55 protein-coding genes, 2 tRNA genes and 2 pseudogenes (1 of these 59 only partly in view) are annotated in these 55,968 nt (G+C 62.5%); 26 read left to right on the forward strand and 33 right to left on the reverse strand.

The window, feature by feature from the left end; genetic code table 11:
- The 7 genes and pseudogenes from ACTNBZ_RS08545 to ACTNBZ_RS08575 all read right to left on the reverse strand — a co-directional run.
- Positions 1-117 (reverse strand): annotated as a pseudogene (locus tag ACTNBZ_RS08545) (rubredoxin-like domain-containing protein); the annotation flags it as partial.
- 84 nt (positions 118-201) lie between these two features.
- Positions 202-780: pseudogene (locus ACTNBZ_RS08550) on the reverse strand (flavin reductase); the annotation flags it as partial.
- Positions 781-853: 73 nt separating this feature from the next.
- Positions 854-1,396, reverse strand: a complete 543-nt coding sequence (locus ACTNBZ_RS08555) for an NADH peroxidase (RefSeq protein WP_441209250.1) — start codon at positions 1,394-1,396, stop codon at positions 854-856.
- A gap of 138 nt (positions 1,397-1,534) precedes the next feature.
- Positions 1,535-2,137, reverse strand: a complete 603-nt coding sequence (locus ACTNBZ_RS08560; protein ID WP_441209251.1) for a toprim domain-containing protein — start codon at positions 2,135-2,137, stop codon at positions 1,535-1,537.
- Between the two features lie 12 nt (positions 2,138-2,149).
- A complete protein-coding gene (locus ACTNBZ_RS08565) occupies positions 2,150-2,476 on the reverse strand; it encodes a hypothetical protein (RefSeq protein ID WP_441209252.1) in 327 nt (108 codons plus the stop codon).
- Complete coding sequence (locus tag ACTNBZ_RS08570) at positions 2,476-2,775, reverse strand: DUF2089 family protein (protein ID WP_441209253.1); 300 nt, start codon at positions 2,773-2,775, stop codon at positions 2,476-2,478. Before ACTNBZ_RS08570 ends, ACTNBZ_RS08565 begins: the two co-directional genes overlap by 1 nt.
- A 125-nt stretch (positions 2,776-2,900) precedes the next feature.
- Positions 2,901-4,022 (reverse strand): MBL fold metallo-hydrolase, encoded by a 1,122-nt coding sequence (locus tag ACTNBZ_RS08575; protein WP_441209254.1) that lies wholly within the window; start codon positions 4,020-4,022, stop codon positions 2,901-2,903.
- Between the two features lie 236 nt (positions 4,023-4,258).
- On the opposite strand from ACTNBZ_RS08575, the gene pyrE reads away from it, so the two are divergent.
- The 7 genes from pyrE to ACTNBZ_RS08610 all read left to right on the forward strand — a co-directional run bounded on the left by pyrE (position 4,259) and on the right by ACTNBZ_RS08610 (position 12,348).
- On the forward strand, positions 4,259-4,933 hold the full coding sequence (gene pyrE / locus ACTNBZ_RS08580) for an orotate phosphoribosyltransferase (protein WP_441209255.1): 675 nt from the start codon (positions 4,259-4,261) through the stop codon (positions 4,931-4,933).
- A gap of 189 nt (positions 4,934-5,122) precedes the next feature.
- On the forward strand, positions 5,123-5,800 hold the full coding sequence (locus ACTNBZ_RS08585; RefSeq protein WP_441209256.1) for a JAB domain-containing protein: 678 nt from the start codon (positions 5,123-5,125) through the stop codon (positions 5,798-5,800).
- Positions 5,801-6,053: 253 nt separating this feature from the next.
- Positions 6,054-8,021, forward strand: a complete 1,968-nt coding sequence (uvrB, locus tag ACTNBZ_RS08590; protein ID WP_441209257.1) for an excinuclease ABC subunit UvrB — start codon at positions 6,054-6,056, stop codon at positions 8,019-8,021.
- Between the two features lie 38 nt (positions 8,022-8,059).
- Entirely contained in the window at positions 8,060-8,446 is a 387-nt protein-coding gene (locus tag ACTNBZ_RS08595) for an MmcQ/YjbR family DNA-binding protein (protein WP_441209258.1), read from the forward strand.
- The gene (locus tag ACTNBZ_RS08600) at positions 8,443-9,231 is read left to right on the forward strand and encodes a hypothetical protein (protein WP_441209259.1); all 789 of its coding nucleotides are present in this window, start codon (positions 8,443-8,445) and stop codon (positions 9,229-9,231) included. Before ACTNBZ_RS08595 ends, ACTNBZ_RS08600 begins: the two co-directional genes overlap by 4 nt.
- Before the next feature lie 67 nt (positions 9,232-9,298).
- Positions 9,299-12,121: an excinuclease ABC subunit UvrA gene (uvrA, locus tag ACTNBZ_RS08605; protein WP_441209260.1), complete on the forward strand. Its 2,823-nt coding sequence runs from the start codon at positions 9,299-9,301 to the stop codon at positions 12,119-12,121.
- 53 nt (positions 12,122-12,174) lie between these two features.
- Positions 12,175-12,348, forward strand: coding sequence for a hypothetical protein (locus tag ACTNBZ_RS08610; RefSeq protein WP_441209261.1), 174 nt, complete (start codon positions 12,175-12,177; stop codon positions 12,346-12,348).
- 95 nt (positions 12,349-12,443) lie between these two features.
- Here ACTNBZ_RS08610 and ACTNBZ_RS08615 read toward each other — a convergent pair whose 3' ends face one another.
- From ACTNBZ_RS08615 to ACTNBZ_RS08630, 4 genes are all read right to left on the reverse strand, one after another.
- Positions 12,444-13,388, reverse strand: coding sequence for an Ig-like domain-containing protein (locus ACTNBZ_RS08615; protein ID WP_441209262.1), 945 nt, complete (start codon positions 13,386-13,388; stop codon positions 12,444-12,446).
- Between the two features lie 89 nt (positions 13,389-13,477).
- Positions 13,478-14,536, reverse strand: a complete 1,059-nt coding sequence (gene holA / locus ACTNBZ_RS08620) for a DNA polymerase III subunit delta (protein WP_441209263.1) — start codon at positions 14,534-14,536, stop codon at positions 13,478-13,480.
- A gap of 23 nt (positions 14,537-14,559) precedes the next feature.
- Positions 14,560-16,833 carry a ComEC/Rec2 family competence protein gene (locus ACTNBZ_RS08625; protein ID WP_441209264.1) on the reverse strand — a complete coding sequence of 758 codons (2,274 nt, stop codon included), beginning with the start codon at positions 16,831-16,833 and terminating at the stop codon, positions 14,560-14,562.
- Positions 16,826-18,301 carry an AAA family ATPase gene (locus tag ACTNBZ_RS08630; protein ID WP_441209265.1) on the reverse strand — a complete coding sequence of 492 codons (1,476 nt, stop codon included), beginning with the start codon at positions 18,299-18,301 and terminating at the stop codon, positions 16,826-16,828. The genes ACTNBZ_RS08625 and ACTNBZ_RS08630 overlap by 8 nt, the downstream gene beginning before the upstream one ends.
- Positions 18,302-18,486: 185 nt before the next feature.
- On the opposite strand from ACTNBZ_RS08630, the gene ACTNBZ_RS08635 reads away from it, so the two are divergent.
- Positions 18,487-18,954 (forward strand): RNA polymerase sigma factor, encoded by a 468-nt coding sequence (locus ACTNBZ_RS08635; protein WP_441209266.1) that lies wholly within the window; start codon positions 18,487-18,489, stop codon positions 18,952-18,954.
- Positions 18,955-18,970: 16 nt separating this feature from the next.
- Positions 18,971-20,284 carry a hypothetical protein gene (locus tag ACTNBZ_RS08640; RefSeq protein ID WP_441209267.1) on the forward strand — a complete coding sequence of 438 codons (1,314 nt, stop codon included), beginning with the start codon at positions 18,971-18,973 and terminating at the stop codon, positions 20,282-20,284.
- 124 nt (positions 20,285-20,408) lie between these two features.
- Here ACTNBZ_RS08640 and hpf read toward each other — a convergent pair whose 3' ends face one another.
- The 11 genes from hpf to ACTNBZ_RS08695 form a co-directional block, all read right to left on the reverse strand.
- Entirely contained in the window at positions 20,409-20,951 is a 543-nt protein-coding gene (gene hpf, locus ACTNBZ_RS08645) for a ribosome hibernation-promoting factor, HPF/YfiA family (RefSeq protein WP_441209268.1), read from the reverse strand.
- A gap of 142 nt (positions 20,952-21,093) precedes the next feature.
- The gene (locus tag ACTNBZ_RS08650; RefSeq protein ID WP_441209269.1) at positions 21,094-21,936 is read right to left on the reverse strand and encodes a fumarate hydratase; all 843 of its coding nucleotides are present in this window, start codon (positions 21,934-21,936) and stop codon (positions 21,094-21,096) included.
- Positions 21,937-21,973: 37 nt separating this feature from the next.
- Positions 21,974-23,128, reverse strand: a complete 1,155-nt coding sequence (locus ACTNBZ_RS08655) for an amidohydrolase (RefSeq protein ID WP_441209270.1) — start codon at positions 23,126-23,128, stop codon at positions 21,974-21,976.
- Positions 23,129-23,324: 196 nt separating this feature from the next.
- Positions 23,325-24,665 carry a S1C family serine protease gene (locus ACTNBZ_RS08660; protein ID WP_441209271.1) on the reverse strand — a complete coding sequence of 447 codons (1,341 nt, stop codon included), beginning with the start codon at positions 24,663-24,665 and terminating at the stop codon, positions 23,325-23,327.
- A gap of 37 nt (positions 24,666-24,702) precedes the next feature.
- A complete protein-coding gene (locus ACTNBZ_RS08665; protein ID WP_441209272.1) occupies positions 24,703-26,136 on the reverse strand; it encodes a sensor histidine kinase in 1,434 nt (477 codons plus the stop codon).
- The gene (locus ACTNBZ_RS08670) at positions 26,133-26,828 is read right to left on the reverse strand and encodes a response regulator transcription factor (RefSeq protein ID WP_441209273.1); all 696 of its coding nucleotides are present in this window, start codon (positions 26,826-26,828) and stop codon (positions 26,133-26,135) included. Before ACTNBZ_RS08670 ends, ACTNBZ_RS08665 begins: the two co-directional genes overlap by 4 nt.
- 134 nt (positions 26,829-26,962) lie before the next feature.
- Positions 26,963-28,132 (reverse strand): cation diffusion facilitator family transporter, encoded by a 1,170-nt coding sequence (locus ACTNBZ_RS08675; protein WP_441209274.1) that lies wholly within the window; start codon positions 28,130-28,132, stop codon positions 26,963-26,965.
- A gap of 151 nt (positions 28,133-28,283) precedes the next feature.
- Positions 28,284-30,068, reverse strand: a complete 1,785-nt coding sequence (locus ACTNBZ_RS08680; RefSeq protein ID WP_441209275.1) for an LTA synthase family protein — start codon at positions 30,066-30,068, stop codon at positions 28,284-28,286.
- Between the two features lie 279 nt (positions 30,069-30,347).
- Positions 30,348-30,956 (reverse strand): ATP-binding cassette domain-containing protein, encoded by a 609-nt coding sequence (locus ACTNBZ_RS08685; protein WP_441209276.1) that lies wholly within the window; start codon positions 30,954-30,956, stop codon positions 30,348-30,350.
- Positions 30,953-31,726, reverse strand: a complete 774-nt coding sequence (locus tag ACTNBZ_RS08690; protein ID WP_441209277.1) for an ABC transporter permease — start codon at positions 31,724-31,726, stop codon at positions 30,953-30,955. The genes ACTNBZ_RS08685 and ACTNBZ_RS08690 overlap by 4 nt, the downstream gene beginning before the upstream one ends.
- Positions 31,727-31,862: 136 nt before the next feature.
- The gene (locus tag ACTNBZ_RS08695) at positions 31,863-32,915 is read right to left on the reverse strand and encodes an ABC transporter substrate-binding protein (protein ID WP_441209278.1); all 1,053 of its coding nucleotides are present in this window, start codon (positions 32,913-32,915) and stop codon (positions 31,863-31,865) included.
- 235 nt (positions 32,916-33,150) lie between these two features.
- Here ACTNBZ_RS08695 and ACTNBZ_RS08700 point away from each other — a divergent pair, with 235 nt between their 5' ends.
- Together ACTNBZ_RS08700 and ACTNBZ_RS08705 are read left to right on the forward strand one after the other, a co-directional pair.
- Positions 33,151-33,381 (forward strand): hypothetical protein, encoded by a 231-nt coding sequence (locus tag ACTNBZ_RS08700; RefSeq protein WP_441209279.1) that lies wholly within the window; start codon positions 33,151-33,153, stop codon positions 33,379-33,381.
- A gap of 139 nt (positions 33,382-33,520) precedes the next feature.
- Complete coding sequence (locus ACTNBZ_RS08705; protein WP_441209280.1) at positions 33,521-34,582, forward strand: LCP family protein; 1,062 nt, start codon at positions 33,521-33,523, stop codon at positions 34,580-34,582.
- 92 nt (positions 34,583-34,674) lie between these two features.
- Here the strand turns inward: ACTNBZ_RS08705 and ACTNBZ_RS08710 are convergent, their stop codons facing one another.
- The gene (locus ACTNBZ_RS08710; RefSeq protein ID WP_441209281.1) at positions 34,675-35,169 is read right to left on the reverse strand and encodes a CDP-alcohol phosphatidyltransferase family protein; all 495 of its coding nucleotides are present in this window, start codon (positions 35,167-35,169) and stop codon (positions 34,675-34,677) included.
- 255 nt (positions 35,170-35,424) lie between these two features.
- On the opposite strand from ACTNBZ_RS08710, the gene ACTNBZ_RS08715 reads away from it, so the two are divergent.
- The 5 genes from ACTNBZ_RS08715 (at position 35,425) to ACTNBZ_RS08735 (ending at position 40,760) form a co-directional block, all read left to right on the forward strand.
- On the forward strand, positions 35,425-36,429 hold the full coding sequence (locus ACTNBZ_RS08715; protein WP_441209282.1) for a methionine ABC transporter ATP-binding protein: 1,005 nt from the start codon (positions 35,425-35,427) through the stop codon (positions 36,427-36,429).
- Positions 36,422-37,147, forward strand: coding sequence for a methionine ABC transporter permease (locus ACTNBZ_RS08720; RefSeq protein WP_441209283.1), 726 nt, complete (start codon positions 36,422-36,424; stop codon positions 37,145-37,147). The genes ACTNBZ_RS08715 and ACTNBZ_RS08720 overlap by 8 nt, the downstream gene beginning before the upstream one ends.
- Before the next feature lie 464 nt (positions 37,148-37,611).
- Positions 37,612-38,490, forward strand: a complete 879-nt coding sequence (locus tag ACTNBZ_RS08725) for a MetQ/NlpA family ABC transporter substrate-binding protein (protein ID WP_441209284.1) — start codon at positions 37,612-37,614, stop codon at positions 38,488-38,490.
- 347 nt (positions 38,491-38,837) lie between these two features.
- Complete coding sequence (gene aroF / locus ACTNBZ_RS08730) at positions 38,838-39,857, forward strand: 3-deoxy-7-phosphoheptulonate synthase (RefSeq protein ID WP_441209285.1); 1,020 nt, start codon at positions 38,838-38,840, stop codon at positions 39,855-39,857.
- A gap of 3 nt (positions 39,858-39,860) precedes the next feature.
- The gene (locus tag ACTNBZ_RS08735) at positions 39,861-40,760 is read left to right on the forward strand and encodes a prephenate dehydrogenase (RefSeq protein WP_441209286.1); all 900 of its coding nucleotides are present in this window, start codon (positions 39,861-39,863) and stop codon (positions 40,758-40,760) included.
- Between the two features lie 47 nt (positions 40,761-40,807).
- Here ACTNBZ_RS08735 and ACTNBZ_RS08740 read toward each other — a convergent pair whose 3' ends face one another.
- Positions 40,808-41,335, reverse strand: a complete 528-nt coding sequence (locus tag ACTNBZ_RS08740; RefSeq protein ID WP_441209287.1) for a spore maturation protein — start codon at positions 41,333-41,335, stop codon at positions 40,808-40,810.
- Positions 41,332-41,955 (reverse strand): spore maturation protein A, encoded by a 624-nt coding sequence (locus tag ACTNBZ_RS08745; RefSeq protein ID WP_441209288.1) that lies wholly within the window; start codon positions 41,953-41,955, stop codon positions 41,332-41,334. Before ACTNBZ_RS08745 ends, ACTNBZ_RS08740 begins: the two co-directional genes overlap by 4 nt.
- 277 nt (positions 41,956-42,232) lie before the next feature.
- Here ACTNBZ_RS08745 and ACTNBZ_RS08750 point away from each other — a divergent pair, with 277 nt between their 5' ends.
- Positions 42,233-42,475 carry an AbrB/MazE/SpoVT family DNA-binding domain-containing protein gene (locus ACTNBZ_RS08750; protein ID WP_161846349.1) on the forward strand — a complete coding sequence of 81 codons (243 nt, stop codon included), beginning with the start codon at positions 42,233-42,235 and terminating at the stop codon, positions 42,473-42,475.
- A 182-nt stretch (positions 42,476-42,657) separates the two neighbouring features.
- Here the strand turns inward: ACTNBZ_RS08750 and rsmI are convergent, their stop codons facing one another.
- From rsmI to ACTNBZ_RS08775, 5 genes are all read right to left on the reverse strand, one after another.
- On the reverse strand, positions 42,658-43,497 hold the full coding sequence (gene rsmI, locus ACTNBZ_RS08755) for a 16S rRNA (cytidine(1402)-2'-O)-methyltransferase (protein WP_441209289.1): 840 nt from the start codon (positions 43,495-43,497) through the stop codon (positions 42,658-42,660).
- Positions 43,498-43,534: 37 nt separating this feature from the next.
- Positions 43,535-44,173, reverse strand: a complete 639-nt coding sequence (locus ACTNBZ_RS08760; protein ID WP_441209290.1) for a methyltransferase — start codon at positions 44,171-44,173, stop codon at positions 43,535-43,537.
- A gap of 153 nt (positions 44,174-44,326) precedes the next feature.
- On the reverse strand, positions 44,327-45,166 hold the full coding sequence (locus ACTNBZ_RS08765; RefSeq protein ID WP_441209291.1) for a methionyl-tRNA formyltransferase: 840 nt from the start codon (positions 45,164-45,166) through the stop codon (positions 44,327-44,329).
- Between the two features lie 25 nt (positions 45,167-45,191).
- On the reverse strand, positions 45,192-45,842 hold the full coding sequence (locus tag ACTNBZ_RS08770; protein WP_441209292.1) for an HAD family hydrolase: 651 nt from the start codon (positions 45,840-45,842) through the stop codon (positions 45,192-45,194).
- 56 nt (positions 45,843-45,898) lie between these two features.
- Positions 45,899-46,456, reverse strand: a complete 558-nt coding sequence (locus ACTNBZ_RS08775) for a sigma-70 family RNA polymerase sigma factor (protein ID WP_441209306.1) — start codon at positions 46,454-46,456, stop codon at positions 45,899-45,901.
- 20 nt (positions 46,457-46,476) lie between these two features.
- Between ACTNBZ_RS08775 and ACTNBZ_RS08780 the strand changes: the two genes are divergently transcribed.
- Positions 46,477-46,552: transfer RNA gene (locus ACTNBZ_RS08780), tRNA-Thr, on the forward strand.
- Positions 46,553-46,583: 31 nt separating this feature from the next.
- A tRNA-Tyr gene (locus ACTNBZ_RS08785) sits at positions 46,584-46,667 on the forward strand.
- A 131-nt stretch (positions 46,668-46,798) separates the two neighbouring features.
- On the opposite strand, the gene ACTNBZ_RS08790 is transcribed toward ACTNBZ_RS08785, so the two are convergent.
- The gene (locus ACTNBZ_RS08790) at positions 46,799-47,467 is read right to left on the reverse strand and encodes a helix-turn-helix domain-containing protein (protein WP_441209293.1); all 669 of its coding nucleotides are present in this window, start codon (positions 47,465-47,467) and stop codon (positions 46,799-46,801) included.
- A gap of 549 nt (positions 47,468-48,016) precedes the next feature.
- Between ACTNBZ_RS08790 and ACTNBZ_RS08795 the strand changes: the two genes are divergently transcribed.
- The 6 genes from ACTNBZ_RS08795 to ACTNBZ_RS08820 all read left to right on the forward strand — a co-directional run bounded on the left by ACTNBZ_RS08795 (position 48,017) and on the right by ACTNBZ_RS08820 (position 52,975).
- Positions 48,017-48,595: a hypothetical protein gene (locus tag ACTNBZ_RS08795; protein ID WP_441209294.1), complete on the forward strand. Its 579-nt coding sequence runs from the start codon at positions 48,017-48,019 to the stop codon at positions 48,593-48,595.
- A complete protein-coding gene (locus ACTNBZ_RS08800; RefSeq protein WP_441209295.1) occupies positions 48,588-49,082 on the forward strand; it encodes a hypothetical protein in 495 nt (164 codons plus the stop codon). The genes ACTNBZ_RS08795 and ACTNBZ_RS08800 overlap by 8 nt, the downstream gene beginning before the upstream one ends.
- Complete coding sequence (locus ACTNBZ_RS08805; protein WP_441209296.1) at positions 49,082-50,314, forward strand: leucine-rich repeat domain-containing protein; 1,233 nt, start codon at positions 49,082-49,084, stop codon at positions 50,312-50,314. The genes ACTNBZ_RS08800 and ACTNBZ_RS08805 overlap by 1 nt, the downstream gene beginning before the upstream one ends.
- A gap of 15 nt (positions 50,315-50,329) precedes the next feature.
- Entirely contained in the window at positions 50,330-51,052 is a 723-nt protein-coding gene (locus ACTNBZ_RS08810) for an N-acetylmuramoyl-L-alanine amidase family protein (RefSeq protein WP_441209297.1), read from the forward strand.
- 1 nt (position 51,053) lies between these two features.
- A complete protein-coding gene (locus ACTNBZ_RS08815; RefSeq protein ID WP_441209298.1) occupies positions 51,054-51,488 on the forward strand; it encodes a phage holin family protein in 435 nt (144 codons plus the stop codon).
- A gap of 455 nt (positions 51,489-51,943) precedes the next feature.
- Positions 51,944-52,975: a threonine aldolase family protein gene (locus ACTNBZ_RS08820; protein WP_441209299.1), complete on the forward strand. Its 1,032-nt coding sequence runs from the start codon at positions 51,944-51,946 to the stop codon at positions 52,973-52,975.
- Positions 52,976-53,022: 47 nt separating this feature from the next.
- On the opposite strand, the gene ACTNBZ_RS08825 is transcribed toward ACTNBZ_RS08820, so the two are convergent.
- On the reverse strand, positions 53,023-55,197 hold the full coding sequence (locus ACTNBZ_RS08825; RefSeq protein ID WP_441209300.1) for a Tex family protein: 2,175 nt from the start codon (positions 55,195-55,197) through the stop codon (positions 53,023-53,025).
- Positions 55,198-55,333: 136 nt separating this feature from the next.
- Positions 55,334-55,753, reverse strand: coding sequence for a hypothetical protein (locus ACTNBZ_RS08830; protein WP_441209301.1), 420 nt, complete (start codon positions 55,751-55,753; stop codon positions 55,334-55,336).
- Between the two features lie 212 nt (positions 55,754-55,965).
- On the opposite strand from ACTNBZ_RS08830, the gene murI reads away from it, so the two are divergent.
- Positions 55,966-55,968, forward strand: the beginning of a protein-coding gene (murI, locus tag ACTNBZ_RS08835; RefSeq protein ID WP_441209302.1) for a glutamate racemase. It continues 810 nt past the right edge of the window; 3 of the gene's 813 nt are visible here — the first part of the coding sequence; it begins with the start codon at positions 55,966-55,968; its stop codon lies off the right edge, out of view.

A 55,968-nucleotide genomic window follows, 5' to 3' on the forward strand; every position in this document is an offset into this window, starting at 1 on the left:
CCAGGTCTTCTCGCCGCCCTGCTCGATGAACTTGGAAGCGGGAGCCTTGCAGATGGGGCAGAAATCGGGGGCAGCCTCACCCTCGTGGACATAACCGCAGACAGAGCAGACCCACTTCTTTCCGCCGGCCCTGACCGGAGCTTCCCCAGCCGGTTCCGCCGCCTTGGGCGCCTCGCCGCCGGCCAGGACGAAGTCCTCCTTGCCGTGATGGCAGAGAGGGCAGACAAAGTCATCGGGCACAGACTCCCCTTCATAGACATAGCCGCAGACCGAGCATACCCACTGCTTTTTCTCGGACCGCCGGGGTCTGGGCTTGATGCTGCTCTGGTAATAGCTGTAGGTGCAGGAGCTCACCTCAGACAGCCGCACTCCATCGGTCACCTCTGCGATGAACAGGATGTGGCTGCCCAGGTCCATGCGCTCCACCACCTTGGCAGAGAGGTACATGTTGGCCTGCTTCGTCAGGTAGTACAGTCCGTTTTCACTGCGAGCTACATCCTCAAAGTCCGCGAACTTGTCCACATCCCTGCCGGACTGCATGCCGAAACGCTGGAAGAGCGCAAATTCCGCATCAGTGGAAATAGCGGAAATATTGAACACACCCGTGTTCAGGATCATATCACAGGTCTTGTTCTCACGGATCACCGCGATGGAGATACGGGTGGGCTCGTTGGCCACCTGGACCGCGGTATTGATGATACAGCCGTTATCCTTCCCGTCTTCCCGGGCAGTGAGCAGGAACAGACCGTACGTCATATGATAGAGCGCTTTTTTATCCATACCGACCCTCCTTTTTGACGCAGACTGGGCGAGATCCGCTCCCGCCCAGTCTGTAATTCCCTGATGATCCTGATTAGCCGAAGTAACGCTTCAGCAGGCCCTCGAAAGCCTTGCCGTGACGGGCCTCGTCCCGGGCCATTTCATGCACGGTGTCGTGGATGGCGTCCAGGTTGAGAGCCTTGGCGCGCTTGGCCAGGTCGGTCTTGCCGGCGGTGGCGCCGTTCTCGGCCTCCACGCGCATCTCCAGGTTCTTCTTGGTGGAGTCGGTCACCACCTCGCCCAGCAGCTCGGCAAACTTGGCGGCGTGCTCAGCCTCCTCATAGGCGGCCTTCTCCCAGTACAGGCCGATCTCGGGATAACCCTCACGGTGCGCCACGCGGGCCATGGCCAGATACATGCCCACCTCGGAGCACTCGCCCTCAAAGTTGGCGCGCAGGTCGGCGATGATGTCCTCGGGCGCACCCTTGGCAACGCCCACCACGTGCTCGGCGGCCCAGGTCTTCTCGCCGCCCTGCTCGATGAACTTGGAAGCGGGAGCCTTGCAGATGGGGCAGAAATCGGGGGCAGCCTCACCCTCGTGGACATAACCGCAGACAGAGCAGACAAACTTCTTCATAATAATATTCCTCCTGTTTAAAAAGATATGTATTCTCCAAGAAATAAAACGGGCATCTTAACAGTAATCATTACTAATTACAGCCATAGGATATCATCTTCCGCCCGGTTCGTCAAGTCTTTTTCCCCGTTTTTTTAATTATTTTTGCTCCAGCTCTCCTAATATTTTCCGGTATCCTTCCCACCCCAGCAAGGTATTGAGCAGCTCCAGCAGCGCGTTGGCAGTGAGGTGTTCGGGCAGGTCCAGAGCCTTCAGCAGGGCCCGGCGCTTTTCTGCCGCCCCCGGCCCGCCGGAGAGCCCGTCGGCAAAAAGATCGGCCTTGGTGATGGTCCGGCCGGAAGACTCTGCCCCGGCTGTCTCGTCCAGAAAGGTGGCCCCTGCCCGGCGCAGGGCCTCTAACAGGACGGCGGGCTCCATGCCCTCCACCCCCAGCTTACCCTCTTTGCCCGGGGTACGTTTCCGGCGCTCCTTGCCGTACCGGTCCGGGATATAGGCGTGCTTGACCCACCCGGCCGGGATGCTGCCCTTGATGAAATTCCGGATCACAAAGCCAGCCCCGTCCGAGTCGGTGAGGACGATGAGCCCCCGCTGCTCCGCCAGCCGCCGCAGCAGAATGAGCTGCTCCTCCCGCTTGAAGATCCCAAAGCCAGAGGTCTCCAGGATCACCGTATCCACCACCTGGGACAGCGTGTTCTTGTCATACCGGCCCTCCACCACGATGGCCTCACGGATGCGCTGCATCTCGTTTCCTCCTTACAGGTCCTGAATGTCCATCTTTTTCATCTGAGCCCGCCGGCGGTACTTCCCCCGCCGGGCCAGGTAGATGGCCGTATACAGCGCGGTGGGGATGTTGCCCACCGCCAGGCAGAGTAGCAGCACCAGGACCACCTGGAGCGCCCCGGCGCCGGCGGTGAGGTTGAGCGCCATCAGCAGAGCGTAGGCGGCCGCCAGAACGCCGGACAGGATGGGCAGCACCCGGCCGGGCCATGGGTTTTGAATGCCGGCCAGTACATATTCCAGCACCAGTGTGGCGATGAACACCAGGGCCAGCATGATCAGGAACGTTGTCACTTTATACATCATGTTTCCTCCTTTTCCTTCCGGTAGGCGTTGATGAGCAGCCTGGCCGCCTCAAAGTCGATCTTTTCGTTGACGGCCAGCCGCTTGATCAGGGCGATATAGGGATCCTGGGCCCGCTCCTCGCTGAGCCGGATCTTCTGGATCAGTCGGTCCAGCCGCAGGCGCACAGTGGGGTAGGTCACGCCATAGCGGCTTGCCACCTCCTTCAGCGACCCGGAACAGAGCAGAAAATTGCGGATGAAAGCCACGTCCTCCTCCTCCAGCCCTGTCATCCAGTCCGGCACGACTTCAATTGACATCGAGCCTCATCCTTTCATATTATTTTTAACTATTTTAAATATACTATTTTATATTATTAAAGTCAAGATCAAAAACGGGGGACCGTCCATAGACGGTCCCCCATAAGGTCAGATTTGGGTTCCGGTCAGTCCACCGTGTAGACGCTACCAGTGTTGTTGAGGAAGGTCTGCCCGGGCATCTGCTCCTGGAACATCTTGGTGGCCTTGGGGCCGGTGCAGTGGGACAGGCCGATCTGCTGTACGCCCAGCTCCTTGAAGCGGTCGATGGTCTTCTGGATGGTGGCCTCGTCGGCGTCCAGCAGATGGAAGCCGCCGATGACGGCGTACACCTTCTCGCCGGAGCGCTCCTCAATGGTATTGACGATATTCAGGATGCCGCTGTGGGAGCAGCCGGAGAGGATGACAAGGCCCTTGCTGGTCTCCACGGCCACGGCCACTTCCTCATCAAAATCATCCACTTCGTACTCGCCGCCGGCATTTTTCTCCAGCATGTTGGGCGCCAGCTTAAAGGACTCGTCCTTGTCAAAGGAGCCGTAGACCGTCACGCCGTCAGCGATCTTGACGGTACCCGTGTCCAAGTACTCGATGGCCACGCCCCTGTCCAGCAGATCCTGCTCGGTGAAATTGATGCCCACAGGGAAATAACCCACAGTGCCGTCGGTGAAGTCAAACTTCTGGCCCACCGCGTCATAGTAGTACTTTTCACCGGCCTTGTCAAAGAAGTCCTTTTTCACGAAAAGGGTCTTGTTCTCGGCGCCATAGGTATCAAAATAGGGGATCACGCCGCCGCAGTGGTCGTAATGGGAATGGCTCAGGACCATCTTGTTGCAGTCAGCCAGATCGATGCCCAGGGCCTTGGCATTTTTCAGGAACTGGCCGGCCTTGGCAGTATCAAAGATGATCTTGTCGTTGGCGGTCTCGATGATGGCGGAGAAACCGAACTCCTTGTCCAGTGCGGTGTTGCTGCCGTTGTTGTTCTCGGCCAGCGTGGTGATCTTGACCTCGTCGGCCTTCGTGATCCGGATAGCGGAATCGTCATAGTCAAAGTCCACCTTGAACCCCAGCTTCTCCGCCAGGGCGCGCAGACCGATGGTAGTGACGCCGTTGGCCGTATTGCCCGTCAGCGCAGTCTCTTCCCCGTTGACGAAGATGGGGTAGATGGAGCGGGCGCCAGCTGCCACGCCAAGCGTCAGTGTCAGCGCCAAGATGGAAGCCACAGCCGCGATCACCTTTTTCTTGCCTTTCATCAAACCTTCTCCTTTCTTCAGACCGGTATTTCCAGTCTTTTCCCTGAATTCAGTATACTGCCTTGCGCTGTACAATTCAAATTCGTTGTATATATATATCCGTGTCAAACTATTGGCCATATATATAATACCGGCCGCCGGGCGCCGGTACTTTGCCCATCCGTACTTTCCTCTTGTAAGCAATGGGGAAGAGTGGTATAATATTGCGACTAAAATTACAAGGGAGAGGCAAAAGCATGACTTACAAAGAAGAATTCATTACCTTTATGGTTCGTTCCGGTGTGCTCACCTTCGGCGACTTCACCACCAAGTCCGGCCGCAAGACCCCTTATTTCATCAACACCGGCAACTACAAGACCGGCGCCCAGGCCGCCAAGCTGGGGGACTACTACGCCGCCTGTATCCAGGAGAACCTGCCCGACGGCGTGACCTGCCTGTTCGGCCCCGCCTACAAGGGCATTCCTCTGGCCGTCACCGCCGCCGCTTCCCTGTACCGCAATTACGACCGTGACCTGCCCTACTGCTTCAACCGCAAGGAGGCCAAGGACCACGGCGAGGGCGGCTCCATGGTGGGCTACAAGCCCCAGGACGGGGACGATGTGGTCATCGTGGAGGACGTGGTCACCGCTGGCACCGCCGTGCGGGAGACCATCGAGCTCTTCAAGCACGTGGCCAAGGTCAACATGAAGGCCCTCATCGTCTCGGTGGACCGCATGGAGCGGGGCACCCGGGACTGCTCCACTCTGGACGAGCTGCGCTCCGACTACGGCATCCAGGTCTATCCCATCGTCACCGTGCGGGAGATCATCTCCTTCCTGCACAACCGCCCGGTGGACGGCAAGGTCTACATCGATGATGAAATGAAGGCCCGCATGGAGGCCTATCTGGAGCAGTACGGGGCCAGGAGCTGATACCCCCTCGTCCCCCTCGGAGAGCATGGGGGGCTCGGGGGGGAACGGGTGCCCCCCGGAACACGCGGCGCGCGCAGCGCCCATTTTTCCCGCAGGAAAAATCCGCGTGTTGGATGGAGGCCTGTCTGGAGCAGTACGGGGCCAGGGCCTGATATCCCGCGGCATGAAATGAAGAGAGGAGGTCCGGCCATGGGCATGCACGACGGCCACCGGCAGCGCCTGAAAACCGAATTTCTGGCCCGGCCGGACTCCTTTCCCGACCACAAGGCTCTGGAGCTGCTGCTCTTCTACGCCAATCCCAGAAGCGACACCAATCCCCTGGCCCACGCCCTGATGGACCGCTTCGGCTCCCTGGCCGGGGTGCTGGACGCCTCTCCCGCCGAGCTGCAGAAGGTCCCCGGCGTGGGGGAGCACGCCGCCGTGCTCCTGAAATGCGTGAAGGAGCTCAGCGGCCGCTACCTGGCAGGCCGCACGGGGATGGACAACATCGTGGACAGCTCCCGCACCGCCTTTTCCGTTCTGCGGCCCTACTTTTTCGGCGCCCGGAACGAGCGGGTGTGCGTTTTATGCATGGACGGTAAACGGAAGCTGCTGGGCGTGCGCCAGGTGGCCGAGGGGAATGTGAACGCGGTGGAGGTGACCACACGGCTCATCGTGGAGGCCGCCCTCTCCCTCAACGCCACCGGCCTGATCCTGGCCCACAACCATGTCAGCGGCCTGGCCCTCCCCTCGCCGGAGGACAGGGCCACCACCCTTCACCTGCGGGATGTGCTCTCCCGGGTGGGTGTGGAGCTGGACGACCACATTATTTTTACCGATGATGACGCAGTCTCTCTGCGGGACAGCGGCTTTTTCAGCAGTATTTAGTCTGTTACACTTGAATTAGAACGTGCGTTCTGGTACAATAGTTTCACTTGGCGAGCCGCTGCGTCAGCGGCGGAGAGCCTAGTGAATCTTGTGCCTGTGGTACAATAGTTTCACTTGGCGAGCCGCCGCGTCAGCGGCGGAGAGCCTGGTAAAACTTGTGCCTGTGGTACAACGGATGCACGTATGCCGCGGGGAGATGTGGGTACACGTCGCCCCGCGCCGCATTTATGCCGCATTGACAGGAGGTGCCCGTATGCCGGAATTTCAGGTCGTATCCGAATACCAGCCCGCCGGAGACCAGCCCGAGGCCATCGACGCCCTGGCCAGGGGCGTGGAGATGGGGCTTCAGGAGCAGACCCTGCTGGGTGTTACCGGATCAGGTAAGACCTTCACCATGGCCAAGGTCATCGAAAAAGTCCAGCGCCCCACCCTGGTGCTGGCCCACAACAAAACCCTGGCCGCCCAGCTCTGCGCCGAGTTCCGGGAGTTCTTCCCCCACAACGCGGTGGAGTACTTTGTATCCTACTATGACTACTACCAGCCCGAGGCCTATATTCCCCACACCGACACCTATATTGAGAAGGACTCCGCCACCAACGACGAGATCGACCGGCTGCGCCTTTCCGCCACCTGCGCCCTGCTGGAGCGGCGGGACGTGATCGTGGTGGCCTCGGTGTCCTGCATCTACGGTCTGGGTGAGCCCGAGGACTTTGCCAAGATGATGATCTCCCTCCGGGTGGGGGCCACCCTGGAGCGGGACGAATTTCTCAAGCGGCTGGTGGATATCCGCTACGAGCGCAACGACATCGCCTTTGAGCGCAATATGTTCCGGGTCCGGGGGGACACGGTGGAGGTCTTCCCCGCCTACTGGAAGGACACCGCCATCCGGGTGGAGTTCTTCGGGGACGAGATCGACCGCATCAGCGAGATCAACGTGGTCACGGGAACCCCCATCCGCACCCTGAACCACATCCCCATCTGGCCCGCCACCCACTATGTCACCCCCAAGGAGAAGATGGACGCCGCCATCAGCAGCATCTACCAGGAGCTGGAGGAGCGAGTGGCCTTCTTCAAGGAACACGACCAGCTGGTGGAGGCCCAGCGCCTCAAGCAGCGGGTGATGTACGACATCGAGATGATGCAGGAGCTGGGCTACTGCTCGGGCATCGAGAACTATTCCCGGGTCATCGAGGGCCGGCCGGTAGGCTCGCCTCCCCACACCCTGCTGGACTACTTTCCCAAGGACTTCGTGCTCTTCATCGACGAGAGCCATGTGACGCTGCCCCAGGTCCGGGCCATGTACAACGGCGACCACGCCCGCAAGACCACCCTGGTGGATTATGGCTTCCGTCTGCCCTGCGCCTTTGATAACCGCCCGTTGAAATTTGAGGAGTTTGAACAGCGTCTGAATCAGGTGATCTACGTCTCGGCCACCCCCGGCGAGTACGAGCGCACCCGCTCGGGCCAGATCGTGGAGCAGGTCATCCGGCCCACCGGACTGCTGGACCCCCGCATCGAGGTCCGCCCCGTGGAGGGCCAGATCGACGACCTGATCGGCGAGATCAACGAGCGCACGGCGCGGAAGGAGCGGGTGCTGGTCACCACCCTCACCAAGAAGATGGCCGAGGATCTGACCGCCTATCTCACCAACGCGGGCATCAAGGTCCGCTATATGCACCACGATATCGACACCATCGAGCGCATGGAGATCATCCGGGACCTGCGCCTGGGCAATTTCGACGTGCTGGTGGGCATCAACCTGCTGCGGGAGGGTCTGGACCTGCCCGAGGTCAGTCTGGTGGCCATTCTGGACGCCGATAAGGAGGGCTTCCTCCGCTCCGAGACCTCCCTCATCCAGACCATCGGCCGGGCCGCCCGCAACGCCGAGGGTCTGGTCATCATGTACGCCGACAAAATCACCCCCTCCATGCGCATGGCCATCGACGAGACCGAGCGCCGCCGTCAAAAGCAGGACGCCTTCAACCGGGCCCACGGCATTGTGCCCAGGACCGTCATCAAGAGCGTGCGGGACACCATCAAGCTCTCCGAGGGCGCCGAGAAGGACCGGGATGCCAAGCGCGCCGGCAAGATGACCCGGGCAGAGCGGGAGGAGGCCATTAAGAAGCTGGAGCGGGAGATGAAGGACGCCTCCAAGCGCCTGGAATTCGAGTACGCCGCCATCCTGCGGGACCGCATCATCGAGCTGCGGGGCGAGAAGTGACGGCGGAGATCTGTTATTATGGAAAGGGAGTGTGAAGCATGAAGTATGACTGGCTGGACGGATACCTGCGCTCCATGCCCGGCGCAGAGCACGACTACAAACTGGAGTGGCAGTGGGACCGCTACATGGTCCGGGGCAAACTGTTCGCCGCGATCTGCACCCCCGGCCCGGAATACAAGCCGCCCTACAGCGGCCACCCCCTTATCAACCTGAAATGCGACTCCCGGCTCTCCGCAGGCTTCCGGGAGTCGTATCCGGAGATCCTGCCCGGATTTTACATGGACAAGCGGACCTGGATCGCCGTGCCGCTGGACGGCGGAATACCCGAAGCGGTGCTGCGGGACCTGTGCGGTCTGTCCTATAAGCTGGTGGTGGAAAAGCTGCCCAAGTATGTACAAAAACAGCTTGAGGAGGAAAGGCTATGAACCGGTGGAGCAGATGGACCGGGCTGGACCGTTTCCAGAAGGTCCTGCTCCTTGTGCTCTCCGCCATGGCGGCGGTCTTTGCGGTGCTCTATGGGGTCACGGTCTCCAAAGTGGGCTTTCTCTACCGGGACGTCATTCTGGTCCCCCATACCCAGGATGGAAGCACGATCTACGCCGGGAAGCTCCAGGGCGCTGAGGCCGCGTTCACCGTGACGGCGGACAAGACGGTGACCTTCCGCTGGGGAGACCGGGAATACGGCCCCTACACCGCCGCAGAGGACCCCAGCGCCATCCCCAAAGACGATGAGAGCGGCATGAGTGAGCTGATGACCGGCGTGGAGCTTCTCTGCGGAGACGAGGTCCTGTTCCGGGGCGGCGTGCTCCGAAACGGAGCCACCTGGATGCTCTTCAACGAGGACGGCAGCTGGGCGGACCTCGGCATCTACGCCACCATGAGCGACGGAACGGTCATCGACGGCGACGGCAATGAGGTGGACCAGATGGAGCCCTCTCCCCAGGCCATCCTCAGGCTCATGGACGGGCCTGGGCTGACCCACAGGGGGAGCCTGCCCGCCTATTTCGGCGGTGTGCTGCTCTCCTTTCTGGTGGGGCTCTCCATTCTCTTTGCCGACGAGCTCTTCCGCTGGGACCTGCGCTTCCGCATCCGGAGCCCGGAGTCCGCCGAGCCCTCGGACTGGGAGCTTTTCAGCCGGAAGCTGGGCTGGACCGTGGCCGTCATCCTGATCTTCGTGCTCTATCTCATCGGACTGACCGACGTCCCATAGCGGGCCCGGCCGGCCGCACCTTCCGCCTCCGGGCGGGGAACAACTCTTGATACAAGGAAGGGACTTTATGCTCGACCATATCTACGTCAAAGGCGCACGGGAGAACAATCTGAAAAATGTGGACGTGAATATTCCCCGGGACAAGCTGGTGGTGCTCACGGGCCTCTCCGGCTCGGGCAAGTCCAGCCTGGCCTTCGACACCATCTACGCCGAGGGGCAGCGCCGGTATGTGGAGTCCCTCTCCTCTTACGCCCGCATGTTCCTGGGCCAGATGGAGAAGCCCGATGTGGACTACATCGACGGCCTCTCCCCCGCCATCTCCATCGACCAGAAGACCACCAGCAAAAACCCCCGCTCCACCGTGGGCACCGTCACCGAGATCTACGACTACCTCCGCCTGCTGTGGGCCCGGGTGGGCACCCCCCACTGCCCCAAGTGCGGCAAGGAGATCAGGCAGCAGACCATCGATCAGATCATCGACCAGGTGCTCGCCCTGCCCGAAGGCACCCGCATCCAGGTCATGGCCCCCGTCATCCGCGGCAAGAAGGGCACCCACCAGAAGATCTTTGAGGACGCCCGGAAGTCGGGCTATGTCCGCTGCCGGGCCGACGGCTCCCTCTACGACCTGACCGAGGACATCCCCCTGGACAAGAACAAGAAGCACAACATCGAGATCGTGGTGGACCGCCTGGTCATCCGGGACGACGTGGCCCGCCGCCTGACCGACAGCGTAGAAGTGGCTTCCAACCTCTCCGGCGGCCTGGTGGTCATCAATATCGTGGGGGAGGACCGGGACATCCTGTTCTCTCAGAACTACGCCTGCGAGGACTGCGGCATCTCCATTGAGGAGCTCTCCCCCCGCATGTTCTCCTTCAACAACCCCTTCGGCGCCTGCCCCACCTGCACCGGGCTGGGCTCCCAGCTCAAGGTGGACCCCGACCTGGTCATTCCCAACAAGGACCTCTCCATCCTGGAGGGAGCCATCACCGCCTCGGGCTGGAACAACATCAAGGGAGACGGCATCTCCCGGATGTATTTCGACGCCCTGGCCAAGCAGTACAAGTTCAAGCTGACCACCCCGGTGAAGGACCTGCCCCCCGAGGTGCTGGACGTGATCCTCTACGGCACCAGGGGAGAAAAGCTGAAGCTCACCTACCAGCGGGAGAACGGCAAGGGCACCCTGATGCAGGCCTTTGAGGGCATCTGCAACAATCTGGAGCGGCGCTACAGGGAGACCCAGTCCGATGCCTCCCGCCGGGAGCTGGAGGACTGCATGAGCGAGCGTCCCTGCCCCGACTGCGGCGGCAAGCGCCTGCGGAAGGAGGCCCTGGCCGTCACGGTGGGGGGCATCAATATCGACGAATTCTGCCGCAAATCCGTAAATGACGCCCTGGACTTCATCGAGCATCTGGAGCTCTCCCCTCAGAAGATGCTCATCGCCGACCGCATTCTCAAGGAGATCAGGTCCCGCCTGGGCTTCCTCCAGTCGGTGGGCCTGCAGTACCTGACTCTCTCCCGCTCGGCCGCCACATTGTCCGGCGGCGAGAGCCAGCGCATCCGGCTGGCCACCCAGATCGGTTCCTCCCTGATGGGGGTACTCTATATCCTGGACGAACCCTCCATCGGCCTGCACCAGCGGGACAACGACAAGCTGCTCTCCACCTTGAAGCACCTGCGGGACCTGGGCAACACCCTGCTGGTGGTGGAGCACGACGAGGACACCATGCGCGCCGCCGATTTCATCGTGGACGTGGGCCCGGGCGCCGGCGTCCACGGCGGACAGATCGTGGCCGCCGGTACCGCCGAGGAGGTCATGAACACCCCCGGCTCCATCACCGGCGACTACCTGTCCGGCCGGAAGAAGATCCCCGTTCCCAAGGAGCGGCGGAAGGGCAGCGGCAAGTTCCTCACCATCCGCGGGGCGTCGGAAAACAACCTGCAGCATGTGGACGTGTCCATCCCCCTGGGGGCCTTCACCTGCGTCACCGGCGTGTCCGGCTCGGGCAAGTCCTCCCTGGTCAATGAGATCCTCTACAAGCGCCTGGCCGCCGACCTGAACCGGGCCAAGACCCGGGCCGGGAAGCACGACGCCATCGAGGGGGAGGAATTTCTGGACAAGGTCATCAACATCGACCAGTCCCCCATCGGACGCACCCCCCGCTCCAACCCGGCCACCTATACCGGGCTCTTCAACGACATCCGGGACCTCTTTGCCTCCACCCAGGACGCCAAGACCAGGGGCTATGGGCCCGGCCGCTTCTCCTTCAACGTCCGGGGCGGCCGGTGCGAGGCCTGCTCGGGCGACGGCCTTATCAAGATCGAGATGCACTTCCTGCCCGACATCTATGTTCCCTGCGAGGTGTGCAAGGGCAAGCGCTACAACCGGGAGACCCTGGAGGTCCGCTACAAGGGCAAGAACATCCACGAGGTGCTGGAGATGACGGTGGAGGAGGCCCTGGGCTTCTTTGAGAACCTGCCCCGGCTCTACAACAAGGTCCAGACCCTCTACGAGGTGGGCCTGGGCTATGTGAAGCTGGGCCAGCCCTCCACCACCCTCTCCGGCGGCGAGGCACAGCGGGTCAAGCTGGCCACTGAGCTGGCCAAGCGCTCCACCGGCCAGACCATCTATATCCTGGACGAGCCCACCACCGGCCTCCACTCCGCCGACGTCCACAAGCTCATCGAGGTTCTGCAGAAGCTGGTGGACGCGGGCAACACCGTGGTGGTCATCGAGCACAACCTGGATGTGATCAAGACCGCCGACCATATCATCGACCTGGGCCCCGAGGGAGGCGACGGCGGCGGCAGCATCGTCTGCACTGGCACGCCGGAGGAGGTGGCCGCCTGCGCCGCCTCCTATACCGGGCAGTATCTCAAGCGGATGCTGTGAGCAAATACCGCCGGCGCCGCCCTTTCAAGCGTTTTGCCACAGGCAAAACCTTGATGCCGGACGGATTCACTCCGTCCGAGCAGATAAAAAGCGCGGGGCCCCCGCACGGCCAACGCCGGGCGGGGAACGGCGACGGCGGCGGCAGCATCGTCTGCACCGGCACGCCGGAGGAGGTGGCCGCCTGCGCCGCCTCCTACACCGGGCAGTACCTGAAACGGATGCTGTGATACCCCTATCGGGAGGCCACGGCGATCCGAATACGGCAAAGGCCGCCGCAGAGATCTTCTGCGGCGGCCTTTTTTCTTGTTTTCCGTGTCCCGGTTCAGCCCGAGCAGCGGACCACACAGGTGAGGGTCTGGCCGTTGATGGTACAGGTCAGGGTGGTGTTGCCCTTGCCCACCATGGTGACCAGTCCGGTCTCGCTGACGGTGGCCACGGCGGTGTTGCCGATAGACCAGACCGGGGTCCCGGTGGCGCCCGAGACACTCATCTGAACCGTGGTTCCGGCACGCATGGTAAAGTCGCTGTAGTTGAGCTTGGCATTGGAGGAAGTGGTCCCGCCGCCGGAGGGTGCGGTGCTGGGGACCACGGCGGTCCCGGCACCGGCCGGGGCCTCAAAACTGCACCGGGCGATGCAGGTCTGGCTGACCTGGGTACCCTTGAGGGTAGCCGTGATGGTGGCCCGGCCCACACCGTTGACCTTTCCGATGGCCTTGACGTTGCCATTCTCGTCCACGCTCACCACCTCGGGATTGCTGCTGGTCCACTCGATGTAGCCCTTGCTCCCGGCGGGAGTGAAGGTGACCTTGATGGGATGGCTCTCACCGTAGAAGCTCATGGTGAAGTCGCTCTTGTCCAGCGTGAATCCTGTGGCGGTCTGGTCTGCGGGGACCGCAGGCTCCGGCTGGGTGCTGGGCTCAGCAGAAGGCGGAGTGGAGGCCGTGGGCGCGGGCGTGGCCGAGGTGGCAGGCGGGGTCTTTCCCTTGTCGATCATGGGCTTTACGATGGAGACCACGATGCACACCGCCGCCACGATGAGGGCCAGCGAGAGGATCGTGGTGAAAATTTTCATGGGAGAGGGGCCGCTGGAGTAACCGCCGCCCCGGTTATTGGTCCGCTTTCCCCGTTTCCTGCGGGGGGACGCTCCCTCCTCCTCCGGCGGACGTCCGTCGCAGAAGGGGCAGCGTTTATAGGTAGAGGCGTAATCTTCGCCGCAGATATCACAGTGAATAGTCTGATGCCGGCTTCCCGTAGGCGTTCTGGCCATAAAATTCCCTCCAAACTGACTGATTCTCCTATTATTTTACACGGCAAAGAAAGCCCCGTCAACGTTCGGGGACAAAATGTAAAACTTTTTTAACGATTAGCCGGCGCCGGATGGTTCTTCACCGGAGCTGCCAATTCCATGAGGAAGGTGACGAGCAGCTCCTGTCCGCTGGCGCCGGTGGATTTCATGGCCAGGTCCACCTCTCCGCACCGGATCACCGCCCGGCGGCACCAAGGGAGGGAGAACTTCCGGGCGGCGTTCATCAGCTTCTCCGCCGGGTAGGAGTTGCGCATGCCCCACTGCTCCATGAGATACGCCGTACCCTTCTTGTGCTCCAGGGCCAGACGGGCGGAGTAGAGCTGCCGCAGCTGCTTGCCCAGCACCGCCAGGAGTTTGATGGGGGCCTCCTGCATGTGGAACAGGTCCCCCAGCACCGAGGCCGCCCGGTCAAAATTGCCGGCGGCGATGGCATCGGTCATCTGAAAGACCACCGCGTCCAGCTGGGGGGTGGCCACCGCGTCGATATCCGCCCGGGTGACCCGGTGGTTTTTCGCATAGGCCCCCACCTTGCCAATCTCGGAGATCAGGCCATTCATCAGGTCGCCGCAGAGGAACATGAGGTATTTGGCGTCCTCCGTGCCGATATCGTGGTCCAAAGCCCGGAAGCGGCGGGAAATCCAGTCCACCAGGTCGTCCTGGCCCTGCCGGTTGAAGGGGACCACGCTGCCCCTGGCCTTGATGACCCCCGCCAGTTTGGTGCGGGCGTCGGCCTTGTACTCGATGAGGTCGTAGACAAAGACCAGGCACACGTAGTCCGGCAGGTCGGAGAGGACCTTGATGAGTCCCTCCTTGTCTCCCTTGTAGAGATCAAAGTCGCTGACCACGATAAGGGTGCGGCTGCTCATCATGGGCAGGCAGTCCACCAGCTCCTGGAGCTTCTTCACGTCGAACTCCTTGCCCGACAGGGTGTGGAGATTGAACTCCTCCATGCCCGCCGGCAGCAGCTTCTCCTTCATCCGCCCCAGGTAAAAGTCCCGCAGATAGGACTCCTCCCCGTGGAAGATGTAGAGCTGGCCGATGCTGTCCTCGGCGATGTCCTTTTTCAATTTCTGATAGGCGGAGTTGTCCGTCTTTCCTTTGGGCGGCATGGCCACCTCCCCTTTCTTCCCTGTCAGCGCACCCGGAAGGTGATCCTTCCCATCCAGTCGGTGCGGTAGATGTCGCAGCCCGCGGCGGCCAGCCGCTCCAGCGTGCCGGCATCGGGCTGGCCATAGGAATTGTACCCCACCGAGACGGCGGCATATTCCGGCCGGACCGCCGACAGCAGTTCCGGCGAAACGGCATAGCGGGAGCCGTGGTGCCCCGCCAGCAGCAGTTCGATATCAGGCAGGTCCCCGTACTTCACCAGCCGCTTTTCCACCGCCATGTTCATGTCTCCGGTGATGAGGACGTCAAAATCATCCAGCGTGCACAGCACGCTCAGCCCCTCCTCGTTGGCGCCCCCGTCCCCCAGGGGCCGGTACAGCCGGAGGGAGGCCGCGCCCAGGGAAGCGGTCCCGTTCTCCCGCAGGAAAACGATTTCCGTCCCTTTCTCCTCCGCCAGCGCCAGGATCTCCCGCCGGAGCGGGTCCTCCGGCTCCACATCGGGGACCGCCAGGATCCCCACCTCCATCCGCTCCAGCAGCTCGGGCACGCCCCCGGCGTGGTCGGCGTGGAAATGGGTGAGGACCAGCAGGTCCAGACGGCGGTGGCCGGTGCTCTGGAAGTAATCCGCCGCCACATCCCCCGGATCCCGGCGGCTGTTCCCGCCGCAGTCCACCAGTGCGGTGCGTCCCCGGGACGCAAAGGCCACGCTCTGCCCCTGGCCCACGTCCAGTACCGACACTGTCAGCGGGTACATCCGCTCCTCGGCGGCGGTGCACACCAGCGCGGCGCACAATGCGCAGACACAGGCGCAGGCCGGCAGGATGGGCCGGGGCTTTCCTTTCTTCCGCAGCAGCAGTGCCGACAGGAGGATCAGATAGACCAGCAGCAGCCAGCCCCGAAGATAGACGTTCTCCAGCCGCACCGAGGCAAAGGGCAGGGCGGACAGTTTTCCGGCCACCCACAGTACATACCCCGCCGGCAGGGCAAAGACCTTTCCCAGAAAGGCGGCCAGCCCGCTGTGGAGCAGGCCAAGAAGAGCGCTCCCCAGTCCCCCGGCAAAGGTGAGCGCCGCCGCCCACAGGGCCAGCAGATTGGCCAGGGGCGAGACAAGAGAGAGACTGCCGAAATAGAGGGCGGTCAGAGGCACGGTAAAGACCAGCGCCCCCACTGTCGCACTCAGTCCGGCGGCAATGGTCCGGAGCAGATGGGCCAACATCCCGCGCAGGCCGGTGCGCCCGGACGGCAGCCGGTCCGTCCACGTCCGGAAGAGCCGCCCGGAGCAGCAATGGATCCCTGCCGCCGCCGCAAAAGAGAGCTGCAGGCCGATCCCCGCTCCGGCATAGGGGTTTTGGAGCAGGATCAGCAGCAGCGCGGCGGACAGGGAGGTGGGCTTGTCGTCCTCCCGCCCCAGCAGGGGCGCCAGCATCAGCATGGACTGGAGAAAGGCTGCCCGCAGCACCGACGGCGTATACCCCGCCACTCCCGCGAACAGGGCCATGAGCAGGATGGTGCATGCCGCCGTCCTGCGGCGGTTGCGTCCCATCAGGCGAATGGAAAATCCCGCCAGGAAGGAGACATGCAGGCCGGACACCGCCACCGTGTGGGCCAGTCCGGAGCGCTGGAGGGCGGTATAGGTCCCGGTATCCAGTCCGCTTTTGTCACCGGTCACCAGACCGGTGACAAGGTGCGCCACCTCCGCCGGGAAGGCGGAGGTGATGAGCTCTTTCAGTCTCGCGCTCCACAAAACCGGCCAAAAGCGGAGGGAAACGCCCTCCGGTGAGGTGATCTTGAAATCCTTTTTGGCATTCAAAGTCAGAAAAATACTTTTTGTATAGAAATAGTCGGTCTCCTCGCCGCCCGACACATTGGCCAGACGCGGGGTCATCTCCCCCGAGACCCGGTCCCCGGGCCGCAGGAAGGAATATTCTTCACCGGCGTAGAGCACGGCGCCCAGCCGTTTCCCGTCTCCGGTATCCAGCTCGGCATCCACTGCCACGCCGTACCGCGTGGTCCGGGGCAGACCGGTGATGAGCGCTGTATAGACGCCCCGCGCCCCGTCCAGCCGCCGGGCGGGGACCAAAGTGCGGGCCTGAAAGCCCGCCGTCCACAGAAAGCCCAGGGCCAGTCCCAGGCAGACCAGCCGCAGCCGCAGGCCCCGCCGGCTTTTCATCAGAAAGGCTCCGCCGCCCATCAGGGCGCACACCGCCCCCAGGCCGGGGAGCACCCCCTCCGGCAGCAGCAGCACCGAGAGCAGCATGGCTGCCGAGCAGGAGACGGCGAAGATACACAGCTTACGCACGCTCGCCCGCTTCCGCCCTTTCCTCCGGCTCCCGCAGGTCGGCCGCCGTCAGGGCCATCAGGTCCTCCCGGGTAGGGGCCTCCAGCAGGGCCACCCGGTCGGCCTGACGGGCCACCGCTTTCTCAAAGAGGTTGCGCACATCCCGGGCGTTGCCGAAGTTCTCGTCCCGCTCCTCATAGAGCTCCCGGAGCATGCCGGCCCCCAGTTTCTCCGCCTCAGCGTCCAGCGTGTAGCCGTTTTTGGCGCACATGGAACGGAGGATCTCCATCAGCTGCTCGCCGGTGTAGTCCTCAAAATAGAAATACTTGTTGAACCGGCTCTCCAGGCCGGGATTGGAGTGGATGAACTTCCCCATCAGCCCGGTATACCCCGCCACGATGACGATCAGGTCCTTCCGGTGGTCCTCCATGTTCTTGAGCAGGACCTCAATGGCCTCGTGGCCGAAGTCGTTGGCGTTCTCCTGGTTCACCAGGGCATAGGCCTCGTCGATAAAGAGCACGCCGCCCAGGGCCTTCTGCACCGCCTCGTTGGTCTTGATGGCGGTCTGGCCCACGAAGCCGGCCACCAGGCCGGAGCGGTCCACCTCCACCAGCTGCCCCTTGGAGAGGACGCCGATGGCGTGGTAGATTTTGGCCAGCAGGCGGGCCACCGTGGTCTTACCGGTGCCCGGGTTGCCCATGAACACCAGATGGAGGGACATGGGCGGCACCGGTAACCCCTTCTCCTCCCGCAGCCTGCGCACCTTGACCAGATTGATGAGGCTCTTCACGTCGGCCTTCACCTTCTCCAGACCGCAGAGGCCGTCCAGCTCGGCCAGCAGCTCCTCCACGGTGGGCTCAGGCTCCTGCGCCTGCTCCGCCGCCGGTTCCTCTGCCTGCGCCTTTTCGCTCTCCTTCACAGAGGCGGCGGTCTCGGCCGGGCCCTGCCCCGCCTTCTGCTCCGGCCGCCGGGTCACGAACTCCCGGGGGTCCAGTCCGGCCCGGTCCCCCTTCAGCCCGTCGCCCCGGCACAGGGCCTCCAGCGCCCCGGCGCAGTCCTCGGCAAAGCCGGCCTCCTCCTCGCTGACGCAGTCGTCCACCGCGGCGAAGAGCAGGATCATCAGGGTGGTCAGGTCGATGAAGCGCCGGGCCAGATCGGTGCCCGAAACCTTGTCGCAGGCCCGCATCCGGGCAAAAAAGTCGGGCGCCTGGAAGCCGGGGTACTCCCCCACGGCGGTGGACAGCTCCCAGAACAGGATGGAGGGCACCGGGTTGCCCCTGGTATAGACGGCGTTGTAGTACTCCACGTGCCGGGGAGTCACGGCGCTCCCGTCCCGCTGCCACACGCCCAGGGCACAGGCCCTGAAAAAGACGTCGGCCTCCTGGCCGAACCGCAGGCGGAGCGTGGGCTCCGTGATCTGCCGGCGGAAGGCGTCCACGCCCTCCGCATACTGCTTGTGTACCGCCGCCGCGGTCATGGAACCTTTCATACGGTCCACCTCTTCTTTTCAATCAACACGGGCCGCCCCGCTGTATCGTTTTGTTTCATTATACTGAAAAGCGCCCCCGGATGCAAGGCCGCGGAGCTCTGCCGCCGCCGGGTGAAAAAATATCCCCCGCCGGCGCAACAATTTCCTTCTTCCTATCGTTTATTAGGGTGAAGGGAGGAGAAGGCATGACAGATCCCAACCGGTTGGAGCTTCTGGTCAAAACCCACGAACAAACGCTGTACCGGGCGGCGGCGGCCATCCTGGGGGACGCCCACGAGGCCGAGGACGCAGTGCAGGACGCCTTTCTGGCATGGCTGGAAAAGACGCCCTCCTGCCCCGACGCCGCCCATGAGCGGGCGTGGCTGCTGCGGGTGACGGTGAACGGCTGCAAGAGCCGCCTCCGCTCCCCCTGGCGGCGGCGCACCGCCCCGCTGCCGGAGAGCTATCCCGCCGCCACGCCGGAGGAGCACGCGGCCCTGGACGTGGTGCTCTCCCTGCCACCAAAAGAGCGGGCCACCGTCCACCTCTTCTACTACGAGGGCTATCAGACGGCGGAGATCGCCGCCATCCTGGGGGAACGTGAGGGCACTGTCCGCTCCCGCCTCTCCCGCTGCCGCAAAAAACTGCGGGACATGCTCACCGATGATATGTGACAGAAAGGAGTCTTTTATGAGAGACTATCGTACCTATATGGACCGGGTGCGGCTCTCCCCCATGGCCCACCTGGACCTGATGGAGGCCCTGGAGACCGGCAGTCCCAGGCGCTCCCACCGCCGGGGACTGTGGGCCGCGGGACTGGCCGCCTGTCTCGTATTGGCCGCCGCCATCGGCTGGAGCCTGTGGCCGGCCTCCGATCCCGGGGCCGCCCTGCTCCCCGGGTCGGCGGACCCACTTCCCGCGCCCTCCGCTCCATCCGCTTCCGCGCCCGCCCCGGAGCCCTCTTCCTATGCCCAGTCGTACGACCCGGAGGCGCTCTCTCTGCTGGTGCCCGCCCTGCCGGAAGGGTACGCCTTTACCATGGAGGGGCTCATCCTCCCCGACCTGACCGGCCAGCCCTGCGTGACCGTCTGCTACGCCCCCCTGGCCGGCAGCACCACCCGGGACCTGACCGCACAGGAGATGCTGGACCTCTTCTCCGCCTCTCGGCCCGACTATCTGGCCCTGCTGGGGTGGGAGGGCTTTACCCTCACCGGCTCCTGCACCACCCTGCCTGACGGGCAGCTCTTTTCGGCTGCTGTCCGGGGCTCCCGCGGGAGTTCCTCCTTCTCCCTCACCCTCTTCCCCGGTCAGGAGCCTCTGGTGGAGGAGCAGTACGAACATGTCCCCGCCTTTGACAAAAACGGTATGGAGGTTATCGCCTATTTCCTCCGCGAGGACCGGGACGGGGACGGCGGTCCCGAGTATCATTACCGGGCCCATTTCCTGTACGGAGACATGGGGGTCTCCTACCAGTCGGTGAGCCCCGACGAAGGGCTCAGCCAGCTGCTCCTCAAGGAAGTGCTTCGGGTATTTACCGGGGAGCACGGCTTCCTGGCCTTTGGAGCGCTGCCCGCTCCCTCCGCCCAGGCCGCATCCCGGGAGGTGACGCTGGAGGAAGCTGCCTCCACCCCCATGGGCGCTTTTCTTCCCGCGCCGCCCCGGCGCTTCACCCTCTCCCGCGCGGAGCTGACCGGGGAGACCGACACACAGTGCCGGCAGCTCACCGCAGGCTGGGCACACGGTTATGACTATGTGGAGGTCTCCCTCTGTCTCTTCCCGCCCCACGCCAAGCTGCCCGCCCCGGACTTTGAGCCCGGGGACCTGGACACGGAGATCCTGTCCGCATGGGGCGCCTATGTGGAGGATGACGCAGGGGACGTGCCCGGCTGGCGCTATCCCGCCTTCACCCTCCACTACCCCTGCGGGGATTCCACCGTGGCCGCCACGTACACCATCAAGGGCCTGACTCCGGAGGAGGTGGCCCGGGCCATCCCCGCCGCCTGAGGTGGACGGCGGGAGAGCCCCGCCCTGCACGGGGGTTCTCCCCCTGCGCAAAAAAACTCGCTGCCCCGGGGGGCAGCGAGTTTTTTACATGCAATGCTTACCGGGGGCGCAGCCCCCTGTTCCGTCAGGCCTCGTCTTCGATCAGGCCGTAGCCGCCGTCGTTGCGCTTGTAGACCACCGAGAAGGCGCCGTCGGCGTCGATATTCTTGAAGGCGAAGAACGCGTGGTCCACCAGGTTCATCTGGAGCACCGCCTCCTCCACCGTCATGGGCTTGATGGGGAACTTCTTGGTGCGGACGATGCTGAAATCCTCCTCCTCCGTCTCAGGCGCGAAGGAGGACTCCTCTTCGTCCACGGTGCGGACAAAGGCGTCCTGACGCAGGCGCTTCTCCAGGCGCGCCTTGTTCTTGCGGATCTGGCGCTCCACCGAGGCCACCGCCGCGTCGATGGTGGCGAACATATCGGACGTGCTCTCGGCCACGCGGATGATGGTGCCGCCGGAACGGACGGTCAACTCCACGTTGTTGCGGCCCTTTTCAACACTAAAGACAACGGCAGCCTCCGCATCCGCCTTGAAATAGCGGTCCAGCTTACCTACTTTCTTTTCCGCGTAGGCGTGGACCTTGTTGGGGAGGTTGACCTTCTTGTCTGTAAACACGAACTTCATAGATGTCAGCTCCTTCCGCCCTCCGAAGAGGACATTTCTGGTTCCTGGGGCTGTTGCCCTGTACGGGAGTCCCTCTTTGGGGGCCTCCTTGTGATAATTATACCACAACGATAAGAAATTTCCAGAGGAAAATATGATATTTTTACAAAACGGCCTGGGCGTGGCGGGTCACATGGCAGCCCAGGTTCACCGCACAGGGCAGACCGGCGATATGGGTGGCGTGGGGCAGGATGCATACCGACAGCGCCGTGGTGGCGCCCCCCAGTCCCTGGGGGCCGATGCCCAGGGCGTTGATACGCCGGAGGGCCTTCTCCTCCAGTTCAGCGTAGAAGGGGTCGGGATTGTGCTGGTCCACCGGCCGCAGCAAAGCCCGTTTGGCCAGCAGGGCGGCCATCTCCGACGTGCCGCCCAGGCCAACACCCACCACCACCGGCGGGCAGGGGTTGGATCCGGCGGCCGACACCGCCTCCACAATGAAGTCCACCACCGCGTCGGGCCCCACCGAGGGCTTGAGCATTTTGAGGGCGGTCATGTTCTCGCTGCCAAAGCCCTTGGGAGCCACCGTGAGGGTCAGTTTATCCCCCTCCACCAGGGTCAGGTGGAGGATGGCAGGGGTATTGTTGTTGGTGTTGACCCGGCGCAGGGGGTCGCCCACCACCGAAAGGCGCAGATGGCCCTCCACATAGCCCCGGGCTACGCCCTCGTTCACCGCGTCGGACAGCAGGCCACCGGTGATGTGGCACTCCTGCCCCAGCTCGGCAAAGACCACGGCCATGCCGGTGTCCTGGCAGATGGGCAGGCCCTTCTCATCGGCAAAACGGAAGTTCTCCACCAGGTCCCCCAGGATGGCCCGGCCCACCGGCGAGGGCTCCTCCCCGGCAGCGGCGGAGATGGCCTGCCGCAGGTCGCCGGGCAGGTGACAGTTGGCCTGGATGCACAGCTCACGGACGGTATTGACGATATCGGAATACGCGATCTCTCTCATATGGCTCTTCCTCTCGCTGATCAGGATGGGATGGCGCTCACCGCACGCGGCCGCCGTTGATGAATACGGCCTCCACCCGGCTCTTCCAGTCCAGGGGATGGCCGGAGGTGACCACCACGTCGGCGTCCTTGCCCGGTGTCAGGGTGCCTACCCGGTCGCCCACGCCGCCGATCTCGGCGGCATTGCGGGTGATGGCGGCCAGGGCCTCCTCCTCCTCCATACCGGCGCGCACCGCCATGGCGGCGCAGATGGGCAGGTACTGGATGGGGGTCTCCGGGTGGTCGGTGCAGATGGCCACCTTCACGCCGGCCCGGGCCAGAATGGCCGGATTCTCCAGCGTCTGGTTGGCGAGCTCCGGCTTGCTCCGGTCCCCCAGGCAGGGCCCGGTGATGACGGGCACCCCCTCGGCGGCCAGATAGTCGGCCAGCAGATGGCCCTCGGTGCCGTGGACGATCACATAGCGCAATCCGAACTCCCGGGCGATGCGCATGGCGGTGGCGATATCATCGGCCCGGTGGGCGTGGAAGTGGGCAGGCAGCTCTCCCTCAGTGACAGGAAAAAGGGCCTCCAGCTTGGTGTCAAAGTCGGGCATATCGGTATCCGGGTCCTCCCCGGCCTTGATCTGCTTGTCCCGGTACTCCACCGCCCGGGCCAGATTCTCCCGGATGATGGCGGCAGTGGCCATGCGGGTCACCGGGGTCTCCTTCCGGTCGTTGTACACCGATTTGGGGTTCTCGCCCAGAGCGAATTTCATGGCGGCCGGGGCCTTCACAATGGCCTCGTCCACCCAGCGTCCGTTGGTCTTGAGGGCCACGAACTGGCCGGCAATGGGATTGGCGCTGCCCGGCCCGGTGAGCACCGTGGTCACGCCGCCCTGCCGTGCCTCCTCAAAGCAGCGGTCCAGAGGATTCACCGCGTCGATGGCCCGGAGCTGAGGGGTGCAGGGATCGGTGGACTCGTTGCCGTCGTCCGCCTCAAAGCCCAGGGCGTTGCCGAACATGCCCAGATGGCAGTGGGCGTCCACGAAGCCGGGCAGGATGTGGCCGCCCTCCGCATCCAGCGAAGGGCCGTCCCACGCGGGCAGTTCCTCCTCCGGCCCTACCGCCCGGATCTTCTCTCCCTCCAGCCACACGTAGCCCCGGGGGATCACCGGCCCATCCATGGGATGGACCACTCCGTTGTGAATCAGCATTGGTCACGACACCTTTCGACAAATGTTCTGTTTGACATTTTCAGGAATTCAGGCTATATTATTACTTGCAGCTCGGCCAATTGGTCCGATCCCGCATATGAGTCCCTCTCCGGCACGGGCCGGGGGCGCTCATATTCCATTCTCTCTTATTGTTTTGCTTTGGGCGCTCTCCGATGGCGGGGGGCGCTCCTTTTTTCTATCCGGCCAGGGTGTACTGCTCCACCAGCTCCACGCTGAGGATCAGGTAATCCCCGTCCCGGAAGATCTTCAGCTCCAGGCTGTCTCCCGCCTGGAGTCCCTCCTTCTGGGCGTTGAGATCGGCGATGGCGGGAGTGGGCAGGCCGTTGGCCTCCACGATGATGTCCCCCGCCCGCAGGCCCTTCCGCCAGGCGTCAGAATTTTCGTCCACGCTCTCCACCCACAGGCCCTGGGGCACCGCGTCCGGATCCTCCACATAGTATTTCACCGGGCCCACCGTTACGCCGATGGCGGGCCGGCCGCCGATATGGCCCGCGGCAATGAGCTCGTCCACGATGGCCTTGGCCGAAGCGGTGGGGATGGCAAATCCCAGCCCCTCGATGGTGTTCCAGTTCGAACTCATCTTCAGGGTGGTGACCCCGATGACCTGTCCATACTGGTTCACCAATGCGCCGCCGGAATTGCCGGAATTCAGGGCCGCGCTGGTCTGGATGAGCTGCATCTCATAGCCGTCCACCGACATGGCCCGGTCCAGATAGGAGATGATGCCGTCGGTCATGGTGCCCATGAGCTGCTCCCCCAGGGGGTTCCCGATGGCGTAGGCCGGGTCCCCCACCCGCAGGCTGGCGGAATCCCCGAATTCCGCCGCCGGCAGGCCGGCGGCCTCCACCTTCAGCACCGCCAGGTCAGTCTGCCCGTCGCTGCCCACCAGCAGGGCGTCGTAGGAGCCGCCGCCGTCCAGACGGGTCACGGTCACGGTCCTGGTCCCGGCAATGACGTGGTGGTTGGTGATGATGTATCCGTCCTCCGACAGGATAATGCCCGTCCCCAGTGAGGCGCCCCAGTCGCCCTCACCCCGGATACTGACGATGGACGGAACACTTTTGTCATAGATATCCCGTGGGGAGAGAGCCTCCCCCTCCGGCTCGGGGGACAGGGAAAGGACCGTACCTCCGCCCACAGGCGCCCGTTTGACCAGAGTCTCGCTCTCCTGCGTCTCCGGGACGGGTGCAAAGCGGCCGTCCCAGTCCTCCGCCCCGTCCTCCCAGGGCATAAGGTCCTCCAGGGCGGGCAGAGGCCGCCCGCCCCGGAGATTGAGGAGCACCGCCGCCGCCCCGCTGCCCAGCATCAGTGCCAGGAACAGGCAGAGCACCACTACAGCCCGGGCCCTGCGCCGGTTCCGGCGGGGGCGCGGCGCCTCCGCGGCCCGGCGGACTACCCGCCGCTTCTCCCCTTCCCCGCTGTCGGGGACAGGACGAAGGACAGGAGCCCTGTCCTCCCCGGCGCCGGGCGGGATGTTATATTCCATATCCGGCCGGTCAAAGTAATAGCTGTACATCTCATCACTCCTCGCGGAAGATGGGGAGGGAAACCCTTTATGCCAGCGTCAGGGTAAAGGTGAACTCGGTCACACCGTTCTCGCTGGTCACCGTGATATTCTCCCTGTGATTGCCCAGGATGGTTTTGACGATATAGAGTCCCAGTCCCACGCCGTCCCGGTCCTCGCTGCGGGACCGGTCGGTCTTGTGGAAGCGGTCGAAGAGCAGGGGGAGCTCCTCCGGCGGGATGGTCTCGCCGGTGTTGCGCACCGACACATAGGCCTTCCCGTTTTTAGATTGGATGCCGATGCCCATGGTGCTCCCTTCAGTGGAAAACTTGATGGCGTTGTCCAGCAGGTTGTAGCACACCTGGGTGATGGCGTCCGGGTCGCCCCAGACCATCACCCGGCCCTCGGGCAGGGCGGTATCCACGTCCAGATGGCGGGCGCTGATCTTGGGCTCCAGGCTCACCAGCACCCGCAGCATGACCTCGGCCACGTCAAAGGGCTCCTGGGCGGTGACGTTCTCACTGGACTGAAGCCGGGAGACCTCCAGCATCCGCCGCACCAGCCGGGAGAGCCGCCGGGTCTCCGACGAGATGGTCTGGAGATATTCCCGCTCCCGCTCCCGGGGGATGGTCCCGTCCAGGATGCCGTCGGCAAAGCCGGCAATGGTGGTCATGGGCGTCTTGAGCTCATGGGAGACGTTGGCAATGAATTCGCTGCGCTTGGCGTCGGCCTTTGAGATGGAGTCGGCCATGGCATTGAAGGCCTCGGCCAGCTCGCCCACCTCGTCCCGGCGGTCCTCATAGCCGGTGACCCGGGCGTCATATTCCCCGTGGCCGAATCTCCGGGCCATGTCCGCGATCTCCTTCAAGGGCCTGGTCTGGTGGAGCGAGGTCACCGAGCTGCTGATGAAGGCGATGAAAAGCACCACCAGGGCGGTGAAGAAGAAAATGCTGGTCACCGCCCGCCACAGTCCGGTGATATTGGAGGTGTCGGCCGCCACAAAGACCAGATTGGTCTCGTATTGCTGGCCCAAAAAGTCGCTTTTGACCACCGATTTGCCCGCCACATAGCGCCGCTCCGGGAAGATGCCTCCCAGATTGCTCATGCCGGTGTACTCTCCATCCCGCCCGATGAGCTGGCAGATCTGATGGGGCACCGCCGGCGCGGCCAGCCCGTCCCGGATGGCCCCCTCAGAGGCCAGAAGCACCCGGCCGTCCGTCCTGCAGATGATGACATAGGCGTCGGACACGCTGGCGATGGCGCTGACGTATGCCTGATAGGAGGAATCCATCACGCTGCCGCCGCTGCTCTGGAGCGCGCCGGTAAATTGGGAGATAAACTCCACATTGCGCTCCATGGACTCCTGTTTTTCCTGGATGGTATACCGGTACGAGAGGGTAATAAAGGCCGCCCCCAGCAGAGTAAAGGAGATGAGGATGATGGCAGCCATCATGCTGAACTGTCGTCCGTATACGCTTTTCATCCGGCGCTCACGACCTCGAACTTATAGCCCACACCCCACACGGTCTTCAGGCTCCACTGGTCGCTGACCCCCTCCAGCTTTTCCCGCAAACGCTTGATGTGTACGTCCACAGTGCGGGAATCGCCGAAATAGTCAAAGCCCCACACCTCGTCCAGCAGCTGGTTGCGGGTGAACACCCGGTTGGGGGCGGAGGCCAGGTGGTAGAGGAGCTCCAGCTCCTTGGGAGGCGTGTCCACCCGCTTGCCGTCCACCAGCAGCTCATAGGAATCCAGGTTGATGGTCAGCTTGTCGAAGCTGAGCTTCTTCTCCCCGCCAGCCTCGCCCTCCGCGCCGAAGCGGCGGAGCACCGCGTGGATGCGGGCCAGGACCTCCTTCATCTCAAATGGCTTTACGATGTAGTCGTCGGCCCCCATCTCCAGGCCGTTGACCTTGTCGTCGGTCTCGCCCTTGGCGGTGAGCATGATGACAGGGGTCTTGTCGTTCTCCCGGATCTTCTTGAGCACCGACCAGCCGTCCATCACCGGCAGCATGATATCCAGCAGCACCAGGTCGGGGTGGAAGGAGCGGAACAGCTCCACGCCCTTCCCGCCGTCGCCGGCCACAGCGGTCTCAAAGCCCTCCTTCTCCAGATAGAGATGAAGGAGCTCCGCGATATTCTTCTCATCCTCTACGATCAGAACCTTGGTCGCCATAGGATACCCTTCCTTTCTTGGTGGTGAAGTGCGGCGTCGGCCGCGGGAATAAATAGCAATGCGGTTTATTTAGTATCAATAGATATTATTTTACCTCCCGCGCTCCGGGGAGTGGGTGAATAATCTGTAAAAAGTCACTCCACATAGGAGTGGTCCACCTGGATCACCGCGCAGTACTGCTCATCCTCCGCCCGGAGCCGCCGGGCAATGGCGGTCTTCAGCGCCTCGTCATCCAGGGCGCAGCTGCGGGGAGCCACCACGTCGAAGATCAGGTTGATGTACTGGGGGCCGTCGGTCATGCGGAAATCGTGGATGGTGAGGGCGGGGTCAATTTCCCGCACCAGCTTGGCCACCCGGGCCCGGGTGGCATTGACCCGCTCGTCATTGGTGGCGATGGGGTCCATGTGGACGGAGGTCTGGATGCCGAATTTTCGCATCAGCTCCCGCTCGATGTGGTCGATAGCGTCGTGGGCTTCCATAATATCGACGTTCATGGGCACCTCCGCGTGAAAGGACATCATGGACCGGCCGGGGCCGTAGTCGTGGATCACCAGGTCGTGGATACCCACCACCGCCTCGTGGGCCAGCACCGTCCGCTCGATCTCCTTCACCAGCTCGGGGTCCGGGGTCTGTCCCAGCAGGGGATCGATGGTGTCCTTGGCGGCGCCCCAGCCCGCCCGCAGGATGAACAGCGCCACCAGCACGCCCACCCATCCGTCGATGGACACGCTGGACACCCGGCTCACCACCGCGCCCAGCAGCACCGCCGAGGTGGCCACCACGTCGGAGAGGGAGTCGGCCGCCGTGGCCGCCATGGCAGCCGAATGGATCTTTTGGGAGAGCCTGCGGTTGAAGAAGCTCATCCACAGCTTGACCGCGATGGACACACCCAGGATCACCAGAGAGACTGCCGAGAAGGCCACCTTCTCCGGGTGGATGATCTTTTCCAGCGACGACCGGCCCAGTTCAAAGCCCACCAGCAGGATAATGAGGGACACCAGCAGGCCGGCCAGATATTCGATGCGCCCGTGGCCAAAGGGATGGTCATCGTCCGCCTTCTGTCCCGCCAGGCGGAAGCCCACCAGCGTCACCACCGAGGAGCCGGCGTCCGACAGGTTGTTGAAGGCGTCCGCCGTAATGGAGATGGAGCCGGTCACCAGCCCGGCGAAAAACTTGCCCACCGAGAGCAGCAGGTTGAGCAGGATGCCCACGATGCCCGAGAGCAGGCCGTACCGCTCCCGCACCTCCGGGTCCTGCACCTGATCGTAATCCCGCACAAAGCGCTTTACCAAATAATCCGTCATGGTCTTACACTCCAAAAATTTCTAATCTGAATCATATGATTATAGCACAGGATACGCGCCCGCGTCCATCGCCATTCCCGCAAAAAATAAAAAAGGCGGGACCCGGCGCCTTTGCGCCGCGGTCCCGCCTTTCCATTGTCCGGGCGGGGGCTCAGCTCTCTCCCTGCTTCAGGGTGAAAAAGTCCGCCGGCCGCCGGCTCTTGTCAAAGATATTGTTGTACTCCAGGATCCTGTACCGTTTCAGCGCCTGCTGGCCCGACTGGGACAGGGCCTGGGGCTGCTCCTCCGCCGTCCAGTTCCCATCCTTGTCCAGATAGCCCACGGTGTTGATGACGGGCAGTTCCTGATAGATCTCGCTCAGGAATTTCTGGTAACCGGTCTGGGGCAGGCCCGCGATATCGGTCAGCAGAGTGGACAGGTAGTTCAGGGAGAGCACCGCGTCCTCCTGCTCCTGAATATCGTAGTTGGCCCAGATGAGGAAGGGGACGGCCTGCTTCTTCTCCGCCGTCTCCACCGGCAGCTCTCCCACCTCGCCGCCCAGGGCCTCGGTGTAGAAATTGGTGGCCACCTGGGGCTGATGGTCTCCGAACATGCAGATGATGGTGGGTTCCTCCACCTGGGAGAAATAGTCGATGAGATACTCAAAGGCCCGGTCGCTCTGGTACACCAGGTTCAGGTACTGGTCCACGGTGTTGAACCGGCCCTCGTACTCGCCGGTGAGCCACACCTCCCGGGGGAGATTGATCCACTCACCGTTGTAGGCGCTGTGGTTCTGCATGGTCACGTTGAAGAGGAACAGGGGCTCGCCCTTCTCCTTGGCCTCATACCGGGCGATCAGATTCTCGTAATTCTTCTGGTCGGAGAGGAACTCCCGGATGATGTCAGGGCTCCCCTCGCTGTCATCGTAGTCAAAGTCGTCCAGGAAGTACTGCTCGTCAAAGCCCAGGTCGTTGTAGACCGACACCCGGTTCCAGCCGGAGGCGTAGTAGGGGTGCATGGCCACCGTCCGGTAGCCCAGCGCCCCCATCTGCCAAGCCAGGGAGGGATCGTCGGCGCTGACGTACATGTGGTATGGCACGGTGCCGGCGGGCAGGAAGGTGGTGGTATTCCCGGTGAGGAACTCATACTCGGAGTTGGCGGTGGTCCCGCCAAACACCGAGGAGTAGGCCGTGCCCTTGACGGTGTTCTCGGTGAGGGAGTGGATGAAGGGCATGGCGTCCCGGTTGGTCTCCACCCCGGGGATGACCTCCAGGTCGGAGAAGGACTCGTTCATCACCACGATCACGTTGACCGGGCGGACGGCCCCGTCCGCCCCGGTCGTTTCCGCGGTATCGTCCCCCCCCAGCTCTGCGGCCTCGCTCTTAAGGGCCGCCTGGGAATAGCCCGCGGGCTGGCTCACCCGGCTGTAGCGCACGCACAGGGAGAAATTCAGCGCCAGGCCGTTGCCCCGGGTGGTCCACATGGAGGGGGAGATGCCCGCGTCGGACACCACATTGGTGCAGAAAAACATGTACAGGAAGGCCGCCGAGCCCGCCAGCGTGGGCAGAAACAGTTTCCAGGAAAACTTCCGGCGGCCCCGGTCGGTGGGCAGCAGAGAGAGAACGGCGATAAAGGCCGCCACTGCCAGCCCTGTGAGCACCATGGCAGCGTCGGGGGTGTAGTTGTAATTACCCGCCACATTGAGGGCGGTGCGGATGGTGACGATATCACCGGGGAACAGCGTCCTGCCCCGGAAGGCGATGGCATAGCGGTTGACGACGCCAATAAACCAGGCAATGACCATGGCCACTTTCGTCGCCCGGTCCCGCCGGCCCAGGACAAAATAGAAAAACAGCGCCCCAAAATAATACCACACCAGGTTCAGCGCCATCTGAAGGGGGGTGAAGCTGGTCCACGGCTCGTTGTAGTTCAGGATCTCCACCAGACTGTAGGACACAAGGGGTCCTGCAACAAAGAACAGCCGGGACAGCCATTCCGCCGTCCCCGCCTCCATGGGTAACCTGGGCCAACGCGGCCGCGCCCGCCTATGCTCCGATTTTGATTTGCTCAGCAGTTTCATGTTTTCTCCTACTTGCCCTCCGCCGGCCATCACAAGATCCCATGGCCTTTTAAGGGCATGCTCGCTTGGCTTTCAGATTCCGTTTCAGTATCATACCACAAAGGCCCGAAAACGCAAGGCGTTTTCGGGCCCTCTAAGACTTCTTTAATAGAATCTTCACAATTCAGGAAATTCCATCCGCTCTTCACTGGCAATGACATGCAGCGGAGGGCCTTCCATCCGGATGACCCGGTCGGCCAGGGCCACCACGCCGCTCTCATGGCTGGACAGGATCACCGGTACGCCCAGCTTCCGCACCCGTCCCAGGATGCGCTCCGCCCGCCCGGCATCCACGCCGGTGAAGGGCTCGTCCAGCAAATAGACCGCCCCGCCGCAGGCCAGGGCCCGGGCCAGGGCCAGCCGCCGCCGCATGCCGCCGGAGAGGGCGGCGGGATAGGCATCCCTCTCCGCCTCCAGCTCGGCCAGGGCCAGCCAGTCCACGGCCTCCCCCCGCCGCTCCCGGGGGAGGACATCGGCAATGTGCTGCTCCGCTGTGCGCCAGGGCAGCAGCCGGTCCTCCTGAAAGAGCAGCGTGGCCCGGCCGGGCAGGACCGCCTCTCCCCGCTCTGGCCGCAGCAGCCCGGCCAGCAGACGCAGCAGGGTGGTCTTTCCGCAGCCGGAGGGACCGGACAGGGCGGTGATTCCCTCCTCCGGCCAGGCGAAGGAGAAACCGTCCAGCACCTTCTTTTCCCCATAGCGCACCGTCAGATCTTTCCCCTCGATCACGTCCGTACCCCTCCTTCCAGCCGCCGGAGCAGTCCGCCCATGACCCGCTCCAGCAGGAAGCTCAGCGCCACCACCACGATGGTCCAGGCAAAGAGGGACGGCGTCTCCAGATAGATCTTGGAAAAATAGACCTGGGTGCCGATGGCCAGCTTGGGCACGCAGAGCACCTCGGCGGCCACCCCCGCCTTCCAGGCCAGGCCCATGGCCGTGTGGCAGCCGCTGGCGAAGTAGGGCAGCACCGAGGGCGCGTAGATCAGACGCACGGTCCTCCACCGCCCGAAGCGGTAGGCCCGTCCCATCTCCAGCAGAAGGGGATCGGTCTGTGCAATGCCCCGGCTCACGCTGCCCCACACCACCGGCAGCACCATCAGGGCCGCCACGATGGCGGGTACCCGCCCGGTGGGGGCCCACAGGATGATGAGCAGGATGAAGGATGCCACCGGCGTGGCCCGGATGACCCGCACCGCCGGGGACAGGAGCCGGTCGGCCACAGAAGATGCGCTGGTGCACACCGCGATGGCCGTTCCCAGGAGCACGCCGGAGAGCAGTCCGCCAAAAATCCGCGCCAGAGTGGCCGCAGCGGTCTGCCAGAAAGTCAGCGTCCCCATCAGCTCCAGCAGGGTCCTGCCCACCAGCAGCGGCGCGGGAAGGATCAGGTCGGTGCCCATGCCCTTCACCCGCTCCAGATACCACACAGCCCCCTGCCACACCAGCAGCCAGAAAACCAGAGGCAGCAGGACGCCCGCCGGACTGCGCCGTTTCCGTTTCACGCCGTTCTCCTCCTCCCGGTCAGAGATCTGCCGTCATACAGCGGGAGCCGGGCGTCCGGCCCGGCTCTCCAGCCTGTCAAAATCATGTTTGCCCGGAACGGGACGCTGTTTTGCCGTCTCCGCTCCCGTACCGTCCTCAGGGCAGGTAATAGAAGCCGTCGTCGGGGATCCCGCCGCCGATGGAGGAGGGATCGGCCTCAAAGAGGACCTCATAGTACTGCTGGATCCCGGTCATATCTTCCCCGGTGACACACACCAGATTGGCCTGGGGGATGGCAGCCTTTGCAATGGGCTCCTTGGGCACGATGCCCGCGTCCACCACCAGCTTGGCCGCGTCCTCAGCCCCGCCGGTGATATAGGAAATGGAATCGGCGTACTCCTTCAGGAAGTTCTCCGCCGCCTGGGGCTTCTCCTCCAGGAAGGCGGTGCGGGCCACGATGCAGCCCATGGTGAGGGTCCCCTCAGCGCCCGCGTCCTCCCAGGCCTGGTTGAAGTCCACCGCCAGGCGCACGTCCTTGTTCTGCATCACCACGCCGGTGGCGGCGGGCACGGGCAGCATGGCCAGCTTGGCCTCGCCGGAAACCATGAGGGCCTGGACCTCCTCGGCGGTCTTCCATTCAATGGTCACGTCCCGGGCCGGGTCCAGCCCGTTCTCCCGCAGCAGATAGTTGAGCACATACTCAGGGTTGGCGCCCTGGCCGGTGGCATAGACGGTCTGGCCTTTCAGGTCGGCCATGGAGTGGACGGTGTCCCCGTTCTCCAGAATGTAGAGCACGCCCAGGGTGTTCAGAGCCATCAGCTTGACGCCGCCGTTGGTCTTATGGTACAGGGCGGCGGCCACGTTGGTGGGGAGGGCGGCGATATCCACCTCTCCGCTGGTCAGCTTGCCCACCAGGTCGGTGGGCTGGGCCGCCACCTGGACGTTGTAGGCGTTCAGGCTGGTCCCGGCGGCATTGTCGGCAATGAGCTTGGCCGCGCCCATGCCGGTGGGGCCGTTAAGCACGGCCAGGCTGACCTCAGGCCGCTCCGCCGCGGGGGTGGGCTCAACCGAAGGGGCGGCGGTAGGCTCCGCCGTGGGCGCGGGGGAGGGGCTGGCGGTGGGCTGGGCGGGCTTGGAGCCGCAGCCCGCAAGCAGACCAAGGGTAAGCGCCAGGCTCAGCGCCAGCGCAAGAGCATTCTTTCGTTTCATTGCAGTCACTTTCCTTTCTGATTTGCCGGAGAGCCGGCCGGGACAAAAACAGCGCACGGTCCGCCGCACTCTGCCGGCGCAGAGCCGTGCGCCCGTCCGTTCCTCTCACCGGAAGCAGATTCAATTTACACCAATCAGTTTACCCTGTCAACTCCCTTTTCACCCCCGCACCGCCGCTCCTTGGGGTGCATACCATGGACTATCCCGCAGATTAATATCTAAGGAGGTCTGTCTCATGACCCATTCTTCTTCTCCCGTCCCGCCCCGGGAGGGCGGCGAGCCCATGAACCGCTACACCCGTCCCATGGTCCCGCCTCCCTGTCCGGCCTGCCGCCCTTCCGGGCCTGATCCGGTGCAGACCCGGATGCTGGAGGCGCTCCTGGAGCAGAACCAGCTCCTCTCCGACCTGACCGGTGCGGTCCAGTTCCTTACCGCGGCCGTGCTCAGCGGCCGGTGCGGGGAGTAGGCCGCTCCTTCTCCCACTGTTTCTTACATTTGCATAAATTTTTCAACTTTCCCTTGCCGAACCGCGTCTGATTCGGTATACTAGCAATTGGTCATTTGTTGACATAACTATTACATAAGAGAAAGGAGCGTTCCGCTCCATGGGAAAGCGCGTTCAAAAAAGCCAGCACTCTCCTCTCTACTATTTCGGCCGTGCCCTTTACCGCATGCTGGTAGTGCTCTCCGCCGTCGTGGTGGCGCTCTACTGCGCGTTCCATTTTGCCAAGAAAAAGCCCTCCTTCGCCTCGCAGGAGCCTGCCTCCCCCGCCGTTCAGCCCAGCCGCGCGCCCCTTTCCGGCGGGAACAGCGGTCAGGCGGACGACCCGGATGACACGCCCGCCCCTTCCCTTGTCCGCAAGGACTCCACCTGGACCTTCCTGCTGGCAGCCAGCGACGCCACCAGCGGCAATGCCGACACCATTATGGTGGGCATGTATGACACGATCAACCAGAAGGTGGGGCTCATCTCCATTCCCCGGGACACCATCTATGACGGTACCGCCCCGGACGGCTCCCACTTCCGCAAGATCAACTCGGCCTATGCCTATTACGGCGCCGACGGGCTGAAGGACGCGGTCTCTCAAATGCTGGGCATCCCCATCGACCACTATGTGACCGTGGGCGTCCGGGGCTTCCAGTCCCTGGTCAACGCGGTGGACGGCATCGACTTCAATATCCCCGTCTACATGGACTACGACGACCCCACCCAGGACCTGCACATCCACTATTCCCCCGGCATGCGCCACCTGAACGGGCAGCAGGCCATGGAGGTGGCCCGGTTCCGCCACAACAACACCGGCAAGACCCAGGTGGCCTATTCCGACATCCAGCGCACCCAGACCCAGCAGGAGATGCTCAAGCTCATCGCCAAAAAAGTCCTTTCCAATCCCCAGAAGATCGGCCAGTATATCGAGATCTTCTCCCAGTATGTCAAGACCGACCTGGAGCTGAGCGAGATGCTCTGGTTCGTGGAGCCCGCCATGGGCTTTGATCTGGACAATATCTCCAACGCCACCCTCCCCGGCGACAGCACCGTGACCTACAAGGGCTGGACCTACTGCCACCAGCTGGACCGGGAAAAGACCCTGGAGATCATCAACGAGATGGTCAACCCCTATACCACCCCCGTGACACTGGAAATGACCAATATGCCCCAGAAATGACCGCAGACGGCCGGGATCGTCCACAGGACGGTCCCGGCCGTCTGTACGCGCCAGATCCCTTTTCACTTAACGTGCGGTCTGTTTCTGCCATATTACACAATTTCCCGTCCCGTTCTGATGAAATATCCCTCCTGAATGGCCGCAAATGTCGCTATGAAGCAGATTATAATGGCGCTGTATTTAAGATCTATAAAAGACAATGTCAGAGGCAGCAGAAACAGCAATAATCCCGCGAGCTTATTTGCTATGGTATGTTCCACTATAAATCGCTTCTCATAAACGAATCCTGATATGAGATTGATTATTTTAATAGCAGCAATCAGCGATATCCATATCCACAGCCAACCCGGCATATGTACCACCGGAAGCAGTTTAACCAAACATACTCCCACAAACAGAAAGTCTGCAGCAGTATCCAGTCTTGCCCCAAACTCGCTGGCGGTGTTTGTTTTCCTGGCGATCGTTCCATCAATCATATCGGTAAACCCGCAGACCAGATAGAGAATATAAAACCACGATGAAAAAGCGGGAAAGAACAGCAGCAATATGCTGCCGGAGATGCGACAACCCGTAACTATGTTTGCCATTATCCGATCCTTTCCAAATGGTTTTTTGACAAATTCCAATTTGCCTGTTTTTATAACACTACCATATCTCACCGGTCATTTCAATGATTCGCCAGAACACCGGAATGAAAGCCACCGGCATTTCAGGCCAAAAGGGGCCGCACCGATCACGCCTTGACATACCAGAGCTTCTGTCATACAATATCTTCTGTATCAATTTCATCAAAAAGCCTCAAAAAACGGGGATTTTATCCAAATACAAAGGAGAAAGGCAACATGATCGAATTAAAAGATCTGTGCAAGACCTTCCCGTCGGAGGATGGGCCGTTCACGGCGCTGGACCATGTGGACATCACCATCAACGACGGGGACATTTACGGCATTATCGGCATGAGCGGCGCCGGAAAATCCACCCTGGTGCGGTGCATCAACCTGCTGGAGCGGCCCAGCCAGGGCCGGGTCCTCATCGACGGGGACGACATGACCGCCCTGTCCCCCAGGGCCCTGCGGGAGAAGCGCCGCTCCATCAGCATGATTTTTCAGCAGTTCAACCTGCTCATGCAGCGCACCTGCCTGAAGAACATCTGCTTCCCCATGGAGATCGCGGGAGTCCCGGCAGCCCAGGCCAAAAAGCGGGCCTTGGAGCTGCTGGACATCGTGGGCCTGCCCGACAAGGCCGACGCCTACCCCGCCCAGCTCTCCGGCGGCCAGAAACAGCGCATCGCCATCGCCCGGGCCCTGGCCTCCGACCCCAAGGTGCTGCTGTGCGACGAGGCCACCTCCGCCCTGGACCCCACCACCACCCGGAGCATCCTGCGGCTCATTCAGGACATCAACAAGCGCTTGGGCATCACCGTGGTCATCATCACCCACGAGATGGCGGTGGTGGAGGAGATCTGCTCCCACGTGGCCATCCTGGACCACGGCCGTGTGATGGAGACCGGCTCGGTGGAAGAGGTCTTCTCCAATCCCAGGACCGAGGCCGGACGCAAGCTGGTCTACCCCGACGGCGTCATCCTGGATCCGCTGAAAACCAACCGGGTGGTGCGCATCGCCTTCAACGGCGGCTCCTCCTACGAACCCCTTATCGCCAGCCTGGCCATTGACTGCGGCGTGAAGGTGAACATCCTGGGGGCCGACACCAAGAACATCAAGGGCCAGGCCTTTGGCACCATGCTCATCGGCCTGCCGGAGAACGACGCCGAGGCCGCCAAGGCCATCACCTACATCAAGAGCCAACCCAATGTGACCATGGAGGAGGTGCCCAATTACCATGGCTGATCTGCTGAACAACGCTGAGGTGCTCCGCCTGCTGGAGCTGAGCAAAAACGGCCTCCTCTTTGCCATCTGGGAGACCCTGTATGTAACGGTGATCTCCACCTTTTTCGCCTACGTCATCGGCCTGCCCCTGGGTGTGATCACCGTAGTAGGCGAGCAGGGCGGCGTGCTCCCCCTGCCCAAGCCGGTGATGACAGTGCTGAACTTTGTCATCAATATCCTGCGCTCGGTGCCCTTCCTCATCCTGATGGTGGTGGTCATCCCCCTGTCCCGTCTCATCGTGGGCACCTCCATCGGCACTGTGGCCACCATCGTTCCCCTGATCGTGGCGGCCTTCCCCTTTGTGGCCCGCCTGGTGGAGTCCTCCCTGCGGGAAGTGGACCGGGGCGTCATCGAGGCGGCCGAATCCATGGGCTGCTCCCCCTTCCAGATCATTGCCAAGGTCATCCTGCCCGAGAGCCGGCCCTCCCTCATCTCCGGCTTTACCACCGCTTTCATCACCATCCTGAGCTACGGCGCCATGGCGGGCGCCATCGGCGGCGGCGGCCTGGGCTCCATGTCCCTTAACCTGGGCTATCAGCGGCGGATGAAGATCATCCTCTGGGTGTCCGTGGTGGTGCTGGTGGTACTGGTGCAGATCTTCCAGTCCGTGGGCACCCGCGTCGCCGTGCGGTCCGACCACCGCATCAACCGCAGCGGAAAGCGGAAGAAAAAGCAGTAAGATTCAGCAGGGGCGACAAAGAAGCTTCTTTGCCGCCCCTGTTCTTTTGGAATAATCGCAAGTTGACAGGACATTTGGTTTGCGGTACACTAGTTGCAATCCAGGTGGAATTGAATATTGCCCCCCAAACGCGAAGAAGAGAAGAGTAACCGGAAAGATACGTCACAGAGAGCCCGGCATGGTGGAAACGGGTACGGAAGGTTCCGGCGAAGATGGTCTCGGAGCGGCGCAGCCGACTGTCTTTCCCGGCACAGGCTGCGACGGGCGCGCCCGTCACCGCGCAGGAGTATGTTCGTACTCCGTAAGGCCTTTCCCGTGAGGGACTGGTGAAGCAAGGTGGTACCACGAAGCGGAAAGCTCTCGTCCTTGATGTTTTTCAAGGGCGTTTTTTTGTGCCGTCTGACCTGGTGGATCCCGCTGACAACGGTTCACATAGATCCAATTTTAGAAAAGGAGAATGCATCATGAAGAAATTTGTCTCTCTGCTCCTGTCCGGCGTACTGGCCTTCGGCCTGCTCTCCGGCTGCTCCGGCACTTCCGGAAACGCTTCCACTCCCGCGCCCGCGGCTTCCTCCCCTGCCGCCTCCGCCCCCGCCGAGACCAACTCCCTGGAGGGCACTACCCTCAAGGTGGGCGCCACTCCCGCCCCCCACGCCGAAATCCTGGAAGTGGTGAAGGGCATCCTGGCCGAGCAGGGCATCACCCTGGAGATCGTGGAGTTCAACGACTACATCCAGCCCAACCTGGCCGTGGAGAACGGCGAGCTGGACGCCAACTACTTCCAGCACATCACCTACATGAATGAGTTTAACGCCAGCGACGGTACTCACCTGGTCAGCGCCGCCGAGGTCCACTATGAGCCCTTCGGCCTGTACGCCGGCAAGACCGCCAGCCTGGACGCTCTGGCCGACGGCGCCCAGATCGCCGTGCCCAACGACACCACCAACGAGGCCCGTGCCCTGCTGCTGCTGGAGCAGGAGGGGCTCATCAAGCTGAAGGACGGCGCCGGCATCACCGCTACCAAGGCCGACATCGCCGAGAATCCCAAGAACCTGGATATCGTGGAGCTTGAGGCCAGCCAGCTGCCCGTCCGTCTGGCCGATGTGGACATGGCCGTCATCAACGGCAACTATGCCATTGACGCCGGCCTGAAGGTGGCCGATGCCCTGGCCGTTGAGGCCGCCGACGGCGAGGCTGCCACCGCCTATGTGAACGTACTCGCCGTCAAGGAAGGCAACGAGGATTCCCCTGCCATCCAGGCCCTGGCCCAGGCTCTGTGCAGCGATGAGGTCAAGACCTTTATGGAGGAGACCTACGGCGGCGCCGTGGTCCCCGTGTTCTAAGCATTTCCCCTGTGCCGCGCAGCGGCCCGGCCCTTCCTTCGTGAGGGCGCCGGGCCGCTTTTTCTTTCCGCAAGTGAAAATCAGGGGTTGACTTTAGCTCCTAAAAGTGTTAAAGTTCCAATATACTGAAACAGGAGGTCCCGGCCATGCTGCACCGCTTCGGTTATGGATACGGCTATTACCGCTGCTATTACGGCAACGGAATTTCTGCCTGCCCATAACCGGCCTGTCAGGATGGCGGTCCCCTCCCCGCAGCGCGGGGAAACACGGAACGACCAAAACCGCGGCAGCCCAGATGGGCGGCCGCGGTTTTTCTCTGCGGACATTGAGAAAGGAAGGAACCGGCTATGGTAGTCATCATGAAACAGGGGTTCACCCCCGAACAGCTGCAGGAGGCCATTCTGGCCATGAAGGCCGGCGGCGTGAAGGTCAATATCTCCAAGGGCAGCGAGACCACGGTGCTGGGCGCCGAAGGCAACGCCGCCAAGGTGGATCTGGAGATGCTGGAGCAGCTCCCCGGCGTGGAGCGGGTCATGCGGGTCAGCGAGCCCTACAAAAAGGCCAACCGCAAATACCACCCCGACGACACCGTCATCGACCTGGGCGGCGGTGCCCTGGTGGGCGGTAAGAAGCTGGCCGTCATCGCCGGTCCCTGCTCGGTGGAGAGCGAGGAGCAGATCGTGGGGGTGGCTCGGTCGGTGAAGGACAGCGGCGCCTGCGCCCTGCGGGGCGGTGCCTTCAAGCCCCGCACCTCCCCCTACTCCTTCCAGGGCCTGGAGTGCGAGGGCCTCAAGCTGCTGCAGGAGGCCAAGGCGGCCACCGGACTGCCCATCGTCACCGAGATCATGGGCACCGAGTACATCGAGCTCTTTGAGGAGTGCGTGGACGTGATCCAGGTGGGGGCCCGGAACATGCAGAACTTCGACCTGCTCAAAAAGCTGGGCCGGAATACCACCAAGCCCATCCTCCTCAAGCGGGGGCTCTCCGCCACCATCGAGGAGTGGCTCATGTCCGCCGAGTACATCATGGCCGGGGGCAACCAGCGGGTCATCCTCTGCGAGCGCGGTATCCGCACCTTCGAGACCTTTACCCGCAACACCCTGGACCTGTCCGCCGTACTGGCGGTGAAGCAGCTCTCCCACCTGCCGGTGGTGGTGGACCCCTCCCACGCCTGCGGCAAGGCCTGGATGGTGGAGCGCATGGCCATGGCCGCCGTGGCCGCCGGGGCCGACGGCCTCATCATCGAAGTCCATAACGACCCCAAGAACGCCCTGTGCGACGGCGCCCAGTCCATCACCCCCGCCGCCTTCCGGGACCTGATGGGCAAGCTGGCCCCCATCGCGGCGTGCATGGGCCGGGAGGTTTGAGCCATGAGCACGCAGACCGTCTCTCCCGCCACCTCGGCCGGGATGCGCAAACGCCTGGTGGTGGTGGGCCTGGGCCTCATCGGCGGCTCCATGGCCCTGGCCCTCAGGGACTTTGAGGACTACGAGATCGTGGGCGTGGACGTGTCACAGCCCACCCTCCGCTTTGCCGCCGAGCACGGCGTGGCCGACTTTGTCACCGGCGAGGCCGGTGAGGTCATCCCCGGCGCCGACGTAGTGGTGCTGGCCCTCCATCCCCGGGGCATTGTCCGTTTTCTGGAAGAGTACAGGGAACAATTCAAACCCGGTTCCCTGGTGGCCGATGTGTGCGGCGTCAAGACCTCCATCCTGGAAGGGGCGCAGGTGCTGCCGCCCCAGGTGGATTTCATCGGCTGCCACCCCATGGCGGGCACCGAATTCTCCGGCATCGAGCACGCCTTTGCCGAGATGTTCCGGGACAGCCACTTTATCCTCACCCCCCGGGAGAGCAGCACGCCGGAGCATGTCGCCCTTCTGGAGCGCATGGCGGCCCATATGGGCTGCCGGGATGTGTTCAAGACCACCCCCGAGGCCCATGACGCCATGATCGCCTACACCAGCCAGATGATGCACATCATCGCCGTCAGCGTGTGCGACGACCCCATGCTCTTCCAGTGCAAGGGCTTTGAGGGCTCCTCCTTCCGGGGCTGCACCCGGGTGGCCGCCCTGGATGTGGGGCTGTGGACCGAATTGTTCTCTATGAACCGCCCTGCTCTGGTGGCGGCGCTGGACCGGCTGCTGGACAACCTGAAGGACTACCGTGATGTGCTTTCCTCGGGAGATACCCGGCGTCTGGCCGAAAAGCTCGCATACTCCGCCGCCCGCAAGCGGGAGATGGACCTCCCCGGTCCCGACCTGCTGGGCTAACCGGTTGTAAAAAACCGCCCGTCTCATGACGGGCGGCTTTTTACGTGTTATGCTCCGAAACATACCCGCACCGCCCACGCCGCGGCAGTAAAACCCGCCAGATCAGCGCACAGGGCGGCGGGGACGGCATGGCGGGTCCTGGTGATGCCCGCCGCTCCAAAATAGACGGCGATGGTATAAAAAGTGGTCTCGGTGGAACCCAGCATCACCGCCGCGGTGCGGCCGATGGTGGAATCCGGCCCGTAGGTGGAGATGAGTTCGGCTCCCACGCCCAGGGCGGCGCTGCCGCTCACCGGCCGGACCAACAGCAGGCCCACCGTTTCCGGCGGGATCCCCAAAACCCGGAGAAAGGGGGCCAGGGCCGCAGCCGCCAGCTCCAGGGCGCCGGAGGCACGCAGCATATACACTGCCGTCAGCAGACCCACCAGAGGCGGCACGATCTTGATGAGCACCCCCAGTCCTTCCCCGGCTCCGGTCACCAGCGCGTCGTACACGTCCACCCGCCGCACCGCGCCCCACAGGGCCACCGCCATGATGAGAAGGGGGACCAGCATGGTCAGGAGCAGATCGGTCATGTACGCCCTCCTTCCGCCGCCAGCCGCCGCCCTGCCGGGGCGGGGAGGGGACGCAGCCTGGCAAAGAGCCGGGCCGCCAGGATCCCCACCGTCACCGAGATGGCCGAGGCCAGCCACACCGCCGGCAGGATATCAAACGGAGCGGCGCATCCCGCCGCCGCACGAACACTGGCCACCGTGGTGGGGATGAGCTGGATGGAGGCGGTGTTGCACACCACCAGCATGCACAGCGCGTCTGAGGCCACACCCGGCGTCTTCCGGCTCATGAGCCGGGCGGCCTGGATCCCCAGCGGCGTGGCCGCATTGCCCAGCCCCAGCAGATTGGCCGATACATTGGCCGAGATACTGTCCATCACGGCGGCGTCCCGGGCAAATTCGGGGTAGAGCCGCTTGAGCACCGGCCGCAGGAGACGGGACAGGCCCTCCGACAGACCCGAGCGCTTCATGATCTCCATGACCCCCATCCACAGGCACAGCAGCCCCGCCATGGACAGGCATAACTCCACTGCCGCGGCCGCTCCCTCCATGGCGGCGGCTGCCACCGCCGGCCCCCGTCCGGTCAGCAGGCCGCACACCACCGCCGCCGTCACCATGGCTGTCCATATAACCGACATTCCCATAATATCCTCTTCTTTCCACCTTCTTTAATTAGTTCTATTCTACGCTTTTGCACCACGCTTACATGCTCTTTTTTGCCGACTAAAGAGTTTATTTCCCATCCATTTTCTTTCTTTAGCACCGCAAAATACAATTTATTCCATTTTTGCGACAAAGGTCGAAAATATACGATAAAAATTTCCAAATATCAATTGACAATCAAATACCATATGTTATAATAATGTCAGTTTCTAGTGAAACATAGAAAAACATGGTAGCCTCAAGAAAGGACGTATCGCTATGAAATCTACCGGCATTGTCAGAAAGGTCGATGAACTCGGCCGGATCGTTCTCCCCATCGAGCTCCGGCGCACACTGGACATCGCGGAAAAGGACTCTTTGGAAATCTATGTAGATGGAGCCTCCATCGTCCTGAAGAAGTATCAGCCCGCCTGCATTTTCTGCGACGATGCCAAGGACGTGATCAACTTCCGCGGCAAGAACATCTGCCCCAATTGCCTGAAGGAGCTGCAGGGCAAATAACATCCCCATCTATATCAAGATCCCCCGGCGGTCCGGAGACCGGCGGGGGATCTTTTCATATATGCATGAGACAATATTGAAAAATATTCAATACATATAGTAATTGTTTTTCCATTTTTCTATGGGAATAAAATGTTATTTCTTTCTATAAAAAACCTTTTTTCTTTCCGGTTGGTCCCGCGCTATTTTCCAGTTTTCCCAACGGCCAGATCGTAGAGCTCGTTCCGGGAGAGACTGTACTCCCTGGCGGTCTGACGCACCGCATCCCTCAGGGAGGCGCCCCCCTCCCGCAGCTCGGCTATCCGGGCCAGACCGTCATCCAGCGTGTAGGCTTTCTCCTCCTGTCCGGCATCCCCCTCCAGGACAAGGACAAATTCCCCCCTGGGCGGGTTGGCTGCATACCACTCAGCCGCCTCCCCCACGGTGGTCCGCCTCACCTCCTCGTGGAGCTTGGTCAGCTCCCGGCAGAGAGTGAGCCGGCGCTCCCCGCCAAAGTATTCCTTCAGATCTTCCAGCGTGGCGGTGAGCTTGTGGGGGGCCTCGTAGAAGATCATGGTCCGCTTCTCCTGCCGCAGGGAATCCAGATGGGCCCTGCGGTTCTTTTTGTTCATGGGGAGGAAGCCCTCAAAGGTAAACCGTCCCGTGGGCAGTCCGGATACAGACAGTGCCGTGATCAGGGCGCAGGGGCCGGGGATGGCCACTACGTCCACCCCTGCGCCGGCGCAGAGGGCCACCAGCTCCTCACCGGGGTCGCTGACCGCGGGGGTTCCCGCATCGGTGACCAGGGCGCAGCTCTCCCCTGCCAGCAGGCGGGCCAGGACGGCCTGTCCCCCTGCCTCGGTGTTGTGGCGGTAATAGCTCACCATGGGCTTTTTCAGCTCCAGATGGTTGAGCAGCTTGATGGTCACGCGGGTGTCCTCGGCGGCAATGAAATCCACCTCCGCCAGAGTATCCGCCATGCGCTGAGAGATATCCCCCAGATTCCCGATGGGAGTGGGGACAAGATAGAGGGTTCCGGCCATAAGGCGCCTCCCTTTTTTGTATTTTTCTCTTGCTATATTACAAATCGTTATTGACAAAGGCGGTTGGCAGCAGCTCCAGCCCCGGCCTTCCGCCTTTGATCGCCTCCAGCAGCACCGCTGAGGGGGCGTGGGCCCTGTCATGCTGGAGCAGCTGCATCCGCTTGGGCTCCAGCCGGTGGGACCGGAGCGTGACCATCAGGTCTGCCAGTCGTTCAGGCCGGTGGACCAGCGCCAGCCGCCCGCCGTTATCCAGCAGCCGGGCTGCCGCGGCGCAGAGGTCCTCCAGCGTGCAGTGCTCCTCCATCCGGGCTCCGCCTCCGGAGCGGCCCGCCCCCACCGGGAAATAGGGCGGGTTGGAGATCACCAGGTCCCATTGCCCCGGCGGGAGCGGACAGTCCCGCAGATCCCCGGTGACGATGGTCCCCGCCAAACCGTTGCGCGCCAGGTTGGCCCGAGCCGCCTCCGCCGCCTGAGGGCAGATCTCCACCCCGGCCAGGGTCAGACCAACCGCCCGGTCCGCCAGCAGCAGGAGCAGCACGCCGCCGCCGCACCCCAGGTCGCACACCCGCCACTGGGGCCGCACCGTGGCAAACTTCCCCAGCTCCAGGCTGTCCCGGCCCAGCGGAAAGCAGACCGGGTCCCGGTGGTACATATAAGGCCCCAATCGCTCATCCATCCCGCCTCAACTCCTCTGTCAGATGACAGGCAGCGCGCCCGGCGCCCGCCAGATGTAGATGGGCGTCTCCATCAGGGACGCCGGTACGGCGTATCCCGGACACATGTCCTGCACGCCGGGGGCACGGCCGCCCAACTGCCGGGTCCGCCTGCATCACAGCGTCTCCCTTGTCCCGGCCTCTTCTTCCCGCCATTCCCGCAGGGAGAGCCATCCGCCGTTCAGCGTCAGCCGCGGGCAGCCGTCCTCTGTGCGGAGCACGCCGGGCCGCCCGGTATGCCGCCCGAACTCCACCGAGCCCCGCACCACGGTGATGCTCCGCTCCCCCAGCCGCAGCACGCTGCCGTACCCGGCAAAGGCCCGGACGATCCGGTCCACCCGTTCCGCCCGGTCCCAGGGCGTGAAGGTCCGCTCCTCCTCCGCCGGCTCCGGCCAGTACTCCCCCGCCCCCTGGGGGACAGCCTTCTCCCATAGGCGGTCAAAGTCCTCCACTGTCCGCCGCAGCAGCCGGGGGGCCAGGGTGCGGATGGTCTCCGTCATGGTCTCCAGCGTATCCTCCGCCGCCACCGGAAAGGGTTCCTGCACCAAAATATCTCCGGTATCAAAGCCGGCGGCCACCTTGTGTATGGTGACGCCGCTCTTCTTCAGGCCCTTCAGGATGGTGCACGGCATGGGCCATGGCCCCCGGCCCACCGGCAGCAGGGCGGGGTGGACGTTGGCGCAGCGCATGGGAGTGCTGGTGGGAATGCGGTAGATATAGCCAGCGGAGATCAGGGCCTGGCAGCCCTGGTCCAGCAGGGCGTACAGGTCTTCCGCCGTAATAGGCCGGTCCGTCCACGGGATATCCCGCTGCCGGGCGAAGGATACCACGTCCCGGTTGAACTCATACACCTGGTCGGTGGGATAGGTGAAGATCTGCGCCACCTGGCACCCGGTCTGCTCCAGCTCCTCCAGACAGGGGTAAAGCAGGTCAAAACCGGCATAAGCTACTTTCATGTTCTTCCTCCTGTCAGAATCCCGCTCACAGGCGCAGCCAGCCTTTCAGCTCCATCAGGTCGGCGGCCACGTACTCCTTCGGATACTCCTCAAAGGCTTCGGCGGGAGTGGTCCCGTTGAGGACGGCCGCAAAATGGGCTCCGGCCCGCCGGGCGGTCTCGGCGTCGATGACCGTGTCCCCGCAGTAAAGCACCCGGTCCGGCGTGAGCCCCAGGTCCGCAATGGCGGTCAACAGTCCTTCCGGGTCTGGTTTGGGGCTGACGACCATCTCGCCGCCGGTGACAGAGGCCAGCAGATCCAGAAGGCCCCTGGCCTCCAGTACCCGCCTCAGTGTGGACGCCCGCTTGGTACTGACGATGGCGGCAGGCACTCCTGCAACCTTCAGCGCCTTCAGCAGTTCCACCGCACCGGGAAAAAACTCGGTGGCTTCCACCTGCATGGGCACGGCCACCTGGGAAAAATACTCCCGGAACTCCTGCCGGCGGGCGGGGCTCTTCTCCCCGGAGAGCAGGGTATAGGCGTCCTCCAGCGTCATGCCGATGGTGTGCCGCACTGCGTCCGGGTCAGGCTGCGGGTGGCCCATCTTCTGAAAGCCATGGCGAAACCCGGCCACGATGGCCTTTGAGGCGTCGGCCAGCGTAAAATCAAAGTCAAATATGACCGCTCTGTAATCCATGGAACGTCCTCCTCCTGTAATTGTTCTATTGTATCACAGATCGGCGGCGCGGGCAATCAGCCTTCCCCGTCCAGCAGGGCAGCTGCTCCATAGCGGAGACAGCGTTTGAGCCGCCCCTCCCCGCGCTGGATGGTGCGGGAGACGGTGGACCTGTCCACTCCCAGCCGCTCAGCGATCTCACGCATGTTCAGCTCCGCGCCATAATAGAGGATCAATACCTCCCGTTGGCGTGGAGTCAGCTCTTCCTGCATGGCCCGGATCAGCCTGCGCCGCAGCTGCTGATGCCGGCTATCCTCCTTTGGATCCTCCCTTCCCGTACAGTCGGCCATGCGCGCGGCAAAGGCTTTGCCCCTGCGGTATCGGATCTCTCCCATTGTATTTCCCCCTTCATCCTGTTCCCTGCGGCAGAGAGGGCACAGCTCCCTCTCCTCTCCATACAGTTCGTTTCCGCACCGGCGGCACCAGCCGTCGGGAGGTCTTTGCTGCAGGTCCCGCAGCGGGTCCCATTGATTGTAGCTCCGCGTCCGCTCTCTCTCCCTTCCTCTCCTTGAAAAAAGCAGATAAAATCGAAAATAGGTGTTGACAAAATTCTTTTTAGATGATAAACTAATCAGCGTTGTGGACGAGCTGGTTTGCTGGTGTAGCTCAGTTGGTAGAGCAGTTGATTTGTAATCAACCGGTCGGGGGTTCGAGTCCGTCCACCAGCTCCATTTTCCCCATTCGGAGCAGACAAGTTTATATGGAGGAGTTCCCGAGTGGCCAAAGGGGGCAGACTGTAAATCTGTTGCGTTAGCTTCGGTGGTTCGAATCCACCCTCCTCCACCAAAAGCGTCCTGCCAATCGGCGGGGCGTTTTTTTGTCTGTCAAATCCCCTGCATCCCAACGGATGCAGGGGATTTTTCCATGCGCCCGGCCCGCAGACGGACCGGGCGGCCCCTTCTATCAATTCACGTCCGTCACAGCTGAAATTCCACCTTGACCACCTTGCCGAGGACCTTGACGCTGGTCCTGTTCAGGTCATAGATCTGGGGCTGGTGAACAGGATTGGTGGATTGCGGCATGAGGGTGACGATACTGTTCGTGGCATAGAACCTTTTGACGGTGGCATCGTTATCACCCACCAGGACCACGGCCACTTCGCCGTTCTCCACCTCATCCTGCCGGCGGACCACGATGAGATATCCGTCGTTGATGCCAATGGCGTTCATACTGTCTCCCGTGACCCGGAGCGCAAAATACTCCGCACCGCCGTTCAGGTCTGTAAGGGTATACCCCTCAATATTCTCTTCCGCGTAAATGGGCAGCCCCGCCGAGATACGTCCCAGAATGGGGATTGTGTGGTATTTCGAAAAATCAATGTGCTCCGCGCCAATCGACGAGAGCTGAAATTTTCTTTGCCCTTCTTCCAGGCCATCAGGATGGCGGTCTGTGATCCCCATCAGCTGCGCTTGCGTAACGTGCAGGGCCTTTGCAAACGCAGCGATCTTCGATTCGGACAGATTAACCCGTCCGGATTCGATCTTTGCAATGGAAGAACGGTCTTTATAGCCCACCATCTCAGCGAGCGCTTCCTGGGACAGGCCCAATTTTTCGCGCAGGATCCTGATATTTTCGTAAGTCTCCACTGCATCCGCCTCCTTTTAATTAAGACAATACCACATGTGTGAATATATGTCAACACAATTTTAAATTTCGAAAATATGTTGACATATATTCACATCAGTGTTATGATTAAGATGTGAACACAATTCACGTTTTAGTTGAAGCATAAACTACGCCGAATGGAGGTCCAAGGCGGCACTGTTTAAAGCACACGTTTTTGAACCTTGTATACGCCTATCGGCAGGTTTTGCCCGGATAAGTCCAAGTTTAAAGATAACGGTTTGCGCTTTATTTTTTTAATTGTATAGTGAATTAAATTCATCATTCTGTTAAAGTATGATCCCGCCCGGGATCGGGATCATACGAAGCCACGAAGGTGTTGAATGCGTCCACAGCTGTCTTTGCCAAAGAACCACGGGCTGTCGGTAAGCCTGCCACGGAGGAGGAGGTGAACGGAATAAGAAAAGTCGGGATTATGATTCCGGAACTGATACAGTCCCGGGGCCGCCCGGCGGAGCTGCCGGGGACATGGAAGTTCCGCGTTGTGGGACGCAGAGAAAAGGAGGCAATAAATGCAGTTTAATGTTTCGGACAATTCCATCGAGACGGTATCCACGGAGCGGCTGGTGGCCGGTTCCGTCCGTATCTTCACGGCGGAGTTCCGCTTTGACGGGAGCTGGGACGGCTATGCCAAGACGGCGGTGTTCCGGGCGGTGGAGCGCGGCGGCCAAGAGGTGCGCCGGGAGATGGTCATCTCGGACGGCCGGTGTCAGGTGCCCCATGAGTGCCTGATCGAGAACGCCTACCTTTGCGTGGGCGTCTACGGCATCGACGGGGACAGGGTGCGGCCCACGGTGTGGACCCATGACTTTGGCCTCTTCGTCCACCCGGGCGCGGAGCCGGCCCAGCCAGGAGAGGAGCCCACGCCGGACGTGTATCAGCAGTGGATCAACGCCGTCAGGGAGGACGCATCCGAGGCCAAGGATGCGGCAAAAGCGGCGGAGGAAGTGGCAGAGTACGTCACCGGAAAGGAAGCCTGGGTGTACATGGAGGTTGGCGGGGACGGCTGCCTTTACGCCGTCTCCGGCGACGCGCTGACCACCGGATTTGAGATCACAGAAAACGGGGAGCTGGAGGTGCTGTATGTCTAAGAGAACCAATCTGGGCCCGGTGACGGCCTACGCCATTGCGGTGAAAAACGGCTTTGAGGGCACAGAGAACCAGTGGCTGGAGAGCTTGAGGGGGCCCAGGGGCGAACAGGGCGTCCAGGGGCCTATTGGCCCCCGGGGCGAGCAGGGTGAGCAGGGAGAGCAGGGGCCTGCCGGCCCAAAGGGAGATACCGGCGATACCGGCCCGGCTGGCCCGCAGGGCCCGCAAGGCATACAGGGCGAGACCGGACCACGCGGACCGGAAGGCCCTCAGGGCCCTAAGGGCGATAAGGGCGATACGGGAGAACCCGGCCCGCAGGGGCCGAAGGGTGACGCCGGAGACACAGGCCCGCAGGGCGAACAGGGCCCTGCCGGAGCTGATGGCCACACGCCTACCCGAGGCGTGGATTACTGGACGGCTGCGGACCGGAAGGCAATTGTGAGCGATGTGCTGGCGGAGCTGTCCAGTGGAGACGAGGTGAGTTACTGATGGCAATCGTTGCGACAGACAATACTCATTACGGGAATATAGCGGCGGCTATCCGGGAAAAGAACGGGCTGACAGCCGCGTATAAGCCCTCCGAGATGGCGGAGGCCATCCGGGCCATCCAGACGGGCGGCGGGGGCGGTGGCTCCGTCTCTCCCAAGGAGGTCAATTTCTACGATTACGACGGTACGCTGGTGGCCGCCTATACCGTAGCCGAAGCTCAGGCGCTCACCGCCCTGCCGGACGGGCCTGTCCATGAGGGACTGGTGTTCCAGGGCTGGAACTGGACGCTGGACAAGGTGAAAGCTCTGACCCGGCCCATGAACGTGGGCGCCATGTACATCACCGATGACGGCAAGACCCGGCTCTATATCCGTATCGCCGCCGAGGGGCGTATGAATGTGCCGCTGTACTTCTCCCAGACCGTGGCTGGAGGCGTGACCATCGACTGGGGCGACGGCAGCGGGACGCAGACTCTGGCGGGAACCGGAAATGTGAACACCACCCACGCCTACCAAGGCGTGGGCGACTATGTCATCACCCTGGACCCGGCGAATGGGTGTACGCTTGGGGTTGGAAGAGCAAGTTCCAGCTACTGCGTGATGGGGGGGTCCACCGGTAATGGTGGGGCAGTATACTGTAATATGCTCCGAAAAGTCGAAATCGGACGCGGCGTGGCGAGCATCGGGCGCTGTGCGTTCTATTTCTGCTACTCTCTGGCCTCTGTCACCATCCCGGATGGCGTGACGAGCATCGGGGACTATGCGTTCTATTTCTGCTACTCTCTGGCCTCTGTCACCATCCCGGATGGCGTGACGAGCATCGGGGACTATGCGTTCCAGTCCTGCTACTCTCTGACCTCCATCTCCATTCCGGACGGCGTGACAAGTATTGGGAACAATGCGTTCTATTTCTGCTACTCTCTGGCCTCCATCTCCATTCCGGACGACATGACAAGTATCGGGAAAGGTGCGTTCAAGGAATGCCGCAGCCTGGCTTCTGTTACCATCCCGGATGGCGTGACGAGCATCGAGGACAGTGCGTTCTATAGCTGCTATGGAATGGCAGAATACCACCTTAAACCGACCACGCCGCCCAGGCTTTCGGCAACAAACGCATTCTCTGGCATACCGTCCGATTGCGTGATCTATGTCCCGGCTGGCAGCCTTGAGGCCTACCAGACCGCCACGAACTGGGCCACGTATGCCGACAAAATGCGGGAGGAACCGGTATAATGGGGGAAATATGGTATGGCTGAGCGCAAAATCGTCTGCCTGGACCCGGGGCACGGGCCGGGCTGCGTCAACGGCTCCCCGGACGGGAGCTACCGGGAGTATGAATTTGCCTGGGATATGGGACAGCGGGTACGCCGCCTGCTGGAAGCCCGGGGCGTGAAGGTGGTCATGACAAAGACCGAGAGCGAATATCCCAGTCTCACCACACGGGCTAACGTGTCCAACCGGGCGGGGGCGGATCTCTTTTTATCGCTGCACTCCAACGCCACCGGGGCCAAGGGGTGGAGTGTCACCCGAGGGCTCATCGTGTACACATCCATGGCGGGAGCTTCCGCCGGGCGGAACATCGCCGCAAACTGCGTCATCAAGCGGATGCGGGAGGCGGGGGTGGTGGTCCAGGGCAGCGGACTCCAGCACAACAAGAGCTATACCGTGCTGGCTAAGACCAATGCCCCGGCCATGATCGTGGAGTACGGCTTCCACACCAACGCCGAGGACGTGCGCCTCCTCAAGAGCGATGCCCACCGGGACAAGCTGGCCACGGCCACCGCCCGGGGCGTGTGCGATTACCTGGGTGTGGAGTGGGAGACGGGCAGCGGGCTGGACGCCGATGTGGATGCCCTGGCCTCCGCCGGGATCATCACCAGCCCGGACTACTGGAAGGCAGGCAATTACTCCGCCGCAAACGTGCAGGCACTCATCCGGGCTATGGCGGGACATATCATGAAAGGGGCATAACATGGAGCATACCATAAATGTCAAACATGCGGCCCTGACCGTCTTCGCCGCCTGCGGTACAGCTGTCTCCAATGCCATGGGCGGCTGGGATGACAGCCTGACCACTCTCGTCATTTTTATGGCGGCGGACTATGTGGCAGGACTGGTAGTAGCCGGTGTATTCAGGGCCTCCGCCAAATCCAGGGGCGGCGGCCTTGACAGCAGGATCTGCTTTGAAGGAATCGTCAAAAAAGCAGCCTGTCTTCTGCTGGTGCTCATCGGCGCCCGGCTGGACGCCATGGCCGGCGACGGGACCACCGTGCGCACCATGGTGGTCCTCTTTCTTCTGGGCAATGAAGGACTTTCCATCCTGGAGAACCTGGGTCTCATGGGTGTGCCCTATCCCCAGAGATTGAAGAACGCTTTGGACATGCTGAAATCAAAAGGAGACGAATGACAAAAGCCCGCCCCGCAGGGATGACCTGTGGGCGGGCAATTTTTATCATGATCGGTCTATGCCGTCATATCAGCATGCATCTCAATGATGGGAATGATGGGATCATGCTCTGTTTTTATATTCTTCTGAGCCAACTATTGTCTGTACTGCGGCTTGCTGTTATAATAATGTCTGCTGAATAAACCGTTTTGCGGTTTATTCGCGCGGCAAGGGCCGCGCAATTTTACAAAAACAGCTGAGTTTAGCTGTTTTTGTGAAATTCAGGCGCTGTTACAATGCGTATTTCCGCTGGAGCGTTCCAGCGGAAGGAGCACGGGTTTGGGGCAGTTTTGCCCCAAACCCGTGCTCCTGAACAAAGCCAATTGGCCCTGAAAGTCTTGGCTTTCAGGGCCAATTGGCTTTGTTCAGTACGCATTATAATAAATTTTAGTTTGACCGCAAAAGGAGTGATCTCCATGTTATCCTTTGAGAGCGACTATATCCAGGGAGCTCATGAAGCCGTCCTGCAGCGGCTGATCGAGAGCAATCTGGAGCCCATGTCCGGCTACGGCAGCGATCCCTGCTGCGAGAGCGCCAGATCCAGGATCCGGCAGGCCTGCGGCTGTCCGGAGGCCGACATTTTTTTCCTGGTAGGCGGCACACAGACCAACGCCGTGGTTATCGACAGCCTGCTCCATTCCTACGAAGGGGTGGTGGCAGCCTCCAGCGGCCATGTCAGCGTCCACGAGGCAGGGGCCATCGAGCACACCGGCCACAAGGTGCTCACTCTGCCGGAGCACAACGGCAAGCTGTGCGCCGGCGACCTGGAGCGGCTCCTGCGCACCTTCTGGGCCGACGGCACCCATGAGCACATGGTCTTTCCCGGCATGGTCTATATCTCCCACCCCACGGAGTACGGCACCCTCTACTCCGCCGGGGAGCTGGAGGAACTCTCCCGGCTGTGCCGCAGCTATCACATTCCCCTCTACCTGGACGGCGCCCGGCTGGGTTACGGCCTGATGAGCGATGAGACCGATGTGACGCTGGAGACCATCGCCCGCTGCTGTGATGTGTTCTACATCGGCGGTACCAAGGTGGGCGCCCTGTGCGGCGAGGCGGTGGTCTTCCCCAGGGGGAACATGCCTCCTCATTTTCTAACCATCGTCAAGCAGCGGGGGGCCCTGCTGGCCAAGGGCAGGCTGCTGGGCGCCCAGTTCGACGCTCTCTTTACCGATGATCTCTATTTCACCATCAGCCGCCACGCCATCGACATGGTCCGGCGGCTCAAGGAGGGCTTCCGGCAGCGGGGATACCGCTTCTATCTGGACTCCCCCACCAACCAGCAGTTCATCATCCTGGAACGGGGGGAACTAAAGCGGCTGCGGGAGCAGGTGGTCTTCAGCATCTGGGAAGAGCTGGACGAGGACCACACCGTGGTCCGTTTCGCCACCAGCTGGGCCACCCGGCCGGAGGACGTGGACGCCCTGATGGCCATCCTGGACGGATGATACGCAAAAGATCCGGATACCCAGGCGGGTATCCGGATCTTTTCATCTTAACGCTCCGCGGCGGCCTGCTCCCCGCCCGGGCGGCGCATAGTCAGGGAGATGCGCTTGCGGGGCACGTCCACCTCTTTGACCCACACCGTCACCACGTCTCCCACCGAGAGCAGCTCGGAGGGGTGGCGCACCCGCCGGGGGAGCTGGGAAATATGGACCAAACCGTCCTGATGGACGCCCACGTCCACAAAGGCGCCGAAGTCGATGACGTTGCGGACGGTGCCCTGGAGCTCCATACCGCTCTTCAGGTCCTTAATGTCCATCACGTCGGTGCGGAGCATGGGGGCGGGCAGCTCGTCCCGCGGGTCCCGGCCGGGCTTGAGCAGCTCCTTCACCACATCCCGCAGGGTGGGCAGGCCCACGCCGCACTCCGCCGCCGCACGCTCCTCGCCGTACCCGGCCAGACGTTCCCTCAGATCCCCGATATTCCCCGCCCTGACCGCCTTCAGATCGTAGCCGCACAGGGACAGGAGCCGCTCGGCGGCGGCGTAGCTCTCGGGGTGGACACCGGTATTGTCCAGGACATTCCCGCTCTCAGGCACGCGGAGGAAGCCGGCGCACTGTTCAAAGGCCTTGGGTCCCAGCTTGGGGACCTTGAGGAGCTGCTTTCGGGCGGTGAACGCGCCGTTCTCCTCCCGGTATTTTACGATGTTTTTGGCCGTGGTGTTGTTCAGGCCCGACACACGGGTGAGCAGCGGGGCCGAGGCCGTGTTCACATCCACTCCCACCGCATTGACGCAGTCCTCCACCACGCCGGAGAGGGTCTCGTCCAGCCGGGCCTGAGGCATATCGTGCTGGTACTGGCCCACGCCGATGGCCTTGGGGTCGATCTTCACCAGCTCGGCCAGGGGATCCTGGAGCCGCCGGGCGATGGACACGGCGCTGCGCAGATTCACGTCGTAGTCGGGGAACTCCTCGGCGGCCAGCTTGCTGGCCGAGTATACGCTGGCCCCCGCCTCGCTGACCACCATGTAGCTCACCCCGCCGCCCAGTTCCCGGATCATCTCGGCGGCCATGAGCTCGGTCTCCCGGCCGGCGGTGCCGTTGCCGATGGCGATGTGCTCCACCCCGTGGCGGCGCACCAGGGCCTTCAGCGTGTCGATGGCCTCCCGGCGTTTCCGCTCATTGAAGGTGGGATAGACCACCGCCGTATCCAGCACCTTGCCGGTACCGTCCACCACCGCCACCTTGCAGCCGTTGCGATAGCCCGGGTCCAAGCCCATGGTGACTTTGCCCTTTACCGGAGGCTGCATGAGAAGGGGCCTCAGGTTCAATCCGAACATTTTGATGGCCCCCTCGTCGGCCCGCTCGGTGAGGATGTTCCGGATCTCCCGCTCCAGGGAGGGGTAAATGAGCCGGTCATAGGCGTCCTCGGCGGCCTCCTTCACGAATTCCATGGCCGGGGAGCCGGGGCGCACCACCTGCCGCCGCAGCAGAGGGAGGGCCAGCTCCCGGTCGGTGACCATGCTCACCTTGAGGAAGCCCTCCCGCTCGCCCCGGTTGATGGCCAGCACCTGGTGGTTCTGCACCCGGGGGACGCTCTGGCGGAAGTCGTAGTACAGGCGGTAGACGCTGTCCTCCTCCCCGGCGGCGGACACGGCCAGGATGCTCCGGCGGAGCATCAGCTCCCGCAGGGCCTTGCGGATGCCCGCGTCGTCGCTGATGCGCTCGGCGATGATGTCGTTGGCTCCCTGAAGGGCATCGGCCACGGTCTCCACGCCCTTTTCCGGGTCGAGATAGCCGGCGGCGGCCTTCTCAGGCGCAGGGCAGTCCCGCTCCTGGGCGAAGAGAAGGTCGGCCAGGGGCTCCAATCCCTTTTCCCGGGCAATGGTGGCCCGGGTGCGGCGCTTCTGCCTGTAGGGGCGGTACAGGTCCTCCACCTCGGCCAGGGTGGCGGCAGCGGCGATGGCGGCGGAGAGCTCCTCCGTCAGCTTGCCCTGATTCTCAATGGCCGCTGTGACCTCCTCCCGGCGCTTTTCCAGGCTGCGCAGGTATTGCAGCCGGTCGGCCAGGGTGCGCAGCGCCGTGTCGTCCATGGCGCCGTGAAGCTCTTTGCGGTAGCGGGCGATGAAGGGGATGGTGTTGCCCTCGTCGATGAGCCGGACCACGTTCTCCACGTGGGCGGCGTCCCGGCCCAGCTCCCGGGCCAGGATGGAAATGATGCTCTCCATGCGGTCACTCCTTTGGTAAATCAATGTCTCTGCTCTTCTCCGGAAGGACGGACGTCCCATCCTCCGCCGGCCGGAACCGGCAAAAAGGCCGCCGCGGACGGCAGATGTCCGCGGCGGCCCGGTCCGCGCCCCCTGTTCAGGGGAGCGTGTCGCTGTCTACCAGGATATTATCGGTACCGTGCTGGTCAAACTCCGCGATATAGGCGTCGATACGCCGGGTGAGCTCGTCGTAATTATTTTCGTCGATGGGCACGTCGTCCATGTCCCGGCGGGCCAGGTCCTCGGCCAGGATGTCGAAAAACACGTTGTTCTCATACTCCACGATGGCCTCGTGGATACCGCCCTCCACAAAGGCCCGGGAGGGGACAACCTCGCCCTTCCAGTCCTCCGCCAGGACGCCCATTCCCTCTTCCCGCGCCCGGGCAAAGAGCAGGCTCTCCACCTCGTCATAGTCCCGGAAGCGGTCGTCGCCCCGTGTGGAATTCAGGATCCAGTTGCCGATATAGGCCATGTCCAGCAGACGGCGGAATTGTTTCTGCGTCAGTTCCAGCTTCATCTCAGTAACCTCCTTGCTGTCGTGACCCGGAACGGCGGCCCTCGCCGCCGCTCTTGCTATCATTATATTATAGTAACTTTGCGGCTGTTGTCAAACCGGGGGGAATGATTTGGCGGGATGTCAAAAAAAGCTCTTGTCAATCCGGGGGATTTCGCATATCATTATAAGGATATCAGTCTATTTGGCCGAACTGCGGCCGGGAGGTAACTTTTGTG

Source organism: Pseudoflavonifractor sp. HCP28S3_F10, from assembly GCF_052065415.1.
Classification (GTDB): Bacteria; Bacillota; Clostridia; order Oscillospirales; family Oscillospiraceae; genus Pseudoflavonifractor_A.

Coding starts and splice junctions, on each gene's coding strand:
- ACTNBZ_RS08555 (WP_441209250.1), bottom strand. CDS start 1,396: ATGAAGAAGTTTGTCTGCTCTGTCTGCGGTTATGTCCACGAGGGTGAG.
- ACTNBZ_RS08560 (WP_441209251.1), bottom strand. CDS start 2,137: ATGCAGCGCATCCGTGAGGCCATCGTGGTGGAGGGCCGGTATGACAAG.
- ACTNBZ_RS08565 (WP_441209252.1), bottom strand. CDS start 2,476: ATGTATAAAGTGACAACGTTCCTGATCATGCTGGCCCTGGTGTTCATC.
- ACTNBZ_RS08570 (WP_441209253.1), bottom strand. CDS start 2,775: ATGTCAATTGAAGTCGTGCCGGACTGGATGACAGGGCTGGAGGAGGAG.
- ACTNBZ_RS08575 (WP_441209254.1), bottom strand. CDS start 4,022: ATGAAAGGCAAGAAAAAGGTGATCGCGGCTGTGGCTTCCATCTTGGCG.
- pyrE (WP_441209255.1), top strand. CDS start 4,259: ATGACTTACAAAGAAGAATTCATTACCTTTATGGTTCGTTCCGGTGTG.
- ACTNBZ_RS08585 (WP_441209256.1), top strand. CDS start 5,123: ATGGGCATGCACGACGGCCACCGGCAGCGCCTGAAAACCGAATTTCTG.
- uvrB (WP_441209257.1), top strand. CDS start 6,054: ATGCCGGAATTTCAGGTCGTATCCGAATACCAGCCCGCCGGAGACCAG.
- ACTNBZ_RS08595 (WP_441209258.1), top strand. CDS start 8,060: ATGAAGTATGACTGGCTGGACGGATACCTGCGCTCCATGCCCGGCGCA.
- ACTNBZ_RS08600 (WP_441209259.1), top strand. CDS start 8,443: ATGAACCGGTGGAGCAGATGGACCGGGCTGGACCGTTTCCAGAAGGTC.
- uvrA (WP_441209260.1), top strand. CDS start 9,299: ATGCTCGACCATATCTACGTCAAAGGCGCACGGGAGAACAATCTGAAA.
- ACTNBZ_RS08610 (WP_441209261.1), top strand. CDS start 12,175: ATGCCGGACGGATTCACTCCGTCCGAGCAGATAAAAAGCGCGGGGCCC.
- ACTNBZ_RS08615 (WP_441209262.1), bottom strand. CDS start 13,388: ATGGCCAGAACGCCTACGGGAAGCCGGCATCAGACTATTCACTGTGAT.
- holA (WP_441209263.1), bottom strand. CDS start 14,536: ATGCCGCCCAAAGGAAAGACGGACAACTCCGCCTATCAGAAATTGAAA.
- ACTNBZ_RS08630 (WP_441209265.1), bottom strand. CDS start 18,301: ATGAAAGGTTCCATGACCGCGGCGGCGGTACACAAGCAGTATGCGGAG.
- ACTNBZ_RS08635 (WP_441209266.1), top strand. CDS start 18,487: ATGACAGATCCCAACCGGTTGGAGCTTCTGGTCAAAACCCACGAACAA.
- ACTNBZ_RS08640 (WP_441209267.1), top strand. CDS start 18,971: ATGAGAGACTATCGTACCTATATGGACCGGGTGCGGCTCTCCCCCATG.
- hpf (WP_441209268.1), bottom strand. CDS start 20,951: ATGAAGTTCGTGTTTACAGACAAGAAGGTCAACCTCCCCAACAAGGTC.
- ACTNBZ_RS08650 (WP_441209269.1), bottom strand. CDS start 21,936: ATGAGAGAGATCGCGTATTCCGATATCGTCAATACCGTCCGTGAGCTG.
- ACTNBZ_RS08655 (WP_441209270.1), bottom strand. CDS start 23,128: ATGCTGATTCACAACGGAGTGGTCCATCCCATGGATGGGCCGGTGATC.
- ACTNBZ_RS08660 (WP_441209271.1), bottom strand. CDS start 24,665: ATGTACAGCTATTACTTTGACCGGCCGGATATGGAATATAACATCCCG.
- ACTNBZ_RS08665 (WP_441209272.1), bottom strand. CDS start 26,136: ATGAAAAGCGTATACGGACGACAGTTCAGCATGATGGCTGCCATCATC.
- ACTNBZ_RS08670 (WP_441209273.1), bottom strand. CDS start 26,828: ATGGCGACCAAGGTTCTGATCGTAGAGGATGAGAAGAATATCGCGGAG.
- ACTNBZ_RS08675 (WP_441209274.1), bottom strand. CDS start 28,132: ATGACGGATTATTTGGTAAAGCGCTTTGTGCGGGATTACGATCAGGTG.
- ACTNBZ_RS08695 (WP_441209278.1), bottom strand. CDS start 32,915: ATGAAACGAAAGAATGCTCTTGCGCTGGCGCTGAGCCTGGCGCTTACC.
- ACTNBZ_RS08700 (WP_441209279.1), top strand. CDS start 33,151: ATGACCCATTCTTCTTCTCCCGTCCCGCCCCGGGAGGGCGGCGAGCCC.
- ACTNBZ_RS08705 (WP_441209280.1), top strand. CDS start 33,521: ATGGGAAAGCGCGTTCAAAAAAGCCAGCACTCTCCTCTCTACTATTTC.
- ACTNBZ_RS08710 (WP_441209281.1), bottom strand. CDS start 35,169: ATGGCAAACATAGTTACGGGTTGTCGCATCTCCGGCAGCATATTGCTG.
- ACTNBZ_RS08715 (WP_441209282.1), top strand. CDS start 35,425: ATGATCGAATTAAAAGATCTGTGCAAGACCTTCCCGTCGGAGGATGGG.
- ACTNBZ_RS08720 (WP_441209283.1), top strand. CDS start 36,422: ATGGCTGATCTGCTGAACAACGCTGAGGTGCTCCGCCTGCTGGAGCTG.
- ACTNBZ_RS08725 (WP_441209284.1), top strand. CDS start 37,612: ATGAAGAAATTTGTCTCTCTGCTCCTGTCCGGCGTACTGGCCTTCGGC.
- aroF (WP_441209285.1), top strand. CDS start 38,838: ATGGTAGTCATCATGAAACAGGGGTTCACCCCCGAACAGCTGCAGGAG.
- ACTNBZ_RS08735 (WP_441209286.1), top strand. CDS start 39,861: ATGAGCACGCAGACCGTCTCTCCCGCCACCTCGGCCGGGATGCGCAAA.
- ACTNBZ_RS08740 (WP_441209287.1), bottom strand. CDS start 41,335: ATGACCGATCTGCTCCTGACCATGCTGGTCCCCCTTCTCATCATGGCG.
- ACTNBZ_RS08745 (WP_441209288.1), bottom strand. CDS start 41,955: ATGGGAATGTCGGTTATATGGACAGCCATGGTGACGGCGGCGGTGGTG.
- ACTNBZ_RS08750 (WP_161846349.1), top strand. CDS start 42,233: ATGAAATCTACCGGCATTGTCAGAAAGGTCGATGAACTCGGCCGGATC.
- rsmI (WP_441209289.1), bottom strand. CDS start 43,497: ATGGCCGGAACCCTCTATCTTGTCCCCACTCCCATCGGGAATCTGGGG.
- ACTNBZ_RS08760 (WP_441209290.1), bottom strand. CDS start 44,173: ATGGATGAGCGATTGGGGCCTTATATGTACCACCGGGACCCGGTCTGC.
- ACTNBZ_RS08765 (WP_441209291.1), bottom strand. CDS start 45,166: ATGAAAGTAGCTTATGCCGGTTTTGACCTGCTTTACCCCTGTCTGGAG.
- ACTNBZ_RS08770 (WP_441209292.1), bottom strand. CDS start 45,842: ATGGATTACAGAGCGGTCATATTTGACTTTGATTTTACGCTGGCCGAC.
- ACTNBZ_RS08795 (WP_441209294.1), top strand. CDS start 48,017: ATGCAGTTTAATGTTTCGGACAATTCCATCGAGACGGTATCCACGGAG.
- ACTNBZ_RS08800 (WP_441209295.1), top strand. CDS start 48,588: ATGTCTAAGAGAACCAATCTGGGCCCGGTGACGGCCTACGCCATTGCG.
- ACTNBZ_RS08805 (WP_441209296.1), top strand. CDS start 49,082: ATGGCAATCGTTGCGACAGACAATACTCATTACGGGAATATAGCGGCG.
- ACTNBZ_RS08810 (WP_441209297.1), top strand. CDS start 50,330: ATGGCTGAGCGCAAAATCGTCTGCCTGGACCCGGGGCACGGGCCGGGC.
- ACTNBZ_RS08815 (WP_441209298.1), top strand. CDS start 51,054: ATGGAGCATACCATAAATGTCAAACATGCGGCCCTGACCGTCTTCGCC.
- ACTNBZ_RS08820 (WP_441209299.1), top strand. CDS start 51,944: ATGTTATCCTTTGAGAGCGACTATATCCAGGGAGCTCATGAAGCCGTC.
- ACTNBZ_RS08825 (WP_441209300.1), bottom strand. CDS start 55,197: ATGGAGAGCATCATTTCCATCCTGGCCCGGGAGCTGGGCCGGGACGCC.
- ACTNBZ_RS08830 (WP_441209301.1), bottom strand. CDS start 55,753: ATGAAGCTGGAACTGACGCAGAAACAATTCCGCCGTCTGCTGGACATG.